Raw genomic sequence first — 46,247 nt, forward strand, 5'->3', positions numbered from 1 at the left:
ACCTTGACAGAAACGTCCCGTTCCAGGGCGATCTCAAGAAACCGCTTGTGTTCCTGCCACAGCGCCGGGGTTGCAGCAGACGTTGGCAGCTTGATATCCATGCTGATAAAATCAAGATGCTCAATCAACTGTGGCAATGCTTCCGGCAAAGTGCCATTGGTTTCCAAGTGAATCGGCAGCAGAATGTTCAGTTCAGGCAGCCAGCGGGCCAGCAGATCAGCATGCAGCATCGGTTCACCGCCGGTGATGCTGATGGAGTGGTGAGCACCCGGCAACTGTTTACACCAGCGGGTAATAATCCCGATCAGGGTTTCAAGGCTAACCGGTTGGGCAAGCTCCTGAAACTGTCCGCTACCCGGTGCGGATTCCACGCTGCAGACCGCAGGGGCTTCAATTTTGGTGTCACAAAAGGCGCAATCAAGATTGCAGCCGGGAAAACGGACAAAGATCTGGCGATAGCCAGCCAGCTCTCCCTCCCCTTGCAGGGATGAAAATATCTCTATCAGCGGAACCGCGCTATTCATAATATTCAGCACAGGCGTTGTCAGATTCCCAAACCCCGATCCGTTCCACTTTGATATTATTGTCATTCAAACGCTTGGACAGCTCATGAAACAGGTAGCGGGAGATGTTTTCTGAAGAAGGCGATATATCCTGAAAAAAATGATGTTGATTAACGTATTTATGATCCAGTTCATCAAGCAGGGCATTGGTTTCACGCTTCAGCACCTTGAAGTCAATGGCCAGACCAGCCTGGTCAAGCTCCCTGGCAGTCACGGTTACTTCCACCTTCCAGTTATGACCATGCAGATTTTCACAATCTCCCTGATAGTTGATCAGGTTATGGGCAGCGGCAAAGCCGGTTTTAATCGTCAAACGATACATATAATTCCTTTCAATATAAGAGGTTAAGCCATAATTCGGGTATCATTACCTGAAAAATATTCAACCCTGTCCCGACCAGCTTCCTTGGCTTCATACATGGCTGAATCTGCAGCACGGATCAAACTGGTACGGTCATGGGCATCATCAGGAAAAGTTGCAGCACCAAAGCTTGCGGTAATTTCGACACGCTCATTACTATCCGTTAAAAACGGGTGGGCACGAAAACGTTCCAGCAGGTTATTGGCAACTGCCAAGGCACCCTGCTTGCCGGTATTTGGTAGCACAATCACATACTCATCGCCACCATAGCGGGCTGCCCGGTCAGAAGAACGGATATGACGTTTCACCAACTGCCCCACCTCTGCAATCATCCGACTGCCCACCAGATGTCCATAGCGATCATTCACCCCTTTAAAGTGATCCAGATCAAAGAACAATAGTGATACCTGGCTCTTGTAACGACGGCTGCGATCAAGCTCATGTTCCAGCAGTTCATGGAAGTGGCGGGCATTATGCAGCCCGGTCAGATCATCGGTTACCACCAATTCGCTGACCCGTTTGTAGTTACGGGCATTATCAATCGCAATGGCAGCAAAGTCAGCCACCGCACCTAACAGCGGCAGGTCATCATCATCAAAGGTCCGTTCACCAACCGTGTTGATCAGCTCAATTACCCCCAGTACCCTGTCACGAATCTTTAATGGAGTACAGAGGATGGAGCTGACCGGATACTCAACCTCTTCAGCAACATGGCTGGCAAAACGTGCATCTTTACTGACATCAGGAATCAGGAGCGGCTGTCCAGACTGGGCAACCCAGCCGGCAATTCCCTCCCCCATCTTCAAGCGAATCCCCTTTAGCTCCTGGGCAACCGGCGAAACCGCTATCTCAAAACAGAGATCGCCGGTCTCTTCATCCACCAGCAACAAAGACCAGGTCTTGGGCTGCAGCAGCCGTTCAACCTGTGACATGATTGACTGTAGAACCTCACGCAACTCAAGTGACGAAATAAGGGTCTTACCGATTTCAAGTAGAGAAGCCAGCTCAGCATTTCTGCGGGCCAGCAGCTCTACCACCTGCTCACTATCACTCATCTGATTGTTAGTCATGCGTGGCCCCCGTACAGCACCTATCCCGCCAACCAGGAAAGATCACCCGCCCCTTCCCGCAGCAGTTCAGGCTGATTTCCCACTAAACTGATTACAGAACTGACATCAGTGGCCAACAGACCTCCATCAACCACCAGATCAAGGGCATGGCCAAACAGTCGATTGATCTCCAGTGGATCCCCCACCGGATCTTCACCAGAAAGGTTGGCGCTGGTGGTCACAATCGGCACCCCCAGCCCCTGCACAATCGACAGACAGATCACATTATCCGGCATCCTGATCCCCACCGTCTTCTGCTTGGTTATCAGCAGATCCGGCACCTCACGGCTGGCCTCAAGTACAAAGGTGTACGGGCCGGGCAGATAGCGCTTCATGATCTTAAAGGCAGGATTGGTCAGACGGGCATACCGCGAGACCTCGGCCAGGTCAGAACAGATAAATGAAAACGGTTTACGCTTATCCCGCTGTTTCACCTGATAAATCCGCTCAAGCCCTTTTTTATTAAAGATAGAGCAGCCGATACCATAGGTTGTATCGGTTGGATACGCAACAATGCCGCCATTTTTCAGACAATCCACAACCTGGGCAATCTGGCGCGGCTGTGGGCGTTCAGGATCAATCTCCAGCAACATACCTACTTCTCCGGGTTTAAAACTTCCAGTTCAGGCAACACAAACAGCCCCTGTTTCTGGATCAGACGATCATCAAACCAGATCTCGCCATCTTTCATCAGACGCACCATGTCCCAATGTACCGCAGAGCGATTGCCGTTATCAGCTTCATCATAGGCCTGACCAGGGGTAAAGTGAATTGAACCGGAGATCTTCTCATCAAACAGGATATTGCGCATCGGGGTGCGGATGTTTGGGTTAACACCCACGGCAAACTCACCAACATAGCGGGCACCTTCATCAGTATCCAGAATCTCGTTCAACGCCTTGGTCATCTCACCGGCTGTTGCCTTGATAATCTTGCCATCTTTGAATTCCAACCGGATGTTGTTGAACTCCTTACCCTGATAAATAGTCGGGCAGTTATAGGTGATAAAGCCTTGTACCGAATCCCGCACCGGTGCGGTAAAAACCTCACCATCCGGGATGTTGTAACGGCCATCACACTTGATTCCCTGTATCCCCTTGATGCTGAAGGTAAGGTCCGTATCCGGCCCCTTCAGGCGCACCTTGTCGGTCTTGTCCATCAGCTTCTTCAACTTTTCCATCTTTTTTGATTCAACTGACCAGTCAATATTGCAGGCAGCAAACAGGTAATCTTCATACTCTTCCAGGCTCATGCGGGCTTCCTGGGCTGATCCCTGGGTCGGGTAGCGGGTGACCACCCACTTGGTATGCTTAACCCGCTGATCCACCAGCGGGCGGGTCAATTTTGAATAGGCCACCATCGCCTTCTGATTGCTGGTGGCATTGACCATTGAATTCTCACCGGCAGAGATACCGATATAGGCGGTCAAGGTCTTGTAAAAATCAAGCTTGTGCTGGGGAAAGACCTCAAGCTGTTTTTTTGAGGCTAGGTTATAGAGCTGACGGTCAATCTCAGGCACAGAAAAGGTGTATTCAACATACTCAGCACCACGCTGCAGACAAAGCGCATACAGCTCCTTTACCAGCGGGGCAGCCTCAAATCCTGCTGCAGATATCAGTACCCGATCACCTTTTTTGATCCGGGTGGAATAATCAACCAGTACCTTGGCCATCTCGGCCACACGGGGATCACGCATAATGTGAAAACCTCCAATAGATTTTAACGCAGAGTTACAGAGTATGGCACCGAGACACAGAGAAAATCGATTTTTGCCTCAGACACAAAACAGATCTTGTTTTTAAACGTCACGACGTCGCGTGAAACTTCATTTTACTGATTTTATGTTTTTACTTTGCGTCTCTGCGTCTCTGCGTTAAAAGATTTAGAATCATTTCAGAAGGGATTTTTTTACATGAAACACCGCGAGATTGAAACCAAAATTGTCAGCCCGCTGATCGGCAGCAGCATCCCCCTGCCCCAGTATGCCACCGATGGTTCTGCAGCTTTAGATCTACGGGCCTGCCTGGATCAAGCAGTAAACGTTGTGCCCGGTGAAACCGTCACCATCCCCAGCGGCATTGCCATCAGCATCCATGACCCTAATCTGGTGGCTATCGTGGCGCCGCGTTCCGGTCTGGGAATCAAGCATGGGATTGTACTGGCCAACACCATCGGGGTGATTGACAGTGACTATCAGGGAGAGATCAAGATCGGCATCCGCAATCAGGGCAGTGAACCATACTGCATCCAGCCGGGCGAACGGATCTGCCAGATGCTGTTCATGCCGGTGGTGCAGGCCAGCCTGCGGGTGGTTGAAGAGTTCAGTCAGGAAAGCCAGCGGGGTGAAGGCGGGTTTGGTCATACCGGCAAGCTGTAACCGCTAAATACAGTAAGCTTATTATTTTACTACTCGCGCCATGGCAGCAATCAGTTCACATAGTTGCACCGGTTTTTTCAGGTGCAGATCCATTCCTGCCTGGTAGCAGTTTTCTGCATCCTCAGGACTGTCCTGGCCGGTCATGGCGATAATCGGGATATGCCCACCCTGCCCGGCCTCCAGTGAGCGGATTATCCGGGTGGCCTCAAGGCCATCCATTTCCGGCATCTGGATATCCATTAAAATTAGGGTGTAGGTGCCGCTTTTCCACTGTTCAATAGCTGCCTTACCATCAGGAACAGCATCAACCGAATGACCTGATTTTTCCAGCAATTTTGTCAGCATCAAACGATTGATCTCATTATCCTCTGCCAGCAACACCCGCTGGGCGACAACATCCTGCATCTCTGCACAACCTGTTTGTTCTTGATGATCCGGGATAGCAACAGGCACCGTGACATAAAATGAGGTCCCTTCACCTGGTTTACTTTCCACCGTAATCATCCCCTGCATGGCTTCAAGCAACTGTTTAACGATTGAAAGCCCCAGACCGGTGCCGCCAAATTCACGGGTTGTTGAAGCAGCTGCCTGGGTGTATGGTGCAAAAATCTGATCAATCTTTTCCTGTGGGATGCCGATCCCGGTATCCCTGACCATGATATGCAGTTTACAGTGCCCACCAACGTGCTCATCTTTATCAACGGTTACCTCAATACGCCCCTGTCTGGTAAACTTGACTGCATTGCCCACCAGATTCACCAGGACCTGACGCAACCTAGTGGGATCAGCAACAACCAGTGCAGGCAGATCATCAGCCAGAACTGTTTCAAAACTGATCCCCTTAGAACGCATTCGTACTGAAAACGGCAGCAGGGTTGCAGTGATTGTCTGGCGTACATCAAACGCTATCTGTTCCAGCTCAACGGTTCCAGCCTCCAGCTTTGAAAAGTCAAGCACCTGGTTCACCAGGCTCAGCAGGTGGCTTGCTGCGTGGCTGATACCCTCCAACAGCTCCCGTTGCTGCGGAGAATGGACCTGGTCAAGGGCCAGTTCAGTCAACCCGTTGATTGCATTCATCGGAGTTCGGATCTCATGGCTCATCTGGGCAAGAAACCTGCCCTTGGCGGCACTGGCTGCTTCAGCCTGTTCTTTTGATGCTTTTAAGCTAGTTACCAGGTTTACCATGCCCCGTAGCAACCGGTTGGATTCATCAAGCACAACGGCGCCTTGAACAGGCCGGTACTGTTCCGGTATATCCTGAAGTAACGCCAGCGCCTGTTGCAGCGGTTTCTTAATCCTGATGGCAACAACCAAAGAAAATCCGGTGATCAACATCAGCACAAGACCAACAATCAGATAGACCTTATGCCTGAGCGAGGCAACCTCGTTTGAGATATCATCCAGATACATCCCGCTGCCGATCACCCATCCCCAAGGTGCAAAGAGCTTTACATGGGATACCTTTGCAACCGGCCTGACCTGTCCTGGCTTGGGCCATAAATATTCCAGATACCCTGCACCAGATCCTGCCACCAACCGATTCATCTCCACAAACAGCTTTTTGCCGTTGGGATCTGCGTAGTTAGCAAGATTCTGGTTATCAAGGTTGGTTTCATAGGGATGCATAACCATCTTAAGCTGCATGTCATGTATCCAGAAATAGCCGTGATCTCTGGACATGACCTTGAGTGTAGCCAGTGCGGATTGCTGGGCCTCAGCCGTTGTCAATTGCCCATTTTGCTCTTGTCTATGGCAGTTTTCGACCACACCAACAGCCATATCAACCAGCTCGGCAATGTACTGCTTACGCTGCAGCTGCAGCTTGTCTTCATAGAGGGGAAGGACATAGAACATCAGGGCGAGAAACGCGACAGACAGGACCACCAGATTGACAGCAACAATCTTGGTCAACAGGTTCCAACTATGGGGCCAATATCTGCTTGCCATAACAGACACTCCCTGAGGGCACCCTGCAGATAAACGGATCACACTTCGATTTACAACGCTATAAATTCAGATTTTTCGGCAAAGCAAAGTGGATCTACCTTCCCCATAATCTGAATATTCAGGGTCTCATCCCGAAACAGGCGGGTTGCCAGCTGCCCCAGATCGGCAGCGGTGACGGCATCAAAACCGGCCATAACTTCATCCAGCGGCTGATAGCGACCAAAATTAAGATAACTGCGTGCCAGACGTGACATATAGCTGTCACTTGATTCCAGCGACATCAGTATCTTACCCTTAATCTGTTCACGTGCTGCTTCAAGTTCATCCCGGGGTACCAGCTCATCACGCAGACGGGCCATCTCTTCCAGAATAATCTTGACCGCCTCACAGCTGCGCTCCCGCTCTGAACCGGCATAGATTGCCATAGACCCGGCATCGGCAAAGGAAGAGACATAGGAATAGACCGAATAGGCCAGCCCACGCTTTTCGCGGATCTCCTCAAACAGGCGCGAACTCATCCCGCCACCCAAAATGGCATTCAAAATCATCAGACTATAGCGATCAGGCGAGTTGGTAGGCAGGCCTTCGGTGCCAAGACAGATCAGGGTCTGTTCCAGATCCCGCTCGCACAGTTCCAGCACCCGGCCTGATGCCAGGCGGGCCTGAGGCTTGACCACCCGACGTGGTTCACCCGGTTCCAGACAGGAAAAGGATTCATGCAGCAACGCCACCAAGGCCTGATGTTCAACACCACCGGCTGCAGCGATAATGATCTCACTGGGGCGGTACCAGTGTTGTCTGAAATCAAGAATCGCATCCCGGCTCATACTGGAGATGGTTTCTTCAGAACCCAGAATCGGATGCCCCAGCGGATGCCCCTTCCAAAAACTCTGGTGCAGACGGTCATGGATTGACTCTTCCGGCGCATCATCCCGCATCTTGATTTCCTGCAACACCACCTTGCGCTCTTTTTCAATCTCATCAGCAGGAAAGGTTGAGTGCAGAAACATATCAGACAGGATATCAACCACCTGGGGTAGCGTCTTGGCCAGGGCCTTGGCGTAGTAGCAGACGTACTCATAGCTGGTAAAGGCGTTCAGAATGCCACCCAGCGAGTCAATCTCACGGGTAATCTGCCGTGCTGTACGCCGCTTGGTGCCTTTAAACAGCAGGTGTTCAATAAAGTGGGCAACCCCCTGTTCCACCGGCTGCTCACAGCGGGCGCCATTGGCCACCCAGACCCCGATCGAGACCGTATGCATACCGGGAACCTGTTGGGTTACCACCCGAAGACCATTATCAAAGGTTGTTTCATGTACCATGTGTGAGAGCTTACCGCAGTTTTGCAATTTTACCACCCCTGCTAACAAATATTCACAATCTTTCTGTTATCTGCTATGACAACCAGACTTGCACACAGGAGGAGATGCTTCCCATGAACTGCCTGACAACAACACTGCCCGGTGTATTGATCCTTGAACCAAAGGTCTTTGGCGATGACCGGGGATTCTTTTTTGAAAGCTTTAACGAACGGGTCTGGCAAAAGGCCACCGGACTTGAATGTTCATTTGTCCAGCACAACCACTCCCGCTCTGCCCGCAATGTTTTGAGGGGGCTTCATTACCAGATTCAGCACCCTCAAGGCAAGCTGGTTCGTGTGATCAGCGGAGAAGTATTTGATGTTGCGGTGGATATTCGTCGTTCTTCGCCAACCTGTGGCCAATGGTTTGGAACCACTCTCTCCGCTGAAAACAAACGCCAGATGTGGGTGCCGGAAGGATTTGCCCATGGATTCTGTGTAACCTCTGATCATGCTGAGTTTCTCTACCTGACCACCGATTACTGGGCACCTGAATTTGAGCGGACCATTGCCTGGGATGATTCGGCCATTGGTATCACCTGGCCACTGTCCGGTGAACCACTCCTGTCCGCCAAAGATTTATCTGGCAAACTGCTTGCTGAGGCGGAACTGTTTGACTAACCAGCGTTCCGACACAATCTGGCTGCTGACCCTTTGCTGCAGCCAGCTCTTTATCATGCTGGTTTTTATCAACTATTCTGCCATTCTGCCCATCCTTAAAACTGAATGGGATATGAACAACACCCAGGCCGGGGTGATCTTTTCCGTCTATCAACTGGGCTATATCGCCTCAGGAGTCCTGCTCAGCACGCTGTCTGACCGTCTGAACATCCGCTGGATCTTCATTACCGCTGCGCTCTGGTCAGGGATTGCCAACCTGCTGTTTGGCCTGTATGCCCATGATTACCTGTCCGGCCTGATCCTGCGCGGACTGACCGGCATCGGTATGGGCGGCACCTACATGCCGGGACTGAAACTGGTGGCAGAACGGTTTGCCAGCCACCAGCGTGGCAGGGCGGTGGGTATCTATGTTGGCTCATTAGTACTGGGGGCATCACTGTCGTTGGTGGTTCCGGGCACCATTGCCGGTATCTGGGGCTGGCGAATTGCCATGCTTGTCTGTTCAGCCGGTGTCTTGGTTGGCGCCTGCCTGTCGCTGCTGGTGTTTCGTGGGTATCGCCCTGCTCCACCTCAACCAACACCACAGGGTTTTAACGGTGAAATCCTGCAGAATCGGCCTGCCCTGCTGGTTATTCTGGGCTATGCCAGCCATATGTGGGAGATGTACGGCATGCGCAGCTGGCTGGCACCGTTTTTTGCTGCAGCCCTCACCGGTTGGGGATTCAGCACCGGCAAGGCAACCGCCACAGCAGCAGTCATTGCTGCGTCCCTGGTGGGGATCGGCACCTTTTCCACCGCCATCACCGGCAGCCTGTCAGACCGGTTTGGCCGTACCACCACTGTCACGGTGGTCATGCTCGGTTCAGTTATCTGCTCCATCTCATTTGGCTGGCTGATCAATACTAATCTCTGGCTGACCCTTGCAGTCGGCAGTATTTACGGCTGGCTGATTGTGGCAGAATCGCCGGTCTTTTCCACTGCCCTGACAGAACTGGTGGCGCCAGGCTATCTGGGGGCTGCCATGGGGATGCAATCACTGGTGGGCTACACCATGGGCATGATCTCCCCCACGGTCTTTGGCTGGGCCTTGGATACCTTTCAGAACTGGCAGCCCTGGCCCGGTATGAACGGTGCCTGGGGCATCGCCTTTACCACCGTTGGTCTGGGGGGATTACTGGGGCCGGTCTGCATGTGGTTGCTACGCAAAGAACCTGCCTCTATCAGATTAGCCCAGGGAAAACGATAGAACCTGGTTGACAGCACTACAATTTACGCTATAGGAACTACTATGCCTAAACCATATGACATAGCCCAGACATGGGATCCCCGCTTTGTGAACAACCTGATTCAGGTGCTGGTGGAGGCGTTGGAGGTTAGAGACACCTATATCCAGGGCCATACCCGCCGGGTGGCCGAAATCAGCCTGGCCATCGGAGCCCGGATGGGACTGTCCCAGATTGAACTACGGGATCTCTATGCCGGTGCGATTCTGCATGATATCGGCAAGGCGGTCGGTACCACCGAAGAAACCCTCAACAAGCCGATGCCCCTTGATCAACGGGAAGAGATCATCATGCGAGAACACCCGCTTAAGGCAGGTCTGCTGATTGTGGGCCTGGAAAACCTTTCCCATATCCTGCCCACCATTATGCATCACCATGAACGCTGGGACGGTACTGGCTACCCGGCCCGGTTGCAGGATGAATCAATCCCCCTGCATGCCCGGATCATCTGCGTGGCTGATGCCTTTGATGCCATGGTCTCACCCCGTTCGTTCCGGCCTGCCATGAGCAGGGAAGAGGCGGTTGCAGAGATGATCAAGGAAAAAGAAAAACATTTTGACCCGGATATTGTGGATGAACTGGTTGCCAGCCTGGAAGATAACAAGCACGAGTGGAAGGATTTCAGCTTTTATTTTTGACGGTTTGTAGCTGCCTGAAGAGATAGGCGCCACAGAAGATCACAAACGCCAGCAGGATGATGGTGGCACCTGATGGCAGATTCAGCAGGAACGAGACCACAATCCCGCCCACCACTGACACAAGCGAAAACAGCACCGACAGGATCACGGTCATCCTGAATCCCCGGGCCACCTGCAGAGCAGCTGAGGCAGGCAGGATCAGCAGTGCAGAGATCAACATCACCCCCACCAGTTTCATGGCCAGCACCACGGTCAAAGCGGTCAGGGCTGCCAGTAGGCCGTTCAGAAATCTGACCTTAATGCCGCTGACTGCTGCCAGTTCCTCGTTAAAGGTCAAGGCCACCAGATCATTGTAGTAGAGCCATAATAACGCCAGCACGGTTACAAACAGACCGCCTGCCACCAACAGTTCTGCCTGACTGATGGCAAGGATGCTACCGAACAGATAGCTGAACAGGTCAACCCCATACCCCCGCCCCAACACCGCCAGCAATACCCCCAGCGACACCCCGACTGATGAAACAATCCCGATGGCTGCATCACCGCCCAGCCGGGCCTTGCCCGCCAGCTTCAAAATCCCCAGCGAGGCCAGCAATACCACCGGCAGCGACACCAATAACATGGCAGCCCCCTGCAGGCCTGCAAACAGGGCCAGGGCCACGCTACCAAAGGTGATATGGGCCAGACCATCACCGATCAGCGACAACCGGCGCAGTACCAGAAAGACCCCCAACACCGCGCAGAGTACGCCGATCAGGGTACCGGCCAGCAAGGCGCGTTGCATAAAGCCGTATGAAAACAGTTCAAATATTGTCATATCAATGCCTGTGGCAGATCAGATGCTGCGAATGTTCTCCGAAAAAGGCAGACATCTCGGGAGAGTGGCAGAACTCATCAAAGGACCCAAAGAACAGCACCTTCTTGTCAAGATACAGCATCCTTGAGGCATACTGGCCAATGGTACCGGTATCATGGGTCACCAGCAACACGGTGGTGCCTTTGTCCTTGTTCATCTGAGCCACCAGTTCATAGAAGCGATCCCGGATCTCAGGATCAAGGGCAGCGGTTGGTTCATCCATGATCAGCAGTTCTGGATTATTCACCAGGGCACGGGCCAGCATAACCCGTTGCTGCTGGCCACCAGACAGTTCACCGATCATACGGCGCTGCAGATGGTCAATCCCCAGCAGTTCCAGCATATCCTGCACCTGTTTGCGGTCATGGCGGCAAAGCCGTTTGGGAAGCGCTTTACCGGCCAACAGGCCCAGTTGCACCACCTCAAAGACCGTGGCAGGAAAGGCAGGATTAAGCGGCCCCAGATTCTGGGGCAGATACCCCAGACGTTCCCACCCGGAGAAGCAGTCACGGGATTGACCAAAGAGCGAGATCTGGCCCTGGTATGCAGGCATCAGCCCCAGTAAGGCCCGCACCAGGGTACTTTTCCCTGATCCGTTGGGGCCGACAATCCCCAGATAGTCACCTGCTGCCACGCTAAAACTGATCTCAGACAGCGCCTCCACTGCTCCGTGACAACAGGTAAGCTGTTCCACCCTGATCAGTTCTTGCACGAAAGACCAACCTGCAGATTTTTAAGGTTCTCATCCATCAGCTTGATAAAGGTTACCCCTTGTGCAAGATCTTCCTTTGCCACGTTATGGGCACCATGCAGCTTCAAAACCGTCGCACCGGTCTCACCGGCAATGGTCCGCGCCACCCGTGGCGAAACCAGTTCTTCAGAATAGATCGCCTTGACCTTGTTCTGCTTTACCTGCTGTACCAGTTCTGCAAGACGGCGCGGGGTAGCCTCCAGCTCAGCCGTGACACCTGCTGCAGCCTGATAATTGAGGTTGTAGCGATTGGCCAGATAACCAAAGGCAGCATGGCCACCATGCAGCAGCACCCTACTGTCACAGCTGGCCAGTCCGGCCTTATAACGCGCATCCAGTGCGGACAGCTGCTCTGTCAGGTCAGCAGCCCGACGCCGGTACTGTTCTGCACCGGCAGGATCTGCAGCGATCAGCGCCTCAAGGATCTTTGCAACCATGGCCTGATCAGCCTTAAAATCAAGCCAAACATGGGGATCATAGGCCTCAACCTGATGGTTATGATCGTGATCATGGTGATGCTGTTCCTTACCGGAATGAGCCATGGCAGGCAGCAGCGTTATTCCGGCTGCTGCCGGTACCACCCTTACCTTGGTGCGATCAACCCCTTGTATGATCTTGTCAGCCCATGGTTCCATAAAAGGTCCAATGTAGACAAACAGGGCAGCCCGGTGAATACGGGCCAGATCATCCGGCTTGGGTTCAAAATGGTGGGGCTCAACACCGGGGGGTAGCAGTAACTGTACCTCCATCCGGTCGCCGGCAATGGTTCGGGCAAAATCATATAACGGGAACAGTGTGGTTATCACAATCGGTCGTGACGGCTGCGCCGACGTTTTTTTCTGTCCCTGGCAGCCTGTTACCAGTATCCCCAAAACAGCAACGGCAACCAGAATCGATAGTACGCGATTGAACATGGACCTTCTCCTTCTGACTAATATGCACCGGCATCATAGCCCGCATTTCTGATCCTTGCAATTATCCTCTGCTCGTTTATACTGGGACAATCTAAAGCGACACTACATCGGCATCCAAGGAGCATTGACATGGGACTTTTCGGCGGACCCAGCAAGCAGGAACTACTCGATAGAGACAATGAGATAAAAAAACTGATGCAGATGCTGGACAACGTCGATAACGTCGTCATGCTTTGCGATACCACCAATGATAATAAGATATTCTATCAAAACCGTCGGGCCAAGGAGCTGCTGCAGCAACATCGCTCTGAGCTGAACAGCGGCTTGCGTGGTGCAGACGTTGCCAATGCCTTTGGCAACTCAATCCACCAGTACCACAAGGATCCGGCCCGTATCCGCAACATTTTTGCTGATCCACGGGGCAAAATGCCCCACTCTGCTGATATTCCCATCGGTGGCGTTACCCTGCAGACCAAGGCCTACCCGATCTGGGACCCCAGTGACAGCAGTAAACTGCTCTGCTTCATGGCCTGCTGGAGTGACATTACCGCCGAACGCACCATCAAGGAGCAGCAGTACAAGGATATTGAACGTAAGAATTATCTGGAAGAGCGGATTCACCAGATCGCTACAGCCATGGAAGAGATGAGCATGACCGTTAACGAAGTAGCCGGTAACACCACCAATGCTGCCGACTCCGCAGCCCAGGTGGCTGACAGCGCCCATGAAGGTCAACGGGTGGTGAATCAGGCGGTCAAGGGGATGCAGCAGGTGGCTGAAGTGGTTCGTTCTTCGGCACAGATTGTGGGTAACCTGGGGGCAACCTCAGAAAAGATCGGCGAGATCGTTAATGTTATTAATGAAATTGCTGACCAGACCAACCTGCTGGCCTTAAACGCTGCCATTGAGGCTGCCCGGGCCGGTGAAATGGGTCGCGGATTTGCGGTGGTTGCCGATGAAGTGCGCAGACTGGCTGAGCGGACCATGACCTCCACCAAGCAGATCGGCGCCATGGTGGCTGAGATTCAATCCAACACCCAGAAGGCGGTAACCTCCATTGAAGGGGGCAAGGCAGAGGCTGAAAAGGGTGAGCAGCTTTCCCATCAGGCAGAGGCATCACTGATCGCCATTGTTGATTCGGTTGAGAACATCAAAAACCTGATTGCCCAGATCGCCACCGCCTCTGAAGAGCAGGCAGCCACCGCAACCGTGATTGCCGGTAACCTTGAGGAGATCTCGCGGGCCAGCTAAAATCGCGTTGGTTGCACCACTAAAAAAGGCCGGGGAGATTTCCCCGGCCTTTTTGCATATCAGCATAGTCTCTCTTATGCCAAGAAACTACTCCCCTGCACTGCCAAAATATTCCCGCTCCTGCGGAGAGAACATCTGATCCACATCCATGATGATCAGCAGGCGGTCGGCATGATTGAACACACCGGTAATAAACTCCTGATCAATATTGCCGGAAACCATGGTGGGCGGTGGCTGAATCTCGCTGGAATGAATCCTGATCACCTCGGAAACAGCATCCACAATAAAACCGGTCAGACCACCGGCAACATCCATAACCATGATCCGGGTATGGCTGTCATAGTCGGATTCAGCCAGGCCAAAACGCTTACGCATTGAAATAATAGGAATTACCTTGCCCCGCAGGTTGATAATCCCCTCAACATAGTGCGGCGTATTGGGCATCTTGGTAATGCCAGGCATACGGATGATCTCTCGCACTTTCAATACCTCAACACCGTACTCCTCGTTGCTGAGCATAAAACTGACCAACTGAATCAACTGGTCTCCGCCGGTTGTCACATCTCCGCTTTTTACCAGGGCTGTGGTGGACATTGAAACCTCCTCTATGAGGGAATAGTGAACTGGTTGCTTTTAATGAATCATAGCATAGTTTTTAAAAAGTGAAATAGGGTAATAACCCTAGAACAAACCATGCAGCGGCCCTGACGGAGCAGCAAGAGCATTGACCCGCTGTTCAAGTGCCGGGTCCTCTTCCAGTGGCGGTGCATGAAACGACTTTCTGCGTGCGTCAATTACCAGCGGCCCGCTACAGCCCCAGTGCCGCTGCCTGGTTGCAGCAGCTACCCCATAAACATCTGAGGCAGGGTTGGAGCGGGTAAAGGTGACCCAGAGAAAGTTATCCAGAGACCGGCTGCAGAACTCACTATCATCAGCAATTACCACCAGGGCAATACCATCGGACAGCGGCTGTTGCTCCCAGAAACTGCACAGTGCCTGAATTGCCTGATCCGGCTCACCGTTGTCCAGCGCCTGGGCACTACCCTGCAGCACCAGTACACCAGGCAATGCCAGGGCAGGACGTGACCAGCCAGACGGCAGAGAAATGTCACCCGACAGCTCCGTCATCAGAGAACGCCTGACCGGACCAGCAGCAGCCATGACCAGCTTGGAACCGCTGTTAAAGCCACCACCTGAATAATCCAGGGTATCTATGGTGGTACTGGTCTGGAAATGTAGATCACGCTGCCAGTCAATCCGCTCCAGCAGATGTCTGAACATGGCGCCAATGTCATGAATATCAAGCTCAGGATTATCCTGCTCAGCGGTAATTAAGAGGTACTTGGCCAGAGAAAGCTGCCCCTGCCCAAGAATGGCATTGGCCTGGGTCAGCAGTTCCAGGGGGCGGGTAACGCCATCGTAAGGGGTATAACGCTCAGACCCGATGGCCAGCAGCAGCGGATGCACTCCGGCAGCATCAACGGCATGGACCGCCTTGATACCGGGCAACACCGTGGGGATCAGATCACCGGTCAGCTCATGGATAAAGGCGCCAAAGGAGGTATCTTCCTGAGGCGGACGTCCCACTGAAGTAAAGGGCCAGATCGCATCAGGCCGGTGATAGACCGCTTCCACCTCAATAAACGGAAACGGGTGGGTCAGGCTGTAATAGCCCAGGTGGTCACCAAAGGGGCCTTCCGGCAGGGTGGCATGGGGATCAATCGATCCCACAATACAGAAATCAGCCTCTGCCGGTACCGGCAGACAACCGGGCAGATCTGCCATGGCGATCCGGTGGCCTCCCAGCAGACCGGCAAAGGAGAGTTCCGGCATCCCTTCCGGCAACGGCATAACCGCTGCCACTGACATGGCAGGCGCGCCGCCTACAAAGACATTCACCTTCAGCCGCTCACCACGCTTGATCGCTTCCTGATGATGTACCCCGATACCACGATGGATCTGATAGTGCAGCCCGACCTGCTTATCCGGTTGATACTGATTACCAGAGATTTGCACCCGGTACATCCCCAGGTTGGATTTGCCGAATCCAGGCTTGGATGGATGTTCGCTGTAGACCTGCGGCAAGGTAATAAAGGCACCGCCATCGTTGGGCCATGAAACCAGCTGAGGCAAGGCTGACAGCTTTGTCCGGCAACTAAGCGCTGGGGCCTGTGATTGGCCTACCCGCTTGGGTAGCAGATGCAGGGCTCCCAGCGGGGCACCCAACAAGCGGCCCGGTTCCTTCAGGGCCTGAAACGGATTCACCTTCAGTTTAACCAGGGTCTCAATGGTTCGCAGGGTATCGCGGAAGATAAAACGGGTCCGTTCCAAGGTGCCAAACAGATTACCCAGCATCGGAAAGGCAGAGCCGGTTACCTGGGTAAACAGCAGTGCCGGACCACCAGCCTGATAGACCCGGCGCTGGATCATACCAGCCTCCAGATAGGGATCAACCGGCAGCTCAATCCTGCGCAGCATGCCGTGACGTTCCAGATCCTCAACACAATCCTGAAGATTTATATATCCCATTACTTTTCTCTTTTCCGGCTTTCATTTACTGCCAGATACGGTATCATCAGCACCACGTCAATTCAACCTGAACCTTAGCTTTACACCGGTTTCCAATGATCAGACCGACTCTTTTCAGAAAATTCCTGATCGCCTCGCTACTCTTGGCACTGGTGCCACTGCTGGCTGCCACACTCTTCCTGTTTTCAGGACTTGAGCAGGTACGGGATCGCCTGGCCCTTGAGATCGGCAGTAGTGCAGAACAACAGGCAGCAGAAAGCCTGCAGATGCGTGCCCGTCAGGTGGCAGACACGGTAAGTGACTACCTCCACCGCCGCGAAGATGATCTGCGCTTTTTAAGCCGTTTTGCCACTGATCGCAAGGTACTGCTCTCTTTCTGGATGCAACAACGCAGCGAGGTCTGGGAACAACGGGCCAGCGCCCCCAATCAGCTCCGCGAGGTACGGAAACTGGTGCCGATCTACCGCTCCTTTGCCCTGCTGGATGCAGATGGTCAGGAACAGATGGTGCTGAAAGATGGCCGCTTTTTGCCGCCCGCAGAACTGCGCAACGTTACTAAACCAACCGCTACCGAGTTTAAAAGCGAAACCTATTTTCAAGAAATCAAGCAACTGCAGCCAAACGAGATCCATGTCACCCACCTGACCGGCTTCCATGTTAACAAACAGCAGCAACTGGCCGGGGCCTCTGAACCTGAACATGCCTTGGGTAAGCGTTATGAAGGGGTCGTTCGCTTTGGCCTCCCGCTTCACGGGCAGGATGGGCGTTTTACTGGAGCCTTTGTCATCTCCATGGATCACCGGCACCTGATGGAATTCAGCCAGCATATTGATCCCGGCCCTCACTTTTCAACGGTCTTCCCCTCCTATAAAAGCGGTAACTATGCCTTCCTGTTTGATGATGAAGGCTGGATTATTACCCATCCCAAGTTATGGGATATCCGGGGAGTGAATCAACAGGGGGAGCTGCTGCCCCCCTACTCCAGTAACTCAGGCAGCAAAGCTATTGAAGCCGGCAACATCCCGTTTAATCTTGATCATGCCGGATTTATCCACCCCAACTATCCCAAGGCATCGGCATTTGTCAGAAAACAGCAAAGTGGTGTGGTTGAACTGACCAACGTGGGCGGCGCCCGTAAAATCATGGCCTATGCGCCTATCCTGTATGATACCGGCCCCTACAAAAAACATGGCGTCTTTGGCGGCATCACCATCGGCTACCAGGTTGATCAGTTCCAGAAGCAGGCCAGTGCCGGTAGTCTGCTCATAACCCGTAAACTGAAAGAGTATCGCCAACAAAGCGGTCTGTTCATCGCACTGGCAGCAATCGTAGCAGGCCTGGCTGCCTGGCTGCTGGCACGGGGTATCACCCGTCCCTTGCAGCGCTTAAGCGAAGGGGCCCGCCGTCTTGCCAACGGAGAAACCGGTAATCGTGTCGTGGTAAAAGGCAGAGATGAACTGGCGGAGCTGGCCCTGTCCTTTAACGCCATGGTGGCGGAACTGGAACAACGCAAGGCAAACCTGATTGCAACCCTGGAACAGTTACAGGAGTCACGGCAGGCCATTCTGGATGAACGTAACTTCAAGGAAAGCATCCTGGAAAGTATCTCCAGTGCCATCACCACCTTTGCCCCTGACGGTTCCCTTACCTCACGCAACAGCACCCTGGACCGTTTTTTAGGACACCATTGGCCGCTGGGCAGTCATTACGCCACTATCTTTAAGGGGTGGGAGCCGATACCTGCCAGAATTGAGCTGGCCTTTACCGAAGGAAGCGGTTATGGCCGGGCCCCCCTGCAGCTTGAACAGAACGGCATCATTCAGCATTTTGATGTGGGGATTTTTCCGATTGGTGAGCATGCAGAACATGGCCTGACGGTCACGCTGCGGGATGAGACCATCCGTGAAGAGTTACGGGAAGAGACGGTCCGGCTGGAACGACTGGCTTCGCTGGGTAAACTGGCAGCCGGTATCTCCCATGAAATTCGCAACCCTCTCACCGGCATTTCATTGCTGCTGGACGATCTGCATGACCGGGCCCAGTTGGGTGAAAAAGATCGGGAGATGCTGACCAAGGCCATGGCAGAGATTGAGCGGATGGAGCGGCTGATCTCGGCGCTATTGACCTTTGCAGCCCCGCCCCGGTCACGTTTTGCCCCAGGGGACCCCGGCGAAGCAGCCGAGGATGTGGTCATGCTGATGCAGCGTCCCTGTCAGCGTCAGGGGGTTACCCTGACCCTGGAGCGGACCCCGTTGCCTGACTGCCAGATTGATGCAGAAAAGATCCGCCAGGCCCTGCTTAATCTGCTGAAAAACGCCCTGGAAGCGCTGCCCCTTGGGGGAACTATCAGCATAACCATTAACCATGATGCACATGATGCCCTGATCACCGTATGCGACTCTGGTCACGGTATCCCCAGCCAGGATCTGCCCCTGATCTTTGAGCCTTTCTTTACCCGTAAAGGGGCCGGAACCGGTCTTGGTCTCTCCATTACCAGACAGATCATTGAAGAGCATGGCGGTGTTATTACTGTAACCTCAGAGCCGGTTCAAGGCACCAGCTTCATGATACGGTTACCCCTGCTGCAGGCTGATCAGGAAACTGTTTCAACATGACAAAGCCTGTAATTACTGGTATAGCCAGCCTGCATAACTCTTTCTGCCACCAAGGGGTAGTGTGAAACAACCATTCAACAGCATACCTGGCCAACAATCCATGTTCACCCTGTTTCTAGGGCGCTTTCTGCCGCTTGCCCTGTTTACCCTGCTGGCGGGCGGAGCAATTTTCCTGCTGGAACGGAGCAGTCACCTGGATCTGCTCTACAAATTTGGCAAGATCCAATCCATTGAGGAACAATCACCGCTCACCATCGCCCTTGAACAGCACCAGATCATTACCATTTCAGCAGTTACGCTGTTGGCACTGGTGGTTGCCGCACCCATTGCCTGGTTTCGTGCAGCACGTCAACGACAAGATATGATTGTCGAACATCAAAACCGGGAAAATCTGCGCAGCATCAAGCTGCTGCTTGATTCAACCATAGAAGGGATCTACGGCACTGATGAAGCAGGCCATTGCATCCTGGCCAACCGTTCCTGCGCCAACCTGCTGGGTTATACGCACCCTGAACAGCTATTGGGAAAAGAGATGCACCGTCTGATGCACCACAGCCATGCCGATGGCAGCCCCTACCCTGCATCAGCATGCAGGGCACACCAGATGGTAAGCACAGGATCTGCACCGGTACTGGTTACTGATGAAGTATTCTGGCGCCAGGATGGCAGTTGTTTTCCGGTATCCTACAGCGCCCATCCTATTCAGGAAAACGGCCAGAATATCGGCATGGTCTGCACCTTTGTGGATATCTCTGAACGCCGCCTGCTTGAAGATCAGTTACGCCATGCTCAGAAGATGGAGGCGGTCGGGCAGCTGGCAGGCGGCATTGCCCATGACTTTAACAATATCCTGCAGATCATCTCCGGTAACACCCAGATTCTTCAGTTTGATTCAGAGCAGTCCAACCAGAAACAGCCACAGCTATTGGAAATTTTGAAGGCTGTTGAACGAGGCACCGCCCTGACCCGCAGTATGCTGGCCTTTAGCCGCAAACAGACGATTCACCCGGTCACCTTTGAACTGAATCAAATGGTGAAAGATTCATTACTTCTGGCCCAAAAGTTGCTATCAAAAAACATAACACTACAGCTTGAACAGACAGAAACAGCACTGGTTATTACTGCTGATGAAATATTGCTGCAACAGGTGCTGTTTAACCTGATTACCAATGCCCGGGATGCCATGCCAAACGGCGGCACCATTACGGTTGCAACAGTTGAACAGGTTATTGATGAAAGCACTGCTGGATCTGCTCAAGGAGCCCTGCCAGGAACCTACGCTGTTCTCAAGGTTCGTGACACCGGCCAGGGCATACCGGAGGAGATCCGCCAGAAAATTTTTGAACCGTTTTTCACCACCAAGGGGGTGGGCAAAGGAACCGGCCTAGGGCTTTCAATGATCTACGGCACGATCAAACAACACGGTGGTTTTGTGCTGGCTGAATCAACTGAAGGACAAGGCAGCTGCTTTTCAGTGTTTCTTCCTGCTATTTCGGCAAGCATACTGCCGAATCAACATACTTACTAACCAGGGAACAAGGTTGCGCTATGGCAAAGATTCTGCTTGTTGATGATGACCCACAAGTTCGGGCGGTGTTGCTAGGCTTTCTACAGATCGGCGGGCATGAGGTACTGGAGGCAGGAAATGGCCTCCAGGCTTCTAAAATCCTTGAAAAACAACTGCCGGATCTGGTTATAACCGACATTGTCATGCCTGAATCTGATGGTTTTGAACTGATCATGTCCAGCAACCGCAAAGATCAGCCCATTAAAATCATTGCTATTACCGGAGGTTCACCTAACCTGGCCCAGCAAACACTTCTGACCATTGCCCAAAAAATGCCGATCAACAAGGTCTTGTCAAAACCGGTAACCTGTGAAGAATTACTGGCCGCAGTCCAAGACGTCTTGAACAGTCCTGAAAACAACCGGCACGCCCAAACTAACCTGAATGCTTAGAGAAACCATTCTCATAATTGATGATGAAGCCTTTATCCGGGAAAACGTCCAACGCATCCTGAACGAAGATGGCTATCGTGTGCTTGAGGCTGCCAATGGAGCAGAGGCCTTGGGGCGGGTTGCTGATGACGAGATCGATCTGGCCCTGCTGGATCTGAACCTGGGGGTTGAAAACGGCCTTGATCTGTTGGGGGCCTTGAAAGAGATAAACCCAGATCTGCTGGTGATTATCATCACCGGCTACGGATCGGTTGAAACAGCGGTAGATGCCCTCAAACTGGGGGCCTTTGACTACATGAAGAAGCCGTTTAAGGCTGATGCCCTGCGGGTCATCGTCAAGCTGGCCCTGCAGACCCAGGAACTGAAACGGGAGGTCCGGGGCCTGCGGCGTTCAGGCGCACTGGGACTTGATGTGCCGCTATTGGGGGAAAGTCCCTGTTTCCGGCAGGTACTGGATCAGGTGCGGGAGGTGGCCAGAATCCCCACCGCCACGGTGCTGGTAACCGGTGAGTCAGGCACCGGCAAAGAGCTAGTGGCCCGGGCGATCCATTCCCTGTCTGACCGCAAGGAACACCCCTTTGTGGCGGTCAACTGCGCCTCCATCCCCACTGAACTGATGGAAAGTGAGCTGTTTGGCCATGAAAAAGGGGCCTTCACCGGGGCAGCTTCCCGCAAGACCGGACTGTTTGAAGAGGCCCACAACGGCACCATCTTTCTGGATGAGATCGGCGACATGTACGCCAGCCTGCAGGCCAAGCTGTTGCGGGTGTTACAGGAACGCACGGTCCGCCGGGTAGGCGGTTCCAAGGACCTGCCGGTTGATCTGCGGGTGATTGCCGCCACCAATCGCGATCTGCGTCAACGGATACAGATCGGCACCTTCCGGGAAGACCTGTTCTATCGCCTGAACGTGGTGCCGTTGCACCTTCCTCCCCTACGGGAACGGGGTAATGATATCCTGCTGTTGGCCAAACACTTCCTTTCTCACTTCAGTCAGGCCTTTGGTAAATCATTCAAAGGGATTGAGCCAGCTGCAGAACAGATGCTGCTGGGTTACCCCTGGCCCGGCAATATCCGTGAGCTGCGTAACATCATTGAGCGGATCTGTATCATGGCCCATGGCCCACAACTGGAACCTGCGCATCTGCCCCCGGAACTCCATCACCACACCACAGGACAAAGTTTAACCATTGCAGAAGATATTCTTAAGCAAGGCCTTGAAATTAATGTAGCAAACTATGAAAAACAGTTGGTTGTTGCTGCCCTTGAACAGGCTGAAGGGAACGTGGTCAAGGCAGCTTTAATCCTGAAGATCCCCCGGGGCACCCTGCGCTACAAAATGGAAAAATACGGCCTGTAACAGCAGGCCAATCCGGTCGTATCCCTCCTTACTGGCGGAAAACCGCCACACCTCTATGGCGGAAAACCGCCAGTTCCATTCCTGAATAAAACTCCATTACGCTGCAACGTAAACAGAATAATCAACTTAAACAGCTTGTTAGCGTATTCACTGCTTTTGGCACTGCCATTGCTAGATAAAACAAAATTCTGCGCTATACTCATTTCAATGTGAAGCATACCAACCCCAAGGAGGCACACACATGTTCAAGAAGATTCTTGCAGCAGTTGTCACACTGGCATTTGCCCTTCCGCTGACCGCCCAGGCAGCACCGATTATCATCAAATTCAGCCACGTCGTGGCCAATGAGACCCCAAAAGGTCAGGCAGCCAACTACTTTAAAAAACTGGCTGAAGAACGCACCAAAGGTCGTGTAAAGATTGAGGTGTACCCAAATAGCCAGCTGTTCAAAGACAAGGAAGAGATGGAAGCGCTGCAGATGGGTTCTGTACAGATGCTGGCCCCTTCTCTGGCCAAGTTCGCCCCGCTGGGTCTGAAAGAATTTGAACTGTTTGACCTGCCGTTTATCTTTGATGATTACACTGAACTGCACAAGGTAACCCAGGGGCCAATAGGAGCAAAGCTGCTCAAAAGACTTGAAACCAAAGGTCTGATCGGTCTGGCGTACTGGGATAACGGCTTCAAGGTCATGTCTGCCAACAAACCACTCAAAAAGCCTGAAGATATGCGTGGCCAAAAGATGCGGATTCAGTCTTCCAAGGTACTGGATTCCCAGATGCGCTCTGTGGGCGCTATCCCGCAGGTACTGGCATTCTCTGAAGTGTATCAGGCACTGCAGACCGGTGTTGTTGATGGCACCGAAAACCCACCTTCAAACCTGTACACCCAGAAGATGCATGAAGTGCAGAAATACGTCACCATGACAAACCACGGTTATCTTGGGTATGCCGTACTGGTAAACAAGAAATTCTGGATGGGTCTGCCTGCTGATATCCGTGCAGCACTGGAAAGCTCTATGAAGGATGCCACCAACTATGCCAACAGCGTTGCCAAAAAAGATAATGATGAAGCAATGGCAGGCGTGAAAAAATCAGGCAAGTCTCAGATCATCAACCTGAGCGCTCAAGAAAAGGCTGCCTGGCGTAAGGCCATGGACAAGACTCACAAAGAGAACGCAGCCCGTATTGGCGCTGATGTCCTCAAGGAAGTCTACACCGCAACAGGCTACAAGCCCTGATCTGCTGCTGTAGTTGATTCACAGCCGCTGCGACATCCGCAGCGGCTTTTTCACGACTAACTATATATATCTGCACTTCAGGAGATATCCCCATGATGAAATACCTTGACCATCTTGAGGAATGGATCATCACCTTCCTTATCGGCGCGGCAACCCTGGTCATTTTTGCAGCGGTTGTCCACCGATATGCCTCGGGTCTGCCGATTCCCGGCCTGCAGGACTGGCTGCTGACCGTCAACATGAGCTGGGCTCAGGAACTCTGTATCTACATGTTTGTCTGGATGGCCAAGTTTGGCGCTGCCTATGGTGTCCGCACCGGTATCCACGTCGGGGTGGATGTGCTGATTAACCGCCTGCCTGAAAAATGGCGTAAGACATCCGTACTGCTGGGTCTTTCAAGCGGCGTGCTCTTTACCGGCATCATTGCCACATTAGGGGCAGGTTTTGTCTGGGAAAACGGTATGCATTACGCGGTGTTTAACAAGTTTGGCATGGCACTGGGTGATCTGTACGAAGGCCCGATCACACCAGACCTTGAATGGCCAACCTGGATCGTCTACCTGGCTATCCCGCTAGGTTCATCCCTGATGTGTTTCCGTTTTATGCAGGTTGCCTGGACCTTTGCCCGCACTGGCGAACTGCCCCACCACGACCACAGCCATGTTGATGGTCTGGATGATACTATTGTTGATGCTACCGACGCGCTTGAAGAGTATGAAGCACATAAATTTGATAAAAATGCAGAGCAGGGAGGTGTCAAATGAGCGCACATGCAGAAACAAAGGAGCTTATGACACCAAAAAAAGCAGCAACATGGGTTGTTGCCATTATAATCTCTCTGGCTGCCATTGCATCATTCGGTAATGCCGGTATTGTGTTTGCACTGCTAATCGGCCTGATGCTGACCGGCATGCCGATCTCCATCTCCCTGGGTCTGACTGTTCTGACCTTCCTGTTCTTCATGTCAAACGTACCGGTTGAAACCGTGGCCATGAAGCTGTTTACCGGCATTGAGAAGTTTGAGATCATGGCTATTCCGTTCTTTATCCTGGCGGGCAACTTCCTGACCCACGGCGGGGTTGCCAAACGGATGATCAACTTTGCCACCTCAATGGTCGGGCACTGGCACGGTGGCCTTGGTCTGGCCGGGGTTATGGCCTGCGCCCTGTTTGCTGCGGTTTCCGGCTCCAGCCCGGCAACGGTGGTGGCTATTGGTTCGATCCTGTTGCCTGCCATGGTCAAGGCTGGTTTCCCCAGAAACTTTGGCGCCGGTGTTATCGCCACCTCCGGTTCGTTGGGGATTTTGATTCCCCCTTCAATTGTCATGGTTATTTATGCAGTTGCCACCAACTCATCAGTAGGCGCCCTGTTTATGGCTGGTGTCATCCCCGGCCTGATGCTGGCTGCCCTGCTTGGTTCTGTTGCCTGGTATCGTGCCCGTAAATTCAACTATCCCCGTCTACCCAAGGCAACTACCAAAGAACGATTGATTGCCTTTAAAGAGAGCATCTGGGGTCTGCTATTAATTGTAATTGTGCTGGGTGGTATCTACTCCGGCCTGTTTACCCCCACTGAGGCAGCAGCCATGTCTGCGGTCTATGCCTTCTTTGTGGCGGTGTTTGTGTACAAGGACATGAGTATTAAAGGCATCCCCAAGGTACTGCGTGATTCAGCCAACATGTCTTCCATGCTGTTGTATATCATCACCAATGCGGTGCTGTTCTCGTACCTGATGACATCCGAGCAGATCCCGCAGATCATGGCTGACTGGATCATCGGTCATAACCTTGGCGTAATCGCCTTCCTGGCAGTAACCAACATCCTGTTACTGCTGGCTGGCAACGTGATGGAACCATCCTCCATCATCCTGATCCTGGCGCCGATCCTGTTCCCGGTTGCCATGAAGCTGGGGATTGACCCGATCCACTTCGGTATCCTGATGACAGTCAACATGGAAGTGGGCATGTGCCACCCACCAGTTGGCCTCAACCTGTATGTGGCCAGCGGTATCACCAAGATGGGGATTTCGGAACTGACCATGGCAGTGCTACCCTGGCTGATCGCCATGGTGGGCTTTATGCTGTTGATTACGTATGTGCCGATTATATCGCTCTGGCTGCCCCGAATGCTGGGGTACTAACGAAGCAGCAATTGCACGAGCAAGAAAAAGGCCTGTCAAATGACAGGCCTTTTTCTTGTGCATCGTTACCACGACAACGATCAGTGCAGTAACTTATACTGAACAATATAGGCAGCTATTCCGCCAAAATATCCGATCAACGCCAGACCGCTTATCCGCTTGACATACCAGAAAAAGTTGATTTTCTCCAACCCCATGGCAGCCACACCGGCTGCAGAACCGATGATCAGGATTGAACCACCGGTACCGGCACAGTAGGCCATAAACTCCCACAAAAAACTGTCAGTTGGATACTGTGCCAGGCTATACATCCCCATGGAAGCAGCCACCAGCGGCACGTTATCAACAATAGAGCTTACCAGACCAATGATGGTGACTATCACGTCCTGCCGTCCTACCGTTTGATCAAGCCACTTGGCCAAGGCACCCAGAATGTGGGTGTGCTCCAGAGTCGCCACGGCCAACAGAATACCGATAAAGAACACAATCGAACTCAAGTCAATCCGCATCAGGGCACTTACCAGGGTCAGATGCTGCTTTTCATCATCTCCCTTGCTGCGATGAATCAACTCCCCCACCAACCAGAGAATGCCCAGACCAAACAGGATCCCCATAAAAGGCGGCAGGTGGGTCACAGTCTTGAAAACCGGCACTGAAATCAGGATACCGATCCCCATACAAAACATCAGATTACGCTCAAAGGAGGTGGTCTGTAACAGCCCGTTGTCTTCGGCTTTTACTGGTGAAACAACCTCGCGTCCTTTCAACAGATAACTGGTCACGATTAACGGTACCAAAAGGTTGATCATGGAGGCGATAAACAGCCCTTTCATGATCGCCAGGGTGGTAATCTGACCGCCGATCCAGAGCATGGTGGTGGTAACATCGCCAATCGGCGTCCAGGCACCACCGGCATTGGCAGCAATCACGATCATACCGGCAAAGAACAGCCGGTCATCATGGTCATCCAGCAGCTTCTTCATCAGAGAAATCATGACAATTGTAGTGGTCAGGTTATCCAATACCGAACTTAAGAAAAAGGTAACAAACCCTACCAGCCACATCAGGGAAGACAACTTGGTAGTACGAATACGGGAGGTGATTACCTCAAAGCCGCTATGGGCATCTACCACCTCAACAATGGTCATGGCACCCATCAGGAAGAACACAATCTGGGCAGTGGCAGCCAGGGATTCATTCAACTGATTCCCCACCAGCGTATGATCACCGGTCATCACCGCATAGATAGTCCAGAGCAGGCCAGCCCCCAACAGGGCTGAGGCTGATTTATTGACCTTTAAGGGGTGTTCAAGGGCAATGGCGGCATAGGCAACAACAAAAACAATGACAAGCATGGAAAGCATCACAGAAAACTCCTGATAGTTATTAATGCCCGGACAGGCGGCTGATCATATAGCCTGCTGCAACAGCAGTGCCAATCACACCGGCCACATTGGGGCCCATGGCATGCATCAACAGATAGTTCTGGGGATCATACTCAGCCCCCACATTCTGACTGACCCTGGCTGCCATCGGCACGGCAGATACACCGGCAGAGCCGATCAAGGGGTTAACCGGGTTGTTGGGGGAGAGCTTGTTCATAATCTTGGCCATAACCACACCACCAACCGTGGAGAGACCAAAGGCCACTACCCCCATGGCAATGATCGCCAGCGTGGTAGGACGCAAGAAGATCTCGGCCTGCATGGTCATCCCCACCGCCGTACCCAGAAAAATAGTGGTGACATTGATGATCTCGTTCTGGCAAGCCTTGACCAGACGATCAACCACCCCTGATTCCCGCAGCACATTGCCCAGCATCAGCATGGCAATCAACGCTGAGGCATCCGGCACCACCATGATGCAGAGCACCATAACCACCAGCGGAAACACAATCCGCTCCAGCTTACTGACCTTGCGCAGGCTCTTCATTCTGATCTTGCGTTCTGCATCGGTGGTCAAGGCCCGCATGATCGGCGGTTGAATCAAAGGCACCAGACTCATGTAGGTGTAGGCGGCCACGGCAATCGGCCCGATCAGGTGCGGCGCCAGCTTGTTTGCCAGAAAAATCGAGGTGGGGCCGTCAGCCCCCCCAATAATACCGATGGAGGCTGATTCCCCCAATGTGAAGATGCCAAAGGCCACTGCGCAGAACATGGTGGCAAATACCCCCAGCTGGGCAGCCCCGCCCAGCAGCAGGGTTCGGGGATTGGCGATCAAAGGACCAAAGTCGGTCAAGGCCCCTACCCCCAGAAAGATGATCGGCGGAAACAGTTCCAGATGAATCCCCTGACTGATAAAGAAGTACAAGCCAGCGGTGGGGTGAAACATACCGTCAATGGTCCAGCCACCGTCATACAGGGCGCGGGTGGGCAGGTTTGCCATCAGGGCGCCAAAGGCGATCGGCAGCAGCAACAGCGGTTCATACTGTTTTTTAATAGCCAGATAAAACAACAGCCCGCAGATGGCCCACATAATCAGCATCGGTCCGGTAATATACTGGAATCCGGTGTCATGGATAAACATCTGCATCACTTCATTCAGGACGTTTGTCATTGCAGGTTACCCCTCAATTTGCAGCAGACTATGCCCTTCATCCACGGCATCCCCTTCTTTGACCAGCACGGTCCGCACCGTACCGCTTACTGGTGAAACAACCGGGGTCTCCATCTTCATGGCATCCAGCACAATCACCACCTGATTGACGGACACCTGATCGCCCGGCTTTACCAGGCATTTGAAGACCAGCCCGGCCATGGGACAGATGACCGTGGCGCAACCTTCAGCCACCGGCACTGCTGCAGGTTGCGGCGTAACAGCCATCGGAGCTAAAGCTGGCTGCACCAACGGAGCTTGAACAGAGGAGCTACGGGCTACTGGTGCAGAGCCGGTATCTTCCAACAGTTCCACCGTTACTTCGTAGGTCTTGCCTTCCAGGGTAATCTTAAGTTTTTTCATGGTGGTATGCTTCCTTTCAGAAACTCTATTTCAGACGATGAGACTGCAGAACACTGCGCCCTTGTGCCGCCCAGTTTAGGTCCTTGGCAGTCAAAGGTTTAAATTTGTCCACCCGGACCGGACCACCCAGCATTTCACTGGCTGCGGCTGTCAGCAAAACCACCAGTTGCTGATCAGTCAGGCCAGGATGGATACCGGATTGAGGGACAGCTGGAGTAACCAGAGGAGCCGCAACCGGAACAACCGCAGCTGCACCGGCAGGTTCCAGCTTCTTGATCAGGCGACCGATTGCAGAACAGATCAGGCTTAAACCCGCCAGCACCACAATCACCACAATCAGGCCGGTAAACTGAAATTCAACCAGTCCTCCCAGGGTGTAGGGAACAGCCTGACCATCTTTGGACAGGTAACTTTCACCATACTTTACCTGGGAAAGTTTCTTAACAGTTGCTCCCGATGGCGAGCTTGCCTTCTGCTGCTGACGGGCAGCCTCAGCATCCTGCCAGGTCTTGTAAAGCACCGTACCATCGGGCAGGACTTTAAAGATTGCCGGATTTTGCGGGGCGGTGGTAGCGGGCTGTTGTGTTGGTGATGACATAGTTACTCCTGACAAATTAACCTGCAAAAAGCAATTCACCACAGAGGACGCAGAGGTTCGCAGGGTAAAAACAAGCATTTATAGAGCTACCCCGTTTAACCAAAAGGGTTAACTCATTTTATTGTTAATTTTTTTGATTTTCCTCTGTTTTCCTCTGCGACCTCTGCGGTAAAAACGTTTTAAGGATCATTAGCGTCTTGCTAAAAACTGCGTTACAGCGGTATCAGACCGTGCTTCTTGGCTGGCCTGCTCACCCGCTTGGTCAATGATATCCGTAGCGCCAGTGACACCCGCGCCCGTGTTTCAGACGGTTCAATCACATCGGTCACCATATCCCGTGAAGCAGCCTGATACGGGGTTGCAAAATGTTCCCGATAGGACTGCACAAGTTCAGCTTCTTTGGATTTCTGATCATCCGCCTCTTCAATCTCTTTTTTGTAGATAATCTTGGTAGCGCTTTCAGCCCCCATGACCGCTATTTCAGCACAGGGCCAGGCAAAGATAAAATCTGCCCCCATATCCTTTGAACACATGGCCAGATAGGCACCGCCATAGGCCTTGCGCATGATTACCGTAATCTTGGGCACTGTGGCAGCGGCATAGGCAAACAGCATCTTGGCGCCGTGGCGGATGATACCGCCCCGTTCCTGAGCCAGGCCGGGCATGAAGCCGGGTACATCCACCAGATTAACCAACGGTACGTTAAAGGCATTGCAGAAACGGATAAAGCGGGCAGCCTTGTCAGAGCTGTCAATATCCAGGCAGCCAGCCTTATACGCTGGCTGGTTGGCCACAATCCCCACCACCATGCCGTTGATCCGGCCAAATCCCACCACAATATTACGGGCAAACTCGCGGTGTACCTCCAGCCACTGGCCAGGGTCCATCAGGCGATCAATCACGGTATAGACATCAAAACCGGCCCGGGGATCATCAGGCACCAGCTCATTCATCCCTTCATCCCGCTCAAGAACCACTTCTGTTGGAATAGCATGGGGCGGGTCCTGCAGGTTGTTCAGTGGCAGGAAGCTGATCAACTGCTGGGCGATCTGGATGGCATGACGGTCATCTTCAGCAATAAAATGGATATTGCCACTGACACTGGCATGGGCCTCGGCAGAGCCGTACTGCTCAATCGGCGCAACCTGACCGGTGGCAGCCTTGATCACCTCTGGCCCGCAGATAAACATGCTGGAATGGGTACGGGTCTGGATCAGAAAGTCCATCAGGGCCGGACTGTAGGCAGCACCGCCAGCACAGGGACCAGCAATAATGGCGATCTGCGGCACCACCCCGGAGGCAGCCACATTCTGGTAAAAGACCTGACCATACCCGGACAGGCTATGGATCGCCTCCTGAATCCTCGCGCCACCTGAATCGTTGATTGCCACCACCGGTATGCCGGTCTCACAGGCAAGGGTCATGATATCTTTGATCTTCTTGGCATGCATCTGCCCCAGAGCCCCGCCACCCACCGTAAAATCCTGGCTGTAAATTGCAACAGGACGACCATCCACATTGCCGGTGCCGGTCACCACACCATCCCCAGGCATAAATTTATCTGCAAAGCCGGGCATGTGGCAGGCGTGGTTAACATGCATGCCGTACTCACTAAACGATTCCCGATCAAACAGCAGCTCTACCCGCTCACGGGCACCCAAGCGGCCTTCGGTATGGCGTTTTTTCATCTTTTCCTTGCCACCACCTGCCAGTGCCACAATGCGCCGCTGCTGAAGCTCTTCTAGTAGCTCTTTCTTTATAGCCATTACAGACTCCTTTGCTTGTAAACAAACGGATGTGCCTGGTCACAACTATAGAACAAGAATAATGATTAGCAAGGCAGCTGATTGCAGTTTCATTATATAAAACAGTGCTTTATTTTTTTAGATAGTGAGGATACCCTTAAAAAACAGTCTGCTAGCGGGAAAGCCGTGCAATGCATGCAATAGCGTAGATTATGTATTCACCTGAACAGACCAGCTTTTGAATGGAGTTGAGCCATGACAACAGGACGCCTGATCGTAATCGGTGGTGATGCAGCCGGGATGAGTGCCGCTTCAAAGGTCCGTCGAGAGCAGCCACAACGTGAGATAGTGGTGTTTGAACGCTCGCCCCACACCTCTTACTCTGCCTGCGGTATGCCCTACTTTATTGCCGGGCTGATCGACAGCGCCGATAAGCTGGTGGCACGTTCGCCTGAAAAATTCCGTGATAAATTCAACATTGATGCCTGGGTACAGCATGAGGTGCTTACTATTGATCCATCTACTCAGCGTCTGCTGGTACGAAACCTAATCAATGGCAGCGAGACCCTGGAGGCTTACGACCAACTGCTGATCGCCACCGGCGCCCAAGCGATTTTCCCACCCTTACCCGGCAATGAAGCTGATGGTATTTTCTCACTATCCACTTTAGCAAGTGGCATTAAAGTATACGAATTTATGGACAAAGAACTGCCGCGTAGCGCGGTGGTGGTGGGTGGCGGGTATATCGGTCTGGAAATGGCTGAGGCGCTGGTGCGGCAGGGACTACAGGTAAGCCTGATTGAGAAAGGTGAGCAGGTGATGGGTACCCTGGACCCGGATATGGGGATGCTGGTTTCCGAGGCGCTGCGGGAGATTGGCGTGACGCTCTATCTGAATGAATCCCTGACCGACTATGAGACGAGCAACAACAAGGTGACCGGGGTTGTAACCGACCAGCGCACCCTTCCGGCTGATCTGGTGATTGTTGGGCTGGGTACCCGCCCCAACACCGGTCTGGCCAAAGAGGCCGGTCTGCTGCTTGGCGAAAAAGGGTCGATCCGGGTCAATCCACGCCAGCAGAGTTCTGTTCCAAATATCTGGGCTGCCGGAGATTGTGCCGAGAGCTTCCACCTGATCAGCCGTAAGCCGTTTCATGTTGCGTTAGGCACCGTAGCCAACAAACAAGGCAACGTGGCAGGGATCAACCTGTCTGGCGGCTATGCCACCTTCCCAGGTGTAGTAGGCACAGCGGTCAGCAAGATCTGCAAGTATGAGGTGGCCCGTACCGGCCTGACTGAACGGGAACTTACAGCACTGGGCCTGCAGTACACCACCGCAACCACCAAGACCAAGACCAGGGCCGGCTACTACCCCGGCGCTGGCTGGATCATGGTCAAGCTGTTGGCAGAACAGGGAACCGGGCGGCTGTTGGGTGGCCAGATTGTGGGGCTGGAAGGGGCTGCCAAACGGATTGATGTGCTGGCAACCGCATTAACTGCAGGCATGACAGTGCAACAGATCGTTGACCTTGACCTGTCCTATGCCCCACCCTTTTCACCGGTCTGGGACCCGGTCCAGACAGCTGCGCGGCAGCTGGTGGGATAGGTTTAATTCTTACAGAAATGTCAGGATTCAGTCAGTTAGCAACTGTTTTCAATCAGACCTTTAACCTCCAAAAGATGCTTGGTTGACGGGTGCTAAGGACAAGATGCTGTAAGCAAAATTGGTTATAACCAGTCACAGACAGAAACCTTGACAAAAAACGGCTAGCATTTCAAGCATATCAAAGACCACACAAAGAAAAACGGCCTACAGATAAATTCTGTAAGCCGTTGTTTTTATTGGTCGGAGCGAAACGATTCGAACGTTCGACCCCCTGCTCCCAAGGCAGGTGCGCTACCAGGCTGCGCTACGCTCCGAAAAGAAAAATTATATAGCACAGAGACTAAATCAATAGCAAGAAAAAAGTATTATTTTTCTTCAATTCGCCCCGCCCAGACCGGATCACCGGAAAACTGATGACGCAGATGTTCTTCTGGAATCTGGCGGTAAAACTCTTCTGAAGAAAATGAAAAGCGGTAGGACTGGATATAATCCATAATAATTCCGGCTGCTTCATTCAATTTGCGGATACGTTCCGGGTCAACATCGGCGTGTAAATCAGGATGAGCTTTCCTGATCAAGGTGCGATGGCGCTGCTTGATCCGCTTGATACTCAGCAGATCATTTTCATGAAAGCCGAACAGGTACAACGCCTCTTTGAGCTCTGCAAAGGTCATTACAGGTCAGGCTGGTTTGAAAAACATCCGCACGGATTTGGCAATGCCATCTTTATCCAGGCCATGCATAGCACGCAGTTCATGCTGCTCACCCTGTTCAATATATTGATCCGGGAAGCCTATCCGCAGCACCTGCGCCTGTACCCCCTGCTCTTCCAACAGCTCCAGCACAGCCGTACCAAAGCCGCCTTGCAGCGCATTTTCTTCAAGGGTAACCAACTTACCAAAACGCTTGGCCAGCTGGAGCAGCAGTTCAGCATCAAGCGGCTTAACAAAACGAGCGTTTACCACAGCTAGGTTAAGCCCTTCTGCTGCCAGCGCTATAGCCGCATCCAGGGCAGGATAGACCATGGAACCCAAGGCAATCAGGACGCCATCAGCACCTTCACGCAGCAGCTCCGCCTTACCGATTTCCATCGGTTTCAGATCCTGATCCAGAGGCACCCCATAGCCGTTGCCGCGTGGATAGCGCAGCGCTATCGGTCCGCTGTGCATAATGGCGGTTTTAAGCATATGCTGCAGTTCGTTTTCATCCTTGGGTGCCATCAGGGTCATATTGGGGATATGACGCAGATAGGAAAGGTCAAAGACGCCGTGATGGGTGGGACCGTCGTTACCCACTACCCCGCCCCGGTCAAGGGCAAACACCACCGGTAGATTCTGGATACAGACATCGTGCAGCACCTGATCATAGGCCCGCTGCAGGAAGGTGGAATAAACCGCAAAGACCGGTTTCTTGCCTTCACAGGCCAAACCTGCGGCAAAGGTGGCGCCATGCTGTTCAGCAATGCCCACATCAAAGAACCGCCCAGGATACTGCTTGGCAAAGTTGGTCAGGCCGGTACCATCCGGCATGGCAGCAGTGATGGCCACCACCCGCTCATCCTCCTCTGCCAGCCGGGCCAGGGTGTTGCCAAAAATAGCGGTGTAGGAGGCAGCCCCGCCCTTCCCTTTCAATACCTTGCCGGTTTCAATCTCAAACGGCCCAACCCCGTGGAACAGAGACGGGTTCTGTTCAGCCGGCTTGTACCCCTTGCCCTTGGTGGTGATGACATGGATCAGCACTGCAGTATCGAGCTTTTTGACCCGTTCCATGGTCTCCTGCAGCAGCGGCAGGTCATGACCATCAATAGGACCGATATACTCAAAACCAAAGGCCTGAAACAGCATGGCCGGAGTAAAGAGCCCCTTGAACGAATTTTCAATTTTGCGGGCAAACCGAATAACCCCATTGCCCATGTCGCTTTTTGCATGCTTCATGAACTGCTCAGTTTCCCGCTTGAACTTATGGATAAACTCACTGCTGGAGGTGCGGGAGAGGAATCCTGACACCGCACCGACATTCTCAGCAATCGACATTTCGTTATCATTTAGCACCACCACCAGATCGCGGTTCAGGTGCCCGGCATGGTTTAAGCCTTCAAAGGCAATACCACCGGTCATGGAACCATCACCAATCACCGCGACTACCTTATTCTGCTTGCCAGCCAGATCACGCGCCACAGCATAGCCGGTGGCAGCAGAAAGTGATGTTGACGAGTGCCCCACTTCCCAGACATCATGCTCAGATTCACAGCGTTTGGGAAAACCGCTGATACCATCAAGAGTGCGCAGGGTGTGAAAACTGTCTCGACGACCGCAGATGATCTTGTGGGCATAGGCCTGGTGCCCCACATCCCAAATCAGTTTATCTTCCGGTGAATTAAAGACCTTGTGCAGGGCGATGGTCAGCTCAACCACCCCCAGCGAGGGAGCAATATGGCCGCCGTTCTTTGCGCAGGTTTCAATAATCAGCTGACGTATCTCTGCTGCCAGCTTTGGCAGATCCGCTTGAGGCAGACGCTTCAGGTCTTCAGGTGCATTGATCTGATTCAATAATGACATAGGAGGTCAGTTCTTTCTCTCAACAATGTAGCGGGCAATTCCACGCAACGGCTCTGCAGCGGCACCCAACTGTTCCAGGGCCAGCATCGCCTCATCCATCATGGCCTGGGCCTCCTGTTTGGCCGCCGCCAGCCCCATCACCGCCGGATAGGTGGCCTTTCCACGGGCTTCATCGCTGCCGGCATCCTTGCCGATCTCTTCGGTGGTACCTTCAATATCCAGGATATCGTCCGCAATCTGGAATGCCAGACCAGCTGCCTCACCATAACGCCGAATCGAGGCCAGCTGTTTGTCATCAGCGCCGCCCAGCAGCGCACCAGCCACCACCGAGGCCTTGATCAGAGCGCCGGTCTTGTGGGTATGGATATACTGCACCGTGGGCAGATCCATATCCGGCTTACCCTCGCTCTCCATATCCACCACCTGACCACCCACCATGCCGTAGGTACCGGCACAGACCGCGATCTCATGGATCACAGCCAGACGGACTGCAGGATCAATCCCGCCAGCAAAACGGGGATCACTCATCAGCTTGAACGCCTCGGTTAAAAGGCCGTCTCCGGCCAGAATGGCAATCGCCTCGCCAAAGACCTTGTGGTTAGTGGGACGACCACGCCGGAAATCATCATCATCCATGGCAGGCAGATCATCATGGATCAGGGAATAGGTATGGATCATCTCCATGGCGCAGGCAGCAGGCATGGCCTTGTCAATTTTCCCGCCAACCGCCTCGCAGGCAGCCAGCATCAGCACCGGGCGTACCCGCTTGCCACCGGCAAAGATGGAATAACGCATCGCCTTGTGAATGCTTTGGGGACGTTCCTCTTCCTTGGGCAAATACTGCTCAAGCGCTGCATCAACCAGCGCGATTTTTTCTTTCAGATATACTTTCAGGTCCACAATCCTATCCCTTCATTCATCATCATCAGTAGTAAACGGCTCTTTGCGGAACGATCCATCACGCTGCTTGATCAACACCTCAACCTTACGCTCGGCCTCATCCAGCTTTTTGGCACAAAAGGCAGCATGTTTGACCCCTTCTTCAAAGGCCTTGATGGAGTCATCCAATGAAAGCGACCCCCCTTCCAGCTTGCGGACCACTTCTTCCAGTTTTTTCAGCGATGTCTCGAACTTTTCAGCTGCCATACCTGCCCCCATAAATGTGAAACGGCATTATACTTTGATTACGAAGGAATCGTCAACCTCAAGCCACTAGAACAATCTTCCCATAGTCGACAAACTCTGCAATAATCACACAATTCTAAGCTTAATAATCACCCGAGGTACCCGTGAACGTACTTTTTATCCATCCCTATGGCAGCAACTGGATGCCGGGAATGCAGGATATTACCACCATCTTCAATGTTATGCCGCCGCTGGGTATCCTTTCCATTGCTGCCTGGCTGGAAAAACATCAAGTCCCGGTTGAGATCATTGACTGCTATGGCACGCCAATGACTCAGGCAGATCTGGTGGCTGAGGTACTGCGCCGCAAACCAGATGTTGTGGCCTTTTCCTGCACCACCTCCTCGTTTCTGGAAGGTAACCGGATAGCCGAGGCGATCAAGGCTGCAGATAGTGGCATCATCACAGTCTTTGGTGGAGCCCACGCCTGCACCATGGGGGCGCCGCTGCTGGACCGTTTTCCAGCCATTGATTGCCTGGTACTGGGCGAAGGTGAGCAGACCATGCTGGAACTGGTCCAGGCTGGGTTCCAGAACCTGGCTGAGATCCCCGGCGTGGCCTACCGGGACACCAACGGACAGGCAACCCAGTCTGCCCCACGGGAGCTGATCGCCAATCTGGATGATCTACCCTTCCCTGCCTACCACCTGCTGCCCGGTTTTCCACAAAAGTACAAGCTGCCTCTGTTCAGCTCACCAACTTCGCCCAACTCCAGCATCATCTCCAGCCGGGGTTGCCCCTACCAGTGCTCCTACTGTGACCGCTCCGTCTTCTCACGCGGTTTCCGCTTTAACTCACCGGAATATATTCTTGAGCATGTGGCCATGCTGAACCGTGACTACGGCATCAAACATGTCTTTTTCTATGATGACCTGTTCACCTTTGACCGCAAGCGGGTGGCCCACTTCTGTGAACTAAAGGAAAAGATGGGGCTAAAGGTCACCTACAACTGCATTGCCCGCCTGGAACATGTTGATCAGGAACTGTTGGACCTGCTGAAAGGCTCTGGCTGCTGGCAGGTCAATTTCGGCATAGAGTCCGGTGACCCGGAGATCCTGAAGCAACACCGCAAATTTTACGGCCTGGATGAGGTAGGACGCAAACTGAAGATGGTCAAGGATGCCGGGATGCGGGTTAAAGGCCTTTTCATGGTGGGCCTGCCGGGCGAGGATGAGGCTGCCATCCGCCGCACCATTGACTATGCCCTGTCCCTGCCGCTGGATGAGATCAACGTCACCAAGTTCACCCCGTTTCCCGGTGCTCCGGTTTTCAAGACTCTGGAGCAGTTTGGCCAGTTTAATGAGGCATGGGAACTGATGAACTGCATGAACTTCGTCTTTATCCCCAACGGCATGACCAAACCACAACTTGAAAATCTCTATGACGAATTTATCCGTCGTTTTTACCGCCGCAGTCGGATCCACTGGGGCTACACTAAGATGATCTGGCAATCACCCCACAGCGTGCTGGATTTCCTGAAAAACCTGCCAGCCATCCTGAAGTTTGAAAGGAAGCAAAAATGGTAAAAACCATACTGACGCTCCTACTCACCGTTCTTATCACCAGTTCCGCACTGGCAGATAATCAGATTAAAACCACAGCCGATGCCAGCTACGAACTGACCCTGCTGACCGGCTATGGCATCACCCACCGTGGTTTTGGTGAGACCCGCACACAGGTACAGACCTGGGATGCCATTGCCCGCCTGGGCTGGTATCTGTCTGATGATATTGGCAAAGGAAGCTGGTATCAGGGCAGGCATCAACTGCTGGTGGAACTGCCGTACCATCTGGCCGTGGATCATGGGGGCAGATCAATTGTGGGGGGATATTTGTTGGGAAGCTGGAAGTTTACCAGCCTAAGCCATGTAAAACCGTATATCTTTGCCGGTGGCGGACCGGTCTATGTTGGTCTGGGCCTACCCACCATGGGGGCAAAGCTTAACTTCAGCTACCAGGGCGGCACCGGGGTTCAGATTCCGATAGCTCAGGCCACTATGCTGAATCTGGAGTACCGCTATCACCATATCTCCAACGCCGGTACTGCCAGCCCCAATGAACCGCTTAATTCCAGCAAGTTCCTGCTGGGGATGAGCTGGTTGTACTGAACTGACTCAGCCCTACTCCACCCAGTTCTGCACCATAAGCCCGCTAATCCGTTCAAACTCACGTTGATTATTGGTAATCAACGTTGCCCCCATGCTGCGGGCATGGGCAGCAATCAGCATATCCATAGCACCAACCGGTCTGCCGGCCTTTTCCAAGGCAGCCCTGATTGCTCCATACTGATTTGCAGCCTGCTCATCCCATGCAACAACCAGCAGACGGGACACAAAATCATCAATTTCCTTGCGGATAATCACGCTTTTAGGATGGCGAGCAGCGCCATAGTACAGCTCTGCCAGCACCACAGAAGAGATACAGAGATGTTCTGCCCCCACCTCATCAAATTTCTGTTTCACCGAAACAGGGCGGTTTTTTAGGATATAGCTGCAGATATTGGTATCAAGCAGATAGCGCATCAGAACAACTCCCGTTCTTCAGGCGGCAGGTCATTGCGATCTGCCAGAAAATCAGACGGGACTTTTGATTTACGAGCGAAAAATTCGTCCCAATCCTGCGGTTTGGGACGCAGGATCACCGCATCACCTTGACGCTCAATATACACCTCATTGGTAGTAAAGCGATATTCAGCAGGCAGGCGCACCGCCTGACTGCGACCGTTTTTAAATATCTTGGCTGTTTGCGGCATAGCTTTTACTCCTTCCGCCCATGATATATACCAAAGATATATCACACCCCTTCATGCCAGGGCCACAAAAAAACCGGGAAGACCATAACAGCCTCCCCGGTGGGTATCCATCAACTATAGCAACGCAGAAAACGCTACAGGCTATTTCACCACAATCCGGTCTGCGATTATGCTGCCGCTGCCGATGGTCAACGTCCCCTGCAAGACTGTATAACCGCTGGGGGTTCGGGTAAAGTCCGCATAATACCCTCCCTGCAGATTCAGTTTTTTATTAATAAGTGTACTTAACGGCAACGTATCTTCCAGCAGGTAGACCAACGTCGTATCTGTTGCTGATGCTGCTGCATAGGCATCAGCAAAACTGCTGTAACCGGTACTGCCAATTTTTATCTTTGCTGCCAGGGTAAAGGCGGCTGTTACCGAACGATCTGCTGTCATAGTTACGGAACAGCTACCAGAACTGTCCGTACAATCGCCACTCCACCCGGTAAAGGTTGCCAGAGTACCCGGTGAAGCGGTTAAGGTAACGCCTGTTGCGTCATCAAACAGGCTGGAACAGGTTCCGCTTGAGCAGCTGATACCTGCGGGAGAACTGCTGACTGAACCTGGCCCACTGATACTTACCGCAAGGTTTGGCATCTGCACGTTGGTAGTTGCCTGCACCGATGTAGATACGTTGCCAGCTGCATCCTTGGCCCAGATACAGATGGTTTTACTGCCGTTTGCCGTAACTGCATACCCGGCAGGCTTGGTTGCCACCCAACCGGCATCTCCTGCTGCTGGTGCTGTAGCGGTTTCTGTTACCATCCAACCGGTAATAGCAACGTTATCCGTTGCGGTAAGAGTGGTAAACGGTATGGTTTTGGTCTTGGTTGTTGCCGGTATCTCAAAGGCGCTGATAACAGGAGCTCCACTATCAGCACCGGTGACGCTCACCGGAACGGCAACCGACGGTGTATCAGGATCATTGGATACGATAGTCACAGTTGCAGTACTGGTTCCCAACCCGGCAGGGGTAAGGCTTACCCCGACAGTACAGGAAAGACCGGCCTCAATGGTGGGAGCAAGACTTGCACAGGCGTTGTCACCAGCAGGTGCAACGCTAAAAACCGCCGCGTCAGTACCAGACAGCCCTATAGTGCTAACTGCCAGGGCAGCGGTACCGGCATTACGGATGGTAAGCAGGGCAGTGGATAACTGGCCCACATTGGCAGTGCCGCTCAGAGGATTAGGGGTTACACTGATATCCTGCTGGTTACCGTCCAACACAACCGTAACACTATTATTCAACTCATCGCTCTCAGCAATGGTGTTGGCCTCATCCACAATCCCCACAACCGTATAGTATGGCTGAACCGTGGCAGAGGCATCCCATTCATACGCCAGATCCACACTGGCAAAACGCTCAAGGGCCGGAACGGTCAGGTTGGTAATAACCGGGCCGGTGCTGCTGCCGTTATGCAGGGTAACGGTAGAGGCAGCGCTGGCAGTACCGCCGATATTGGCTACCGTAACAATCATGCTGTAGGTTGTAGCAGCCAGTTTTTCCCAGGTAATTTTTTGTATAGCCAGATCCGGCTGGGCCAAAGGGCTGCTGATAACGTTGTTGGCCCGGTTCAGGGTGTCAATGCTTGAGCTTGGATCTATGACAGCATAAACCAGGTAGGGTGTTGTACTGGCCGGTATCATCCATGGAATAGATACGGTCAGCACCTCACCCGGCTTGAATGGACCGGCAATGGTGGCCGTACTGATGAGGGTACCGCCGCTGGCCGGATCTCCATTGTAAAAGCTGACCGGTACGTTCTGGGGCACCTTGTCACCCAGATTCTGGGCAACGGCGCTCAGGGTCACGGCAGTATCAGGGGCCGGGTTGCGTGGGTCAGAAATAAGGCTGCCTGCCTCAAGGGTCAGATCATCACCCATGGTGTGCTTCAGCATATACAGGTCAGTCAAGGCGCCGGTTGTTGGGGTACCATCCGGGTTGATCAGCAGCTTGCGGTTGTAGACGGAAATAATGGTATCAGCCCCCAGGAAGGCAAGGGAAGGCCACTGCTCGGTTTCAGCATCAAAGGTCAACTGTTTTGGCTCACCCCAGACCTTAAAGACCGGGTCATAGAACAGGCCAAACAGGTCTGAAGTGCTTCCCTCACTGGTGTCAGCGTAGATCACCGCTACCTTGCCATCTGTGGCCTGTGCCTGTTTGTAATCTGCCAGGGTATTGCTGTAGCTCTCTTCAGTGCGGATAACGGTGCGTTTGTCAAAATCAAAATTCACGACGCTTGAAAGCTCATTCCCCCGTACCCAGGTCATAACCACGTTGTTGCTGCTGTCCAGGGCAAGTTGCGGGTTGTCATCAATAATAGTGTCGGTAGTAAGGCGGGTCAGGCTACTCCATGTTCCGCCGCTATTGGTCAAACGGTACAGCTCAAGGTCTTCCAGGGTACTGCCGTCACCATCGGTATCAAGGGACAGTACAATATTGGCAACCGTACCGTCATATGCAGCACTATAACGCTTGATTGCGTTGGGGATGCTGGCCAGCAGCTGTGGCGCACTCCAGGCAATACCGTTATAGGTGGCGGCATACAGGTTGTTGGGCTTGGTTGCGCTGCCGTTCAGGTCATTCTGGCTGTTGGAAGTCCAGGTCAGCAGCAGATTGCTTGCATCCTTACCAGCCAGCTTAGGGCTACGGTCCAGACTACCGTTATCAGTCAGACGAACAGCAGCACCCCAGGTCTTGGTGGTGGGATTGTAGACCGCTGCAGCAACCTCCATCAGCGGTGCCATATCTTCAAGTTGGGCCGTATCCGGCAGGGTAGTTTTCATATCCTCCCAAGCAGCCACCATACTGCCATCACTGAAGGTAAGCGACGTTGGGCTGAAGTCGGCGGTGCCGTTATCAGCAACAGCTACCGGTGTGCTCCAGGCAGCGCCGTCAAAACTGGCATGCTGCAGCATGGTACCATTAATGGAAGTACGTTCAGCATTATCAGTTAACCAAAGCAGGTTAACATTGCTGCCGCTGGAGGACAAAGAGGCAGAAGAAGCCGGGAAGGTAGAGGTTACTATTGGCGCAGAGGCAACACTGTAGCTCTGGGTCTCGGTAGCCACCTGCTTGACCGAATAGGCGGGAGCCGCCTTAAAATTTGCTGGGGCTGCAACCTGCAGATAGGTACGGGGGATAAGCGTTGGTTTACTGCTGGCAGCGGACTGTTTTTCCAATGCAACAGAACTGTCAGAAGGACACACGCCACTCACACAGCGTGTCCAGGTGTATGGTCCGACCTCCCTTTCAAACTTCCATAAATATGCCCTGGCACTTATTTCTAGAAACACCTCTGCATACTTTAAGTTTGAATACAGTTTCTGGTCATAATACCAATCTGTTTCAGTCTTCATGCCGCCTTTGGCAGTTGCCTCTATAGCTGCTACATCATCAAGGCCAGGGCCACCGCTAAACGTAACCGTCGGGTTAAGGTGCATGGTGCCATGACTATTGTTCGCAAAGGTGTCGGTTACATTCAGGGAAAAATCACCAGCAAGGTTAATGGATGCCTTTGCATACATCGGAATAGGTGGCGTTACCGGAATAGCAAAATGATAATTGCCGTAAATCGTTAAATCCGTTGCCAGTAAAAAATCCAAAGAGCCTTTCCAACCTGAGTTCTGACTGCCGCAGCTTGCAGGTTCAAAGCTATATTGCTGATTAAACTCAGGCACCATTGAAGCATCAAACCCTCCAATTCGTACCTTGGGGAAGTGTCGCCAATCATACTTGCCTTTTTTCAGACGTTCCTGAATCAGCTTTATGTAGTTTTTTAAACCATTCGGATTTTTTCTCCAGGTAAATCGACCATCTGCTTTCAACTGCTCAAGGTCTGAGAATTTAAGGTCATAGCTTGCCTTGCCTTCTTGCCCGGAGAAACTGAAATCTATCTCCGGAATATATTGCATCAGAACCGGTGCCTTTTCAAACAAGGGGATGTCCGCAGCAACATCGGTAATCTTGTTCAAAAACTCTCTATCCAGACTGTTGGTATAGCGGTAGGCGCCACCTTCATCCGTAACCTTCATGCCGGTTGTAATAGCCGGCATACCCGGATCAACCGGCAAAGGTTTGGTCACCATAAAATCAGCACTCTTGGCCGCTGTCTGGCTACCATCCCCTGCAATGGCAATTGCCTGCAAGGTATTGCAGGCGTCAATTTCTGTACCTACGTTAATAGTCTTTGTTGCAATGGAACTGCTTGTTGCCACATCATAACTGCCATGAGAAGTAATAAAACGAACCTTGCCAGGTGTTTTGCCATTCCAGTCAACCTCTGCCGTATAGGTAACCTCAAAACTGACACCGGGTAGAAAGTAATAGGGTTTACCCGAAGAATATTTTGATGTCAGAGACATCACACGCATGCCGCTTGCGGAACTTAGACTGATATTCTTAAGACTTGTCTGGTTCGGAACAAGTGTCATTGACCCACGCCAGACATCGTAACCGCTTTTAGTCGCAACTACCTCATAACTGCCAGAAGGCAAATATTCTGTCTGATACATACCGCTTGCATTGGTTGTGTAAGGCCCATAACTACCCACCATAACAGCAACAGAGCCAAGCGCCTGTTTGCTTAAGGCATCTGTCACCTTACCGCCAAGCAGCGCATTGCCAACGCCACAGGCCTGGCCGGAAAGATCCACCGTAAGATTTCCCTGGCTGGTGGGTATGGTCAACAATGCTGTCTTGGGGCCACAGAATTTTACTGAGATATCCACCACAATGCTGCAGCTTCCCTGAGAAGCAATCGTCTTGTCTGAACAGGTATCTCCCAGGCTGAAGGCCGGTGCGTTTTCCCCGGAAAGACTCGCTTTTCCAATGGTAACACTGTTGGACAGGGTATTGGACAGCGTCAAGGTACGGGAGGCACTTTGGCCGATATAGAGTGGAGCAAAAGTAACAGAAGATGGAGAAATCCCCAAAGAACCCAATGACCCAGACTGTCCGCCACGAACGCACCGGACATAGCCGGTACCGTACTTATAGTAGTAGCTGACGTAACCATAGAAGAAATTCACGCTCCACGCGTAGCCCGTATTGTAAGCGATGGTGGTAGACGACCAATAGATAGACGAATTTGCATTTGGAAAATAGGTCCTGTCAAGCGCCGGATTATAGCGCGTATCATCGGTCAGCGACTCCAGTTCCTTTACATTGGGCAGCCGCCAGTCATCAGCTCCTGCCAGGCTTAAGCCTTCGCAGTAGGCAAGGGCATTATCCCAGGTTTTAGCTCCCGGTTCCCCCTGTTGCCAGACAAGGCCGGTTTTACTGTCGGTTACGGTACCGTTGCCGTTGTCGCTCAACTGCGCCGCTTGCGCGGAGCAGTTGAGAATTGAGAATTGAGAATTGAGAATGAAGAATTGGAAAAGCAGGAGCAGGAAAAGGCGGTGTTTGGTCTGCATGGCATATACCTCTATAAAATTGAGAATTAAGAATTTTGAATAGTGAATTTAAAAAAATTTATCTGTTATTTTTGCTGTTTTTTACAATAGTGGTCAGTATAGCCACCAGCTCATTGGCCTCCCTAAGCAACGGGTTGGCTTCTTCAGATGAAAGCAGATCTGTTGCACGCAGCAGTTTCAGCCAGTAATGGGTCTCTCTGGCCTCTTTCAGGGCAATGGAGCATTTAGAGATAAAATCCGCCCTGCTCTGCCCGGCAGTGGCCTCCTCAAGATTAGCCCCAATAGAACTGCCGGACCGCAGCAACTGCCCGGCCAGCAGACGCACCGTTGCATCCCGCTTCACCAGCTCACGGTGTAGCGCCACAACACTGCACGCAAACTGGAATGATCTCTCCTGAATATTCATAGAATCAATACAGAATTAAAAATGAAGAATGCAGAATTTGTTTTTTAATTCTCAATTCCTCATTCTCAATTCTCAATTGCCTTTCTCACTGTCCGCCACGAACGCACCGGACATAGTAGGTATTGCTCTTTAGAATGTCGAAGTCTTCGTCCGCAATTGTAAAGACAACGTCGCCAGCGAGGAAATACACGTGCCACGCGTAGCTCGTATTGTATGCGTTGGTGGTAGACGACCAATAGGAAGACGAAACCGTGCCTGGAAATATTGCCTGTGGTATGGTTGGCCCTGGGTAGGGGATGCTGTAATCCACAATGCCCACCAGCTCTTTCTTGCTGGGCAGCCGCCAGCCAGTGCCGGCCAGAGAGAGAGAGCCACAAACATTTACGCTACTGGCATTGTAACTGGCATCGTAGGTACCTGTTGCCTGGTACCAGTTATAGGTTGCGGCGGTGCCGCTGCAATCAGTGCTGTTCTGCCCCATGCTGCACTTTTGCCAGACCAGGCCGGTGTTGTTATCGGTTATTGTGCCGTTACCGTTATCGGTAAACGACATCGGGTTGATGCTGTAGGCGCCATCCTGCCCGGTTCCTGCACAGGGTATCTCGGCATAAGGCGATACGGCCTGATAACATTTGGTTTGGCCGGTATCGGGAAGCTTGCCAGCTGCGCAGGCAGAATGGGGAATGAAGAATGGGGAATGGAGAATTGCAAGGGCTAAAAGCAGAATTGTAGGGGTATGTTTTAACATAATGGGAAACCTCCTGCTGGTGGTTGATCTGATCAGTACGCAAAAACGCCGCACAACCGGATAAAAAACCGGTAACGCGGCGTTATAAAGTCATGACCACCGGCAGAGCCGGTGGCTTGAGGAAAGCCCCTAAAAGGGGCTAAGGGTTTTGGGTGAAGTCCAACTCCTCTTGTTTGTCCAGATGTTCTTGATCTCTTACATACGCCCGGATCATTTCTTCATCCAGGCCGATAGTGCTGGCACAGTAACCACGTGACCAAAAGTGCCGACCGATAAAACCTTTCTTGACCCCTTCGGCCTTACGGTGAATATGAATTGCCGACTTGCCTTTCAAATACCCTATCACCATCGAAACACTGTACTTC

42 protein-coding genes and 1 tRNA gene (1 of these 43 only partly in view) are annotated in these 46,247 nt (G+C 52.6%); 15 read left to right on the forward strand and 28 right to left on the reverse strand.

Features of this window, described 5'->3' with window-relative positions; genetic code table 11:
* The 5 genes in view from B5D39_RS12140 to B5D39_RS12160 are tightly spaced (at most 23 nt apart) and all read right to left on the reverse strand, a layout consistent with a single transcriptional unit that may run on beyond the window.
* Nucleotides 1-536 carry the 5' portion of a 7-carboxy-7-deazaguanine synthase QueE gene (locus tag B5D39_RS12140; RefSeq protein ID WP_244161404.1) on the reverse strand. The gene continues 223 nt to the left of window position 1, outside the view, so the window shows 536 of its 759 coding nt (coding positions 1-536); its start codon is at nt 534-536; its stop codon lies off the left edge, out of view.
* Complete coding sequence (gene queD / locus B5D39_RS12145; RefSeq protein WP_078790737.1) at nt 517-885, reverse strand: 6-carboxytetrahydropterin synthase QueD; 369 nt, start codon at nt 883-885, stop codon at nt 517-519. Before queD ends, B5D39_RS12140 begins: the two co-directional genes overlap by 20 nt.
* A 23-nt stretch (nt 886-908) precedes the next feature.
* Nucleotides 909-1,994, reverse strand: coding sequence for a GGDEF domain-containing protein (locus B5D39_RS12150; RefSeq protein WP_078790738.1), 1,086 nt, complete (start codon nt 1,992-1,994; stop codon nt 909-911).
* Nucleotides 1,995-2,014: 20 nt separating this feature from the next.
* Nucleotides 2,015-2,626: an L-threonylcarbamoyladenylate synthase gene (locus B5D39_RS12155; protein WP_078790739.1), complete on the reverse strand. Its 612-nt coding sequence runs from the start codon at nt 2,624-2,626 to the stop codon at nt 2,015-2,017.
* A gap of 2 nt (nt 2,627-2,628) precedes the next feature.
* Nucleotides 2,629-3,729: an aminopeptidase gene (locus tag B5D39_RS12160; protein ID WP_078790740.1), complete on the reverse strand. Its 1,101-nt coding sequence runs from the start codon at nt 3,727-3,729 to the stop codon at nt 2,629-2,631.
* A 216-nt stretch (nt 3,730-3,945) separates the two neighbouring features.
* On the opposite strand from B5D39_RS12160, the gene dut reads away from it, so the two are divergent.
* On the forward strand, nt 3,946-4,410 hold the full coding sequence (gene dut, locus B5D39_RS12165) for a dUTP diphosphatase (RefSeq protein WP_078790741.1): 465 nt from the start codon (nt 3,946-3,948) through the stop codon (nt 4,408-4,410).
* Between the two features lie 21 nt (nt 4,411-4,431).
* Here the strand turns inward: dut and B5D39_RS12170 are convergent, their stop codons facing one another.
* Together B5D39_RS12170 and B5D39_RS12175 are read right to left on the reverse strand one after the other, a co-directional pair.
* Nucleotides 4,432-6,357 (reverse strand): cache domain-containing protein, encoded by a 1,926-nt coding sequence (locus B5D39_RS12170; RefSeq protein ID WP_078790742.1) that lies wholly within the window; start codon nt 6,355-6,357, stop codon nt 4,432-4,434.
* A 50-nt stretch (nt 6,358-6,407) separates the two neighbouring features.
* Nucleotides 6,408-7,679, reverse strand: a complete 1,272-nt coding sequence (locus B5D39_RS12175) for a M16 family metallopeptidase (protein ID WP_078790778.1) — start codon at nt 7,677-7,679, stop codon at nt 6,408-6,410.
* Between the two features lie 113 nt (nt 7,680-7,792).
* Between B5D39_RS12175 and rfbC the strand changes: the two genes are divergently transcribed.
* From rfbC to B5D39_RS12190, 3 genes are read left to right on the forward strand one after another with little or no spacing between them, the layout of a single operon-like run.
* Nucleotides 7,793-8,338: a dTDP-4-dehydrorhamnose 3,5-epimerase gene (gene rfbC / locus B5D39_RS12180; protein WP_208610586.1), complete on the forward strand. Its 546-nt coding sequence runs from the start codon at nt 7,793-7,795 to the stop codon at nt 8,336-8,338.
* Nucleotides 8,331-9,584: an MFS transporter gene (locus tag B5D39_RS12185; protein WP_078790744.1), complete on the forward strand. Its 1,254-nt coding sequence runs from the start codon at nt 8,331-8,333 to the stop codon at nt 9,582-9,584. The genes rfbC and B5D39_RS12185 overlap by 8 nt, the downstream gene beginning before the upstream one ends.
* A gap of 42 nt (nt 9,585-9,626) precedes the next feature.
* Entirely contained in the window at nt 9,627-10,259 is a 633-nt protein-coding gene (locus tag B5D39_RS12190; RefSeq protein ID WP_078790745.1) for an HD-GYP domain-containing protein, read from the forward strand.
* On the opposite strand, the gene B5D39_RS12195 is transcribed toward B5D39_RS12190, so the two are convergent.
* Genes B5D39_RS12195 through B5D39_RS12205 form a run of 3 tightly spaced genes read right to left on the reverse strand, consistent with a single transcriptional unit; the run spans nt 10,243 to nt 12,780 of the window.
* Entirely contained in the window at nt 10,243-11,076 is an 834-nt protein-coding gene (locus B5D39_RS12195; RefSeq protein ID WP_078790746.1) for a metal ABC transporter permease, read from the reverse strand. The two genes, B5D39_RS12190 and B5D39_RS12195, sit on opposite strands and share 17 nt — an antisense overlap.
* A 1-nt stretch (nt 11,077) precedes the next feature.
* Nucleotides 11,078-11,827: a metal ABC transporter ATP-binding protein gene (locus B5D39_RS12200; protein ID WP_078790747.1), complete on the reverse strand. Its 750-nt coding sequence runs from the start codon at nt 11,825-11,827 to the stop codon at nt 11,078-11,080.
* Nucleotides 11,815-12,780: a metal ABC transporter solute-binding protein, Zn/Mn family gene (locus B5D39_RS12205; RefSeq protein WP_078790748.1), complete on the reverse strand. Its 966-nt coding sequence runs from the start codon at nt 12,778-12,780 to the stop codon at nt 11,815-11,817. Before B5D39_RS12205 ends, B5D39_RS12200 begins: the two co-directional genes overlap by 13 nt.
* A gap of 129 nt (nt 12,781-12,909) precedes the next feature.
* Here B5D39_RS12205 and B5D39_RS12210 point away from each other — a divergent pair, with 129 nt between their 5' ends.
* Nucleotides 12,910-14,031, forward strand: a complete 1,122-nt coding sequence (locus B5D39_RS12210) for a methyl-accepting chemotaxis protein (RefSeq protein WP_078790749.1) — start codon at nt 12,910-12,912, stop codon at nt 14,029-14,031.
* Nucleotides 14,032-14,118: 87 nt separating this feature from the next.
* On the opposite strand, the gene B5D39_RS12215 is transcribed toward B5D39_RS12210, so the two are convergent.
* Both B5D39_RS12215 and B5D39_RS12220 read right to left on the reverse strand, forming a co-directional pair.
* Complete coding sequence (locus B5D39_RS12215; RefSeq protein ID WP_078790750.1) at nt 14,119-14,625, reverse strand: chemotaxis protein CheW; 507 nt, start codon at nt 14,623-14,625, stop codon at nt 14,119-14,121.
* An 87-nt stretch (nt 14,626-14,712) separates the two neighbouring features.
* Nucleotides 14,713-16,560 carry a UbiD family decarboxylase gene (locus B5D39_RS12220; protein ID WP_078790751.1) on the reverse strand — a complete coding sequence of 616 codons (1,848 nt, stop codon included), beginning with the start codon at nt 16,558-16,560 and terminating at the stop codon, nt 14,713-14,715.
* 95 nt (nt 16,561-16,655) lie between these two features.
* On the opposite strand from B5D39_RS12220, the gene B5D39_RS12225 reads away from it, so the two are divergent.
* The 7 genes from B5D39_RS12225 to B5D39_RS12255 all read left to right on the forward strand — a co-directional run bounded on the left by B5D39_RS12225 (nt 16,656) and on the right by B5D39_RS12255 (nt 25,871).
* The gene (locus tag B5D39_RS12225; RefSeq protein WP_078790752.1) at nt 16,656-19,175 is read left to right on the forward strand and encodes a PAS domain-containing sensor histidine kinase; all 2,520 of its coding nucleotides are present in this window, start codon (nt 16,656-16,658) and stop codon (nt 19,173-19,175) included.
* A 61-nt stretch (nt 19,176-19,236) separates the two neighbouring features.
* The gene (locus tag B5D39_RS12230) at nt 19,237-20,703 is read left to right on the forward strand and encodes a two-component system sensor histidine kinase NtrB (RefSeq protein ID WP_078790753.1); all 1,467 of its coding nucleotides are present in this window, start codon (nt 19,237-19,239) and stop codon (nt 20,701-20,703) included.
* A gap of 20 nt (nt 20,704-20,723) precedes the next feature.
* Nucleotides 20,724-21,134: a response regulator gene (locus B5D39_RS12235; RefSeq protein ID WP_078790754.1), complete on the forward strand. Its 411-nt coding sequence runs from the start codon at nt 20,724-20,726 to the stop codon at nt 21,132-21,134.
* The gene (locus B5D39_RS12240; protein WP_078790755.1) at nt 21,127-22,494 is read left to right on the forward strand and encodes a sigma-54-dependent transcriptional regulator; all 1,368 of its coding nucleotides are present in this window, start codon (nt 21,127-21,129) and stop codon (nt 22,492-22,494) included. Before B5D39_RS12235 ends, B5D39_RS12240 begins: the two co-directional genes overlap by 8 nt.
* A 241-nt stretch (nt 22,495-22,735) precedes the next feature.
* Nucleotides 22,736-23,731 carry a TRAP transporter substrate-binding protein gene (locus tag B5D39_RS12245; RefSeq protein WP_139366763.1) on the forward strand — a complete coding sequence of 332 codons (996 nt, stop codon included), beginning with the start codon at nt 22,736-22,738 and terminating at the stop codon, nt 23,729-23,731.
* 92 nt (nt 23,732-23,823) lie between these two features.
* Complete coding sequence (locus tag B5D39_RS12250) at nt 23,824-24,495, forward strand: TRAP transporter small permease (RefSeq protein ID WP_078790756.1); 672 nt, start codon at nt 23,824-23,826, stop codon at nt 24,493-24,495.
* Nucleotides 24,492-25,871 (forward strand): TRAP transporter large permease, encoded by a 1,380-nt coding sequence (locus B5D39_RS12255; protein WP_078790757.1) that lies wholly within the window; start codon nt 24,492-24,494, stop codon nt 25,869-25,871. Before B5D39_RS12250 ends, B5D39_RS12255 begins: the two co-directional genes overlap by 4 nt.
* Nucleotides 25,872-25,951: 80 nt before the next feature.
* On the opposite strand, the gene nhaD is transcribed toward B5D39_RS12255, so the two are convergent.
* The 5 genes from nhaD to B5D39_RS12280 form a co-directional block, all read right to left on the reverse strand.
* Nucleotides 25,952-27,235 (reverse strand): sodium:proton antiporter NhaD, encoded by a 1,284-nt coding sequence (gene nhaD / locus B5D39_RS12260; RefSeq protein ID WP_078790758.1) that lies wholly within the window; start codon nt 27,233-27,235, stop codon nt 25,952-25,954.
* Between the two features lie 22 nt (nt 27,236-27,257).
* Nucleotides 27,258-28,427, reverse strand: coding sequence for a sodium ion-translocating decarboxylase subunit beta (locus tag B5D39_RS12265; RefSeq protein WP_078790759.1), 1,170 nt, complete (start codon nt 28,425-28,427; stop codon nt 27,258-27,260).
* Between the two features lie 6 nt (nt 28,428-28,433).
* Nucleotides 28,434-28,829 carry a biotin/lipoyl-containing protein gene (locus tag B5D39_RS12270; RefSeq protein ID WP_078790760.1) on the reverse strand — a complete coding sequence of 132 codons (396 nt, stop codon included), beginning with the start codon at nt 28,827-28,829 and terminating at the stop codon, nt 28,434-28,436.
* Between the two features lie 25 nt (nt 28,830-28,854).
* A complete protein-coding gene (locus B5D39_RS12275; RefSeq protein ID WP_161947494.1) occupies nt 28,855-29,427 on the reverse strand; it encodes an OadG family transporter subunit in 573 nt (190 codons plus the stop codon).
* Nucleotides 29,428-29,639: 212 nt separating this feature from the next.
* Nucleotides 29,640-31,193: an acyl-CoA carboxylase subunit beta gene (locus tag B5D39_RS12280; RefSeq protein ID WP_078790762.1), complete on the reverse strand. Its 1,554-nt coding sequence runs from the start codon at nt 31,191-31,193 to the stop codon at nt 29,640-29,642.
* Between the two features lie 234 nt (nt 31,194-31,427).
* Between B5D39_RS12280 and B5D39_RS12285 the strand changes: the two genes are divergently transcribed.
* The gene (locus B5D39_RS12285) at nt 31,428-32,777 is read left to right on the forward strand and encodes an FAD-dependent oxidoreductase (RefSeq protein ID WP_078790763.1); all 1,350 of its coding nucleotides are present in this window, start codon (nt 31,428-31,430) and stop codon (nt 32,775-32,777) included.
* Between the two features lie 237 nt (nt 32,778-33,014).
* Here the strand turns inward: B5D39_RS12285 and B5D39_RS12290 are convergent.
* From B5D39_RS12290 to B5D39_RS12310, 5 genes are all read right to left on the reverse strand, one after another.
* Nucleotides 33,015-33,091: transfer RNA gene (locus B5D39_RS12290), tRNA-Pro, on the reverse strand.
* A 51-nt stretch (nt 33,092-33,142) separates the two neighbouring features.
* Nucleotides 33,143-33,451 (reverse strand): molecular chaperone DnaJ, encoded by a 309-nt coding sequence (locus B5D39_RS12295; RefSeq protein ID WP_078790764.1) that lies wholly within the window; start codon nt 33,449-33,451, stop codon nt 33,143-33,145.
* Between the two features lie 6 nt (nt 33,452-33,457).
* A complete protein-coding gene (gene dxs, locus B5D39_RS12300; protein WP_078790765.1) occupies nt 33,458-35,335 on the reverse strand; it encodes a 1-deoxy-D-xylulose-5-phosphate synthase in 1,878 nt (625 codons plus the stop codon).
* A gap of 6 nt (nt 35,336-35,341) precedes the next feature.
* On the reverse strand, nt 35,342-36,235 hold the full coding sequence (locus tag B5D39_RS12305) for a polyprenyl synthetase family protein (protein WP_078790766.1): 894 nt from the start codon (nt 36,233-36,235) through the stop codon (nt 35,342-35,344).
* 12 nt (nt 36,236-36,247) lie between these two features.
* Nucleotides 36,248-36,481 (reverse strand): exodeoxyribonuclease VII small subunit, encoded by a 234-nt coding sequence (locus B5D39_RS12310; RefSeq protein WP_078790767.1) that lies wholly within the window; start codon nt 36,479-36,481, stop codon nt 36,248-36,250.
* 143 nt (nt 36,482-36,624) lie between these two features.
* Here B5D39_RS12310 and B5D39_RS12315 point away from each other — a divergent pair, with 143 nt between their 5' ends.
* Nucleotides 36,625-38,046 (forward strand): B12-binding domain-containing radical SAM protein, encoded by a 1,422-nt coding sequence (locus B5D39_RS12315; RefSeq protein WP_078790768.1) that lies wholly within the window; start codon nt 36,625-36,627, stop codon nt 38,044-38,046.
* Entirely contained in the window at nt 38,040-38,627 is a 588-nt protein-coding gene (locus B5D39_RS12320) for an acyloxyacyl hydrolase (protein WP_078790769.1), read from the forward strand. The genes B5D39_RS12315 and B5D39_RS12320 overlap by 7 nt, the downstream gene beginning before the upstream one ends.
* A 12-nt stretch (nt 38,628-38,639) precedes the next feature.
* Here B5D39_RS12320 and vapC read toward each other — a convergent pair whose 3' ends face one another.
* The 6 genes from vapC to B5D39_RS12350 form a co-directional block, all read right to left on the reverse strand.
* Nucleotides 38,640-39,041 carry a type II toxin-antitoxin system tRNA(fMet)-specific endonuclease VapC gene (gene vapC, locus B5D39_RS12325; protein WP_078790770.1) on the reverse strand — a complete coding sequence of 134 codons (402 nt, stop codon included), beginning with the start codon at nt 39,039-39,041 and terminating at the stop codon, nt 38,640-38,642.
* Entirely contained in the window at nt 39,041-39,271 is a 231-nt protein-coding gene (locus B5D39_RS12330) for an antitoxin (RefSeq protein WP_078790771.1), read from the reverse strand. Before B5D39_RS12330 ends, vapC begins: the two co-directional genes overlap by 1 nt.
* Before the next feature lie 141 nt (nt 39,272-39,412).
* A complete protein-coding gene (locus tag B5D39_RS12335; RefSeq protein WP_078790772.1) occupies nt 39,413-44,728 on the reverse strand; it encodes an Lcl domain-containing protein in 5,316 nt (1,771 codons plus the stop codon).
* Between the two features lie 58 nt (nt 44,729-44,786).
* Complete coding sequence (locus B5D39_RS12340) at nt 44,787-45,134, reverse strand: four helix bundle protein (RefSeq protein WP_078790773.1); 348 nt, start codon at nt 45,132-45,134, stop codon at nt 44,787-44,789.
* Between the two features lie 85 nt (nt 45,135-45,219).
* Nucleotides 45,220-45,882 carry an Lcl C-terminal domain-containing protein gene (locus B5D39_RS12345; protein WP_078790774.1) on the reverse strand — a complete coding sequence of 221 codons (663 nt, stop codon included), beginning with the start codon at nt 45,880-45,882 and terminating at the stop codon, nt 45,220-45,222.
* Between the two features lie 139 nt (nt 45,883-46,021).
* The coding region (locus tag B5D39_RS12350; protein ID WP_208610587.1) for a transposase at nt 46,022-46,247 on the reverse strand (226 nt) is incomplete at its 5' end.

It is taken from the genome of Trichlorobacter thiogenes (assembly GCF_900167465.1).
In the GTDB taxonomy this organism is placed as follows: Bacteria; Desulfobacterota; Desulfuromonadia; order Geobacterales; family Pseudopelobacteraceae; genus Trichlorobacter; species Trichlorobacter thiogenes.

What these genes read in the sequence shown, in the direction of transcription:
- B5D39_RS12310 (WP_078790767.1), bottom strand. Translation starts at nt 36,481, where the DNA reads ATGGCAGCTGAAAAGTTCGAGACATCGCTGAAAAAACTGGAAGAAGTG.
- B5D39_RS12210 (WP_078790749.1), top strand. Translation starts at nt 12,910, where the DNA reads ATGGGACTTTTCGGCGGACCCAGCAAGCAGGAACTACTCGATAGAGAC.
- B5D39_RS12245 (WP_139366763.1), top strand. Translation starts at nt 22,736, where the DNA reads ATGTTCAAGAAGATTCTTGCAGCAGTTGTCACACTGGCATTTGCCCTT.
- B5D39_RS12275 (WP_161947494.1), bottom strand. Translation starts at nt 29,427, where the DNA reads ATGTCATCACCAACACAACAGCCCGCTACCACCGCCCCGCAAAATCCG.
- rfbC (WP_208610586.1), top strand. Translation starts at nt 7,793, where the DNA reads ATGAACTGCCTGACAACAACACTGCCCGGTGTATTGATCCTTGAACCA.
- B5D39_RS12265 (WP_078790759.1), bottom strand. Translation starts at nt 28,427, where the DNA reads ATGACAAACGTCCTGAATGAAGTGATGCAGATGTTTATCCATGACACC.
- B5D39_RS12240 (WP_078790755.1), top strand. Translation starts at nt 21,127, where the DNA reads ATGCTTAGAGAAACCATTCTCATAATTGATGATGAAGCCTTTATCCGG.
- B5D39_RS12340 (WP_078790773.1), bottom strand. Translation starts at nt 45,134, where the DNA reads ATGAATATTCAGGAGAGATCATTCCAGTTTGCGTGCAGTGTTGTGGCG.
- B5D39_RS12190 (WP_078790745.1), top strand. Translation starts at nt 9,627, where the DNA reads ATGCCTAAACCATATGACATAGCCCAGACATGGGATCCCCGCTTTGTG.
- nhaD (WP_078790758.1), bottom strand. Translation starts at nt 27,235, where the DNA reads ATGCTTTCCATGCTTGTCATTGTTTTTGTTGTTGCCTATGCCGCCATT.
- B5D39_RS12250 (WP_078790756.1), top strand. Translation starts at nt 23,824, where the DNA reads ATGATGAAATACCTTGACCATCTTGAGGAATGGATCATCACCTTCCTT.
- B5D39_RS12175 (WP_078790778.1), bottom strand. Translation starts at nt 7,679, where the DNA reads ATGGTACATGAAACAACCTTTGATAATGGTCTTCGGGTGGTAACCCAA.
- dut (WP_078790741.1), top strand. Translation starts at nt 3,946, where the DNA reads ATGAAACACCGCGAGATTGAAACCAAAATTGTCAGCCCGCTGATCGGC.
- B5D39_RS12280 (WP_078790762.1), bottom strand. Translation starts at nt 31,193, where the DNA reads ATGGCTATAAAGAAAGAGCTACTAGAAGAGCTTCAGCAGCGGCGCATT.
- B5D39_RS12255 (WP_078790757.1), top strand. Translation starts at nt 24,492, where the DNA reads ATGAGCGCACATGCAGAAACAAAGGAGCTTATGACACCAAAAAAAGCA.
- B5D39_RS12335 (WP_078790772.1), bottom strand. Translation starts at nt 44,728, where the DNA reads ATGCAGACCAAACACCGCCTTTTCCTGCTCCTGCTTTTCCAATTCTTC.
- B5D39_RS12320 (WP_078790769.1), top strand. Translation starts at nt 38,040, where the DNA reads ATGGTAAAAACCATACTGACGCTCCTACTCACCGTTCTTATCACCAGT.
- B5D39_RS12295 (WP_078790764.1), bottom strand. Translation starts at nt 33,451, where the DNA reads ATGACCTTTGCAGAGCTCAAAGAGGCGTTGTACCTGTTCGGCTTTCAT.
- B5D39_RS12345 (WP_078790774.1), bottom strand. Translation starts at nt 45,882, where the DNA reads ATGTTAAAACATACCCCTACAATTCTGCTTTTAGCCCTTGCAATTCTC.
- B5D39_RS12160 (WP_078790740.1), bottom strand. Translation starts at nt 3,729, where the DNA reads ATGCGTGATCCCCGTGTGGCCGAGATGGCCAAGGTACTGGTTGATTAT.
- vapC (WP_078790770.1), bottom strand. Translation starts at nt 39,041, where the DNA reads ATGCGCTATCTGCTTGATACCAATATCTGCAGCTATATCCTAAAAAAC.
- B5D39_RS12150 (WP_078790738.1), bottom strand. Translation starts at nt 1,994, where the DNA reads ATGACTAACAATCAGATGAGTGATAGTGAGCAGGTGGTAGAGCTGCTG.
- B5D39_RS12170 (WP_078790742.1), bottom strand. Translation starts at nt 6,357, where the DNA reads ATGGCAAGCAGATATTGGCCCCATAGTTGGAACCTGTTGACCAAGATT.
- B5D39_RS12215 (WP_078790750.1), bottom strand. Translation starts at nt 14,625, where the DNA reads ATGTCCACCACAGCCCTGGTAAAAAGCGGAGATGTGACAACCGGCGGA.
- B5D39_RS12270 (WP_078790760.1), bottom strand. Translation starts at nt 28,829, where the DNA reads ATGAAAAAACTTAAGATTACCCTGGAAGGCAAGACCTACGAAGTAACG.
- dxs (WP_078790765.1), bottom strand. Translation starts at nt 35,335, where the DNA reads ATGTCATTATTGAATCAGATCAATGCACCTGAAGACCTGAAGCGTCTG.
- queD (WP_078790737.1), bottom strand. Translation starts at nt 885, where the DNA reads ATGTATCGTTTGACGATTAAAACCGGCTTTGCCGCTGCCCATAACCTG.
- B5D39_RS12195 (WP_078790746.1), bottom strand. Translation starts at nt 11,076, where the DNA reads ATGACAATATTTGAACTGTTTTCATACGGCTTTATGCAACGCGCCTTG.
- B5D39_RS12235 (WP_078790754.1), top strand. Translation starts at nt 20,724, where the DNA reads ATGGCAAAGATTCTGCTTGTTGATGATGACCCACAAGTTCGGGCGGTG.
- B5D39_RS12285 (WP_078790763.1), top strand. Translation starts at nt 31,428, where the DNA reads ATGACAACAGGACGCCTGATCGTAATCGGTGGTGATGCAGCCGGGATG.
- B5D39_RS12330 (WP_078790771.1), bottom strand. Translation starts at nt 39,271, where the DNA reads ATGCCGCAAACAGCCAAGATATTTAAAAACGGTCGCAGTCAGGCGGTG.
- B5D39_RS12220 (WP_078790751.1), bottom strand. Translation starts at nt 16,560, where the DNA reads ATGGGATATATAAATCTTCAGGATTGTGTTGAGGATCTGGAACGTCAC.
- B5D39_RS12225 (WP_078790752.1), top strand. Translation starts at nt 16,656, where the DNA reads ATGATCAGACCGACTCTTTTCAGAAAATTCCTGATCGCCTCGCTACTC.
- B5D39_RS12205 (WP_078790748.1), bottom strand. Translation starts at nt 12,780, where the DNA reads ATGTTCAATCGCGTACTATCGATTCTGGTTGCCGTTGCTGTTTTGGGG.
- B5D39_RS12155 (WP_078790739.1), bottom strand. Translation starts at nt 2,626, where the DNA reads ATGTTGCTGGAGATTGATCCTGAACGCCCACAGCCGCGCCAGATTGCC.